Annotated in this window: 44 protein-coding genes, 3 pseudogenes and 5 other annotated features (2 of these 52 cut by a window edge); of the genes and pseudogenes, 12 read left to right on the top strand and 35 right to left on the bottom strand. The window is 38.9% G+C overall.

The genetic code is table 11. The features are described from left to right. The 4 genes from AC21OG_RS11935 to AC21OG_RS11920 form a co-directional block, all read right to left on the bottom strand. Positions 1-720, bottom strand: the beginning of a protein-coding gene (locus AC21OG_RS11935; RefSeq protein WP_491185048.1) for a copper resistance system multicopper oxidase. It extends 978 nt beyond the left edge of the window; 720 of the gene's 1,698 nt are visible here — the first part of the coding sequence; it begins with the start codon at positions 718-720; the stop codon falls past the left edge of the window. A gap of 138 nt (positions 721-858) precedes the next feature. Further along, positions 859-1,461: a DUF411 domain-containing protein gene (locus tag AC21OG_RS11930; RefSeq protein WP_487378279.1), complete on the bottom strand. Its 603-nt coding sequence runs from the start codon at positions 1,459-1,461 to the stop codon at positions 859-861. A 21-nt stretch (positions 1,462-1,482) separates the two neighbouring features. Continuing rightward, positions 1,483-2,109 (bottom strand): c-type cytochrome, encoded by a 627-nt coding sequence (locus tag AC21OG_RS11925; RefSeq protein WP_487378277.1) that lies wholly within the window; start codon positions 2,107-2,109, stop codon positions 1,483-1,485. A gap of 167 nt (positions 2,110-2,276) precedes the next feature. Then, complete coding sequence (locus tag AC21OG_RS11920; protein ID WP_487378276.1) at positions 2,277-2,537, bottom strand: hypothetical protein; 261 nt, start codon at positions 2,535-2,537, stop codon at positions 2,277-2,279. A 336-nt stretch (positions 2,538-2,873) separates the two neighbouring features. Here AC21OG_RS11920 and AC21OG_RS11915 point away from each other — a divergent pair, with 336 nt between their 5' ends. Next, positions 2,874-3,548: a heavy metal response regulator transcription factor gene (locus AC21OG_RS11915; RefSeq protein ID WP_487378275.1), complete on the top strand. Its 675-nt coding sequence runs from the start codon at positions 2,874-2,876 to the stop codon at positions 3,546-3,548. 60 nt (positions 3,549-3,608) lie between these two features. Beyond that, positions 3,609-4,469 (top strand): annotated as a pseudogene (locus AC21OG_RS11910) (sensor histidine kinase); the annotation flags it as partial. A gap of 148 nt (positions 4,470-4,617) precedes the next feature. Here AC21OG_RS11910 and AC21OG_RS11905 read toward each other — a convergent pair. Then, positions 4,618-7,836 carry an ESPR-type extended signal peptide-containing protein gene (locus AC21OG_RS11905; RefSeq protein WP_487378273.1) on the bottom strand — a complete coding sequence of 1,073 codons (3,219 nt, stop codon included), beginning with the start codon at positions 7,834-7,836 and terminating at the stop codon, positions 4,618-4,620. Positions 7,837-8,141: 305 nt separating this feature from the next. On the opposite strand from AC21OG_RS11905, the gene AC21OG_RS11900 reads away from it, so the two are divergent. Beyond that, on the top strand, positions 8,142-8,777 hold the full coding sequence (locus AC21OG_RS11900) for a hypothetical protein (protein WP_487378272.1): 636 nt from the start codon (positions 8,142-8,144) through the stop codon (positions 8,775-8,777). A gap of 22 nt (positions 8,778-8,799) precedes the next feature. Here the strand turns inward: AC21OG_RS11900 and AC21OG_RS11895 are convergent, their stop codons facing one another. Together AC21OG_RS11895 and AC21OG_RS11890 are read right to left on the bottom strand one after the other, a co-directional pair. Beyond that, entirely contained in the window at positions 8,800-10,443 is a 1,644-nt protein-coding gene (locus tag AC21OG_RS11895; protein ID WP_487378270.1) for a helix-turn-helix transcriptional regulator, read from the bottom strand. A gap of 45 nt (positions 10,444-10,488) precedes the next feature. Continuing rightward, complete coding sequence (locus AC21OG_RS11890) at positions 10,489-11,091, bottom strand: hypothetical protein (protein WP_487378269.1); 603 nt, start codon at positions 11,089-11,091, stop codon at positions 10,489-10,491. An 867-nt stretch (positions 11,092-11,958) separates the two neighbouring features. Here AC21OG_RS11890 and AC21OG_RS11885 point away from each other — a divergent pair. The 3 genes from AC21OG_RS11885 to AC21OG_RS11875 all read left to right on the top strand — a co-directional run bounded on the left by AC21OG_RS11885 (position 11,959) and on the right by AC21OG_RS11875 (position 17,163). Then, entirely contained in the window at positions 11,959-13,689 is a 1,731-nt protein-coding gene (locus tag AC21OG_RS11885) for an FAD-binding oxidoreductase (protein WP_487378268.1), read from the top strand. Continuing rightward, positions 13,686-15,491, top strand: a complete 1,806-nt coding sequence (locus AC21OG_RS11880) for a glycerol-3-phosphate dehydrogenase/oxidase (protein ID WP_487378267.1) — start codon at positions 13,686-13,688, stop codon at positions 15,489-15,491. Before AC21OG_RS11885 ends, AC21OG_RS11880 begins: the two co-directional genes overlap by 4 nt. A gap of 100 nt (positions 15,492-15,591) precedes the next feature. Beyond that, complete coding sequence (locus AC21OG_RS11875; protein ID WP_487378265.1) at positions 15,592-17,163, top strand: FGGY-family carbohydrate kinase; 1,572 nt, start codon at positions 15,592-15,594, stop codon at positions 17,161-17,163. A 360-nt stretch (positions 17,164-17,523) separates the two neighbouring features. On the opposite strand, the gene AC21OG_RS11870 is transcribed toward AC21OG_RS11875, so the two are convergent. From AC21OG_RS11870 to kynU, 3 genes are all read right to left on the bottom strand, one after another. After that, positions 17,524-18,708 carry a M20 aminoacylase family protein gene (locus AC21OG_RS11870; RefSeq protein ID WP_487378264.1) on the bottom strand — a complete coding sequence of 395 codons (1,185 nt, stop codon included), beginning with the start codon at positions 18,706-18,708 and terminating at the stop codon, positions 17,524-17,526. Between the two features lie 195 nt (positions 18,709-18,903). Further along, a complete protein-coding gene (locus AC21OG_RS11865) occupies positions 18,904-20,244 on the bottom strand; it encodes an MFS transporter (protein ID WP_487378263.1) in 1,341 nt (446 codons plus the stop codon). A 252-nt stretch (positions 20,245-20,496) separates the two neighbouring features. Further along, positions 20,497-21,750, bottom strand: coding sequence for a kynureninase (gene kynU / locus AC21OG_RS11860; protein ID WP_487378261.1), 1,254 nt, complete (start codon positions 21,748-21,750; stop codon positions 20,497-20,499). Positions 21,751-21,895: 145 nt separating this feature from the next. Here kynU and gigD point away from each other — a divergent pair, with 145 nt between their 5' ends. Continuing rightward, complete coding sequence (gene gigD, locus AC21OG_RS11855; RefSeq protein ID WP_487378260.1) at positions 21,896-22,339, top strand: Lrp/AsnC family transcriptional regulator GigD; 444 nt, start codon at positions 21,896-21,898, stop codon at positions 22,337-22,339. A gap of 114 nt (positions 22,340-22,453) precedes the next feature. Here gigD and AC21OG_RS11850 read toward each other — a convergent pair whose 3' ends face one another. The 5 genes from AC21OG_RS11850 to AC21OG_RS11830 form a co-directional block, all read right to left on the bottom strand. Next, entirely contained in the window at positions 22,454-23,221 is a 768-nt protein-coding gene (locus AC21OG_RS11850) for a hypothetical protein (protein WP_487378259.1), read from the bottom strand. 302 nt (positions 23,222-23,523) lie between these two features. After that, positions 23,524-24,096 (bottom strand): hypothetical protein, encoded by a 573-nt coding sequence (locus AC21OG_RS11845; protein WP_487378258.1) that lies wholly within the window; start codon positions 24,094-24,096, stop codon positions 23,524-23,526. A gap of 516 nt (positions 24,097-24,612) precedes the next feature. Further along, the gene (locus AC21OG_RS11840) at positions 24,613-25,026 is read right to left on the bottom strand and encodes a hypothetical protein (RefSeq protein ID WP_487378257.1); all 414 of its coding nucleotides are present in this window, start codon (positions 25,024-25,026) and stop codon (positions 24,613-24,615) included. A 319-nt stretch (positions 25,027-25,345) separates the two neighbouring features. Beyond that, entirely contained in the window at positions 25,346-25,507 is a 162-nt protein-coding gene (locus tag AC21OG_RS11835) for a hypothetical protein (RefSeq protein WP_487378255.1), read from the bottom strand. Positions 25,508-25,536: 29 nt separating this feature from the next. Further along, entirely contained in the window at positions 25,537-26,520 is a 984-nt protein-coding gene (locus AC21OG_RS11830) for a hypothetical protein (protein WP_487378253.1), read from the bottom strand. Between the two features lie 815 nt (positions 26,521-27,335). On the opposite strand from AC21OG_RS11830, the gene AC21OG_RS11825 reads away from it, so the two are divergent. Then, positions 27,336-28,555, top strand: a protein-coding gene (locus tag AC21OG_RS11825) for an IS3 family transposase (protein ID WP_487376832.1) whose coding sequence is annotated in 2 segments (ribosomal slippage) — positions 27,336-27,612 and positions 27,612-28,555 — 1,221 coding nt in all. Because the reading frame shifts where the segments join, the coding sequence is not laid out codon by codon here. Next, positions 27,611-27,727: a sequence feature (AL1L pseudoknot), on the top strand. Its footprint overlaps the gene before it by 117 nt. Before the next feature lies 1 nt (position 28,556). Here AC21OG_RS11825 and AC21OG_RS11820 read toward each other — a convergent pair. From AC21OG_RS11820 to AC21OG_RS11800, 5 genes are all read right to left on the bottom strand, one after another. Then, positions 28,557-29,111, bottom strand: a complete 555-nt coding sequence (locus tag AC21OG_RS11820) for a hypothetical protein (protein ID WP_487378506.1) — start codon at positions 29,109-29,111, stop codon at positions 28,557-28,559. Next, a protein-coding gene (locus AC21OG_RS11815; protein ID WP_487376832.1) for an IS3 family transposase occupies positions 29,089-30,308 on the bottom strand; the annotation gives its coding sequence in 2 pieces (ribosomal slippage) (positions 29,089-30,032 and positions 30,032-30,308; 1,221 coding nt in all). Before AC21OG_RS11815 ends, AC21OG_RS11820 begins: the two co-directional genes overlap by 23 nt. Then, positions 29,917-30,033 (bottom strand) — a sequence feature (AL1L pseudoknot). Its footprint overlaps the gene before it by 117 nt. Continuing rightward, positions 30,283-31,113, bottom strand: coding sequence for an SH3 domain-containing protein (locus AC21OG_RS11810; protein ID WP_487378503.1), 831 nt, complete (start codon positions 31,111-31,113; stop codon positions 30,283-30,285). Before AC21OG_RS11810 ends, AC21OG_RS11815 begins: the two co-directional genes overlap by 26 nt. A gap of 300 nt (positions 31,114-31,413) precedes the next feature. Beyond that, entirely contained in the window at positions 31,414-32,751 is a 1,338-nt protein-coding gene (locus AC21OG_RS11805; RefSeq protein WP_487378504.1) for a hypothetical protein, read from the bottom strand. A 92-nt stretch (positions 32,752-32,843) separates the two neighbouring features. After that, positions 32,844-33,197, bottom strand: coding sequence for an XAC2610-related protein (locus tag AC21OG_RS11800; RefSeq protein ID WP_491185091.1), 354 nt, complete (start codon positions 33,195-33,197; stop codon positions 32,844-32,846). 118 nt (positions 33,198-33,315) lie between these two features. On the opposite strand from AC21OG_RS11800, the pseudogene AC21OG_RS11795 reads away from it, so the two are divergent. Beyond that, positions 33,316-34,535, top strand: a pseudogene (locus AC21OG_RS11795) (IS3 family transposase). Continuing rightward, positions 33,591-33,707, top strand: a sequence feature (AL1L pseudoknot). (Overlaps the previous pseudogene by 117 nt.) Positions 34,536-34,828: 293 nt before the next feature. Here AC21OG_RS11795 and AC21OG_RS11790 read toward each other — a convergent pair. From AC21OG_RS11790 to AC21OG_RS11750, 9 genes are all read right to left on the bottom strand, one after another. Beyond that, positions 34,829-35,191 carry a hypothetical protein gene (locus AC21OG_RS11790; RefSeq protein ID WP_486547991.1) on the bottom strand — a complete coding sequence of 121 codons (363 nt, stop codon included), beginning with the start codon at positions 35,189-35,191 and terminating at the stop codon, positions 34,829-34,831. 330 nt (positions 35,192-35,521) lie between these two features. After that, the gene (locus AC21OG_RS11785) at positions 35,522-35,935 is read right to left on the bottom strand and encodes a DUF5991 domain-containing protein (protein WP_486547992.1); all 414 of its coding nucleotides are present in this window, start codon (positions 35,933-35,935) and stop codon (positions 35,522-35,524) included. 146 nt (positions 35,936-36,081) lie between these two features. Then, on the bottom strand, positions 36,082-36,258 hold the full coding sequence (locus AC21OG_RS11780; RefSeq protein WP_486547993.1) for a hypothetical protein: 177 nt from the start codon (positions 36,256-36,258) through the stop codon (positions 36,082-36,084). 64 nt (positions 36,259-36,322) lie between these two features. Next, the gene (locus AC21OG_RS11775; RefSeq protein ID WP_491185047.1) at positions 36,323-36,823 is read right to left on the bottom strand and encodes a hypothetical protein; all 501 of its coding nucleotides are present in this window, start codon (positions 36,821-36,823) and stop codon (positions 36,323-36,325) included. A 12-nt stretch (positions 36,824-36,835) separates the two neighbouring features. Then, positions 36,836-39,187, bottom strand: a complete 2,352-nt coding sequence (locus AC21OG_RS11770) for a LysM peptidoglycan-binding domain-containing protein (RefSeq protein WP_491185046.1) — start codon at positions 39,185-39,187, stop codon at positions 36,836-36,838. Beyond that, on the bottom strand, positions 39,180-41,846 hold the full coding sequence (locus tag AC21OG_RS11765) for a DUF2345 domain-containing protein (protein ID WP_491185090.1): 2,667 nt from the start codon (positions 41,844-41,846) through the stop codon (positions 39,180-39,182). The genes AC21OG_RS11770 and AC21OG_RS11765 overlap by 8 nt, the downstream gene beginning before the upstream one ends. 333 nt (positions 41,847-42,179) lie before the next feature. Next, positions 42,180-43,040, bottom strand: a complete 861-nt coding sequence (locus AC21OG_RS11760; protein WP_487378501.1) for a GW dipeptide domain-containing protein — start codon at positions 43,038-43,040, stop codon at positions 42,180-42,182. A 209-nt stretch (positions 43,041-43,249) separates the two neighbouring features. Then, positions 43,250-44,469, bottom strand: a protein-coding gene (locus tag AC21OG_RS11755; RefSeq protein WP_487376832.1) for an IS3 family transposase whose coding sequence is annotated in 2 segments (ribosomal slippage) — positions 43,250-44,193 and positions 44,193-44,469 — 1,221 coding nt in all. Because the reading frame shifts where the segments join, the coding sequence is not laid out codon by codon here. After that, positions 44,078-44,194 (bottom strand) — a sequence feature (AL1L pseudoknot). It overlaps the preceding gene by 117 nt. 12 nt (positions 44,470-44,481) lie before the next feature. Further along, on the bottom strand, positions 44,482-44,832 hold the full coding sequence (locus AC21OG_RS11750; protein ID WP_487378480.1) for a hypothetical protein: 351 nt from the start codon (positions 44,830-44,832) through the stop codon (positions 44,482-44,484). Positions 44,833-45,087: 255 nt separating this feature from the next. Here AC21OG_RS11750 and AC21OG_RS11745 point away from each other — a divergent pair, with 255 nt between their 5' ends. Beyond that, positions 45,088-45,210 carry a hypothetical protein gene (locus AC21OG_RS11745; protein WP_487378479.1) on the top strand — a complete coding sequence of 41 codons (123 nt, stop codon included), beginning with the start codon at positions 45,088-45,090 and terminating at the stop codon, positions 45,208-45,210. 230 nt (positions 45,211-45,440) lie between these two features. Here the strand turns inward: AC21OG_RS11745 and AC21OG_RS11740 are convergent, their stop codons facing one another. The 3 genes from AC21OG_RS11740 to AC21OG_RS11730 are packed head-to-tail and all read right to left on the bottom strand — an operon-like array spanning position 45,441 to position 51,110. Beyond that, positions 45,441-46,613 carry an SH3 domain-containing protein gene (locus AC21OG_RS11740; protein ID WP_487378478.1) on the bottom strand — a complete coding sequence of 391 codons (1,173 nt, stop codon included), beginning with the start codon at positions 46,611-46,613 and terminating at the stop codon, positions 45,441-45,443. Continuing rightward, a complete protein-coding gene (locus AC21OG_RS11735; protein WP_487378477.1) occupies positions 46,610-49,258 on the bottom strand; it encodes a LysM peptidoglycan-binding domain-containing protein in 2,649 nt (882 codons plus the stop codon). The genes AC21OG_RS11740 and AC21OG_RS11735 overlap by 4 nt, the downstream gene beginning before the upstream one ends. Then, a complete protein-coding gene (locus tag AC21OG_RS11730) occupies positions 49,251-51,110 on the bottom strand; it encodes a DUF2345 domain-containing protein (protein ID WP_487378476.1) in 1,860 nt (619 codons plus the stop codon). The genes AC21OG_RS11735 and AC21OG_RS11730 overlap by 8 nt, the downstream gene beginning before the upstream one ends. 78 nt (positions 51,111-51,188) lie before the next feature. On the opposite strand from AC21OG_RS11730, the pseudogene AC21OG_RS11725 reads away from it, so the two are divergent. Next, positions 51,189-52,408, top strand: a pseudogene (locus AC21OG_RS11725) (IS3 family transposase). After that, positions 51,464-51,580, top strand: a sequence feature (AL1L pseudoknot). Its footprint overlaps the pseudogene before it by 117 nt. A 400-nt stretch (positions 52,409-52,808) precedes the next feature. Beyond that, positions 52,809-53,813 carry an IS110 family RNA-guided transposase gene (locus AC21OG_RS11720; protein WP_487378311.1) on the top strand — a complete coding sequence of 335 codons (1,005 nt, stop codon included), beginning with the start codon at positions 52,809-52,811 and terminating at the stop codon, positions 53,811-53,813. A gap of 203 nt (positions 53,814-54,016) precedes the next feature. On the opposite strand, the gene AC21OG_RS11715 is transcribed toward AC21OG_RS11720, so the two are convergent. The 3 genes in view from AC21OG_RS11715 to AC21OG_RS11705 are tightly spaced (at most 18 nt apart) and all read right to left on the bottom strand, a layout consistent with a single transcriptional unit that may run on beyond the window. Further along, positions 54,017-54,754, bottom strand: coding sequence for a hypothetical protein (locus AC21OG_RS11715; RefSeq protein ID WP_487378485.1), 738 nt, complete (start codon positions 54,752-54,754; stop codon positions 54,017-54,019). An 18-nt stretch (positions 54,755-54,772) separates the two neighbouring features. Beyond that, positions 54,773-57,277, bottom strand: coding sequence for a hypothetical protein (locus tag AC21OG_RS11710; protein WP_487378484.1), 2,505 nt, complete (start codon positions 57,275-57,277; stop codon positions 54,773-54,775). Positions 57,278-57,281: 4 nt separating this feature from the next. Further along, positions 57,282-57,671 carry the 3' portion of a hypothetical protein gene (locus AC21OG_RS11705; protein ID WP_487378483.1) on the bottom strand. The gene runs 354 nt beyond the window's last position, so the window shows 390 of its 744 coding nt (coding positions 355-744); the start codon falls outside the window, past its right edge; the stop codon is at positions 57,282-57,284.

Genomic DNA, 57,671 nt, shown 5'->3' with positions numbered 1-57,671 from the left:
ATTCCACATCTTACGCTTATCCATTGCTGTTTTAATATCAGTCTGGGCAATGTCCGCCAGTAGCTTCTTAAAATCGGGAAGATGGTAGTTATCAAAATCAGCACGCTGTTTTAATAGCTTTAACAAGTTATGAGGGTCTCGAAAAGTCCAATCACTCAGTACTACCATATGATCTTCACTAATCGGATAACGCTCACGAGTTTTAGGCTCAATAACAATAGCACCCAGCATACCGGTCTGCTCTTGAAACCCAGAATGCGAGTGATACCAATACGTGCCAGATTGCTTTAGGGTAAACCGATAGGTAAAGGTGCTTTTAGGAGGAATACCTGCAAAACTAATACCGGGAACACCATCCATTTCAAAAGGTACTAATAGCCCATGCCAGTGAATGGAGGTGGTCTCATCCATCTCATTATGGACTCGAATTGTGACTGTATCGCCTTCTCTCATTTTCAGAGTCGGCGCAGGCAGGGAGTTGTTAACTAAGGTTGCTGTGGTTTTTCTACCGGCGATAGTCACAGGCACTTTGTTGATATATAAGTCAAACTCAGTACCCGTTAATACAGGAGTTTGGTCAGTAGCTGGATTGAGATGACCACTATTGATACTGCCTAAATTTGAGCTTGCCCAAGCAGGGGCAATAACCGTGCTTCCAGCCACTAATCCCACCCCAGATATAAACCTTCTACGGTTTAAGTTATGTTTGTTATTCATCATACAACCTAATAAAGATATGAATCAGAGTGATTCGAAGATATAAATCCAGCATTATGTCAACATAAAGGGATAAAATTTAATAATAATAATTTGAATAGCACACCCTTAAAAATGAACCATACCAGCTATCGTAATGCCTTAAAGCTGCTGTTCTGGGGAATCAACGGACGCAAACACCTCATAAGAACCATCTTTATGTATAACAAAAACCTGATAAGGCATAAATTTACCCTCAAATTCCATACCAGGACTACCCACTGGCATACTAGGAACTGCCAATCCGATAGCATCAGACGGTGGATTGGCTAAAAATTGAGCTATAAATGTTGCTGGGATATGACCTTCGAACACATAGCCGTCTTCGGTGACCGTCGTATGGCAAGAGCGCAATGCTTCAGGGACACCATAACGATCTTTTACCAAGTTTAATGCTTCAGGATGTTGATAGGTAGATTGTAATCCCGCTTTGTTGGCGTAGCTGATCCACTTGGTACAACAGCCACAATTCGCATCTTTATAAACGGTGGCATTAACACCTTGCAATACAGACGCGCTATTATGGTTATTATCAGCTTCGCTAAGCTTGGGTTGTGTTGTTGCTGTATTTTCAGAAATAGACTCTTTAGTTTCTACCACAGAGTCGGGGTTGTTTGGCGCACCGCAAGCCGTTAAGGATAACATCAAGCCAAATAGTATTGACCCACCTATGGATTTAACAGACCTAATATTAGAGTTTTGCATACTACTACCTCAACTGTCATTTTAATGTTGCATATCTTCCATTATGTCGTCCATAGAATCATCCATCATGCCATCCATCATGCCATCCATTGAGTCATCCATAGAATCATCCATCATTTCTGTATCGAACCTTGTCGTGAGCATGGTGTATTGATTGGCCGTTAAGTTGGGTAAGGTTTTGATAAAAGCAATCATTGCCCACATTCTATCATCATCATGCGTTGCCCCCCATGCAGGCATACCAGATGCCATAATGCCATGTTTGATCGCCCAAAATCCTTGTTTAGCGCCTTCATCGTCTGCAAAGCGACTGACGACACTAGCATCCGTAAAATTTGGAGGTTTAGGATATAAACCTAAGCTTAAATCAGTTGCGGATACGTCGGGTGATAAATGGCAACTGGCGCACATATCTTTATAATCGGCACCGCCTGCACTTATCATTGCAGGTTCATTAAGTTTCGGAACAACAATGTCTTTGCTAGCATGTTTAATTGAATTGACTCGTGCTTTTTCTATTAGGTTATAAATGATTGGGCTATGTTCATGGTCAGCACCAACATTTATTCGTCCACTTAAAAGGACTGCGTAAGCGACAATTAACATAACAACTAGGGTGGTCACACTCCCTAAAATAAACTTTATCATTTGAGTCCTACTTAAGTAATTAAAGGGGTGTTCATTAAAGAGCTATTAGTTAAAAGCTATGAGATTTTAAAAAAGGCTAAATATTACATTCCGCTTTATCCCCTGATATTCCCTTAAGCTACATCTGATTTGATAGGGAATTTTGGGGTTTGAAGCTGAAGATAAAGCTACTTGTTATCGGTTGAGCTAACACAGTGCTTGGCATACATCTGTTGCATTTTACTCATATTTGCCATCATTGATTGCATAGCAGGGTCATTCATATCCATTTTGCTATGATCCATGTTTTTCATCATTTGCATGTGTTTGCTCATTTTCTCGCAATTCATTTGGTCTTTTTGTGCATGGAGTTTAGGATCATGAGCCATGGCACTTGTGGCAATCGTTAGAGCTGCTACAGTGACTAAAATCTTGTTAAAAGCTATCATTGGTTTACCTTTTTATAGAGTATAAGAGTTGAATTAAGATTGGATTAGAATCTTTTCATGGTAATGATACGGGTTTTTGAATGACACCAACATGACGCCAACATTACAAAATTGTCATGTTGAGGGCAAGATGCTATTAAATTAGGTTCTATTGTTCTAACATGAAGACTGTTTATTAGGACTTACGCAAAATATGATTGAACGATGTTATAAAATGACTGGTAATTATTTTTGGAGCGGCTTCGCTCAATCTTTAGACGATTCAATAATAATTGCCAGTCGTCACATTTTCTTAATATGTGTAAGTCCTAGTTATATTAATTTATTGAGGCTTAAATGAAAATCTTATTAGTCGAAGATGAGGTCAAGCTGGGCGACTATATCAAAAAGGGCTTAACCGAGTCAGGCTTTCTTGTTGATCACAAGCAAAATGGCTTGGACGGCTACCATGCAATGATGTCTGAGAGCTACAATGCCATCATTATGGATGTTATGTTACCAGATATAAGCGGATTTGAGCTGGTCAAAAACTTCCGTGCAGCAGGTCATATCACTCCCGTGTTGTTTCTAACCGCCAAAGATAGTTTAGAAGACCGCATTAAAGGTATTGAAATTGGAGGAGACGATTACCTGACCAAGCCGTTTGCCTTTGCAGAATTGGTGGTACGTCTTAAAAGTTTATTGAGAAGGTCGAGTCAGTCAGAATACCTAAGTACTCAGCTTAAAATAGCCGATTTAACACTAGACCTTGCCAAACGCACTGTTTATAGAGGCAACACCTCTATTCAATTGACATCGAAAGAGTTCTTACTGTTACAGTTTATGATTGAGAGAAAAGGGGAGGTGTTACCACGTTCAATTATTGCCTCACAGGTTTGGGATATGAATTTTGACAGTGATACCAATGTCATTGATGTGGCTTTCAGACGTCTTCGAATGAAAATAGATGAAGGGTTTGAGACCAAACTAATCCATACAGTGCGTGGCATGGGTTATAAGCTTGAAGAATAATATGAACCTAAAACCATCTAATCGACAAAATTGACGTATTACTAATAAGAAATTTGCCGAATGAATATTAGAATCTCACTGCTATGGCGCACAGTCATTTTACTCACCGTATTTGTGGTTGTGTCACAAATCGTGGTTTATTTTTGGATTCAACGTTCAGTAAATAGCCATTTTGAAGTTATGGATGCAGAGATTTTAACTCATTCGGCATATAGTTTAAGACATACATTAGATAGCAATTCTTTAAACGATAGTGAAAATTTAGCTAACCCGCAAAATGTCACTAGTCATCTGCATTCTGGTGGTTTGGATTACGATATAAAGGTGTTTAAATTTGATGCTAATGGACTGTTATTAATAGACCAAACGGCAAGTGCAGAGCAGTTAGCTGTCAGGCAGCTCAATATACGTGAATTATTAAAAAAGCACGATAATAAACAATTTGAATTGACCCTAAATAATAGACCGTACCGCAGTATAATTATTGATAACACCGCTGCCATTTATTTATTAGCCTTACCCATTGACGTCCATCACTTATACCTTCATCAATTTAAATGGCAGTTAAAACTTATCCTACTTGCCATAACCCTGTTACTAATCTCAATTGCAACGCTCAGTGTCTATTGGGGTTTTTCTCCGTTGACGACCTTTGTTCAAAAAATGAAAAGCATTAGCTTTGAGCAACTCGGTGAGCGTATTACCGTGTCTGATATGCCCAGTGAGCTGCGTCCGCTTGCTGAGTCCTATAATATTATGATGAGTAAAATGGAAGATAATTTTGAATCTTTATCGCGATATTCTGACAATATTGCCCATGAACTACGCACGCCAATAGCCATACTGAGTACCCAGACACAAGTTATGCTGAGTCAATCAAGAAAGGTTGAAGAATATATAGAACTATTGCATCATAAATACATCTTAAATTCAAAAGGACTTACGCACATCGAGCTGATGAGACAACTGGCAATCATTTCTGAATCGTCTTAAGGGAGCACGAAGCCGTTCCAAAAATAATTACCAATCGTTTAAAACCATCTTAATTCATGCATTGCGTAAGTTCTATCTAATCAAAAGTAAAGCTGATTCCAAGATTACCGCCTTTTTGGTCACCACTGCCACCAAAAGCACCACTAATTGAATACTGACTATTTGGGGCGGTATAGCCAATGCCAACAGCATAACCCATTTCACCTTCCCATGAGCCTGCACCAACTCCCATACTAACTTTACCTGGTACATTGGGCGTATTGATAGCGCCAAAGGCGAGCGAGCCTGCTATTGCAGAATTGGTACGCTCATCGAGTTTATCAATGCGTCTGTCTGTATAATTAAAGGCTTCTGCACGTGCTTTATCAAGCTGTGACTTATTCACGGCATCATTTGCTTCAATACCTGCGGCAAGGTTTGTCACACGGCGTTGGTTATTAGCGTTACCTACCGATACGGTATTTGACGCACTGGTTTTAGAACCTGTGCCTATTGCTACAGCGTTGTCATGATCTGCCGAAGCATCGTTACCAAACGCCATACTATTTTCAGCACTACTCGTAGCCCCTTTACCAATTGCGACCGACTGTTTGCCAGTGGCGCCTGCGTTATTATAGTTTGCACTGGTTGACGCGTCTTCTATGTTAAAGCTAACAAAGTGCGGGCTATTTTTTCTGTTTGCGTCAATTTGGTCAATTATTTGTGTTTTTTCTGCATCAGTTATACCAACATCGCCCTTGTCACCTTTAGGACCTTGAGCGCCCACGTCACCTTTGTCGCCTTTAGGACCTTGAGCACCATCTACACCATCTTGTCCGGCTGGCCCCTGATCGCCTTGGTCTCCCTTGTCACCTTTAGGACCTTGAGCGCCCATATCCCCTTTGTCACCTTTAGGGCCTTGTGGACCAACAGGACCTTGAGCACCGCCACCTGCGCCACCCGCACCAGCAGGGCCTTGTGGACCAGCAGGACCTTGAGCGCCCATGTCACCTTTGTCACCTTTGTCGCCCTTAGGGCCTTGTGGACCAGCAGGACCTTGAGCGCCCATGTCACCTTTGTCGCCTTTGTCACCCTTAGGACCTTGTGGACCATCAGGACCTTGAGCACCCATGTCGCCTTTGTCACCTTTGTCGCCTTTATCCCCTTTTAAACTGTCCAACCATTGTTGTTCAGTACCTGCAAAACCATTTGTTACAGCAACTTGATAGGCACTATCTCCTTTAGCACCAACCCCGCCACCTATTTGACCCTCAAGGCTAGTGAGTCGCCCATCTACTGCGGTAAAGGCACTGCCCACATCATTAAAGTTTTGGTTGTTTATGGTATAAGTTGGGGCTTGAAAAGCCCCAGCGTTATTAAAGCTTGCACCACCACCCAATACAGTCGCAACACCTTCAAGTTGCCCAAAGTTAACGGCGTCAAAAGTGCTGGTAGCATTGGCGACATTAGCAATATTAACTGGCGTACCTACATTACCCAAAGTCACGCTATCTTTTAGGACAATATCGTCGTACATAACAGCGGTATTGCTTATAGCAGCAACAGAGTTAAGCTGCTGCATATTAACGGCATCAGTATTATTGACTCCATCTGACACATTAGTTATCTTGTTACCACCGTTATCTAACCCTATAGCATTCAGTACCACAGGTGTACTACCCATACCATCAGTTATATTGATACCATTAGAATTTACTAGCGTGTTCCCTGTTGTTACTGTAGTAAAGACAACGTTGTCTTTGCTAGAAACGTTGTATATGGTCTGACCATCTGCTCCTTGCGTTGTACTGACGTTAGTATTTTGTCCAACCACCACTTCACTACGGGCAGCCTTGATAGCATTATCTTGTGCCTGCTGACTGCTATCAAAGTCGGTTTGTGCCACTTTTGTTGTAATAGCAGTCGTGTTTGCAGATATGTTTTCGTTGGCGTTAAATAGCTGACTACCGTTGACAGCGTCAGTACTGTTGACGCTGAGTACCCCTGCTTTAAGGTTAGAGACAGTTACTGGCACAGCAGCACCAACTCCCCCCAAAGTCACGCTATCTTTTAGGGCAATATCGTCGTACATCACCGCCCCTGCCACAGCATTGGCAGTGGTTTGTACCTTTTTTAGCTGTGCCACGTTCACCGCATCGGTATCGGCTGCACCAGCTGCCACACCAGTGATTTGGCGGGTAGTCCACTTAGTAGGGTCGGCATCTAAAGCATTACCCACACTCACAGCCGCGTGCGTTGCCTGCCATGTGGCATCAGTATTGGTACTGGCAGCTTTAGTGGCTGGGTCATAGCCTGCCACCCCTGCATCTACATTGGCTACGCTGTTGCTGCCCAACGCCACACTGTCTCTGATATTAGCGACGCTTTCATTACCAAGTGCGACGGCATACACGCCATCAGCTCTAGCTGCACGTCCCATCTCTTCATAATCGGTATCGGCATACTGATAAACCTTAATAGGGTTGCCATTGATGTCAAAGCCATCTTTGTAAACTCGACCATCATCATTAACTTTTTCGGCAGTATTGATAGCGGTAAAGTCCGCTTGCTCTATAGCACCTTGTTTTGGCATATACAGCTCAAAAAAACCAGTACCACCCCCGATGGCAACTGCACCATGACCATTAATAATACTGCCAGCCCCTACGGCTGTACCTGCAACAGATTTATATACGCCACTTTTGTGACCGACTGCTACGCCTGCGACACTTTCTTCGCCAATAAAGCTTTCAGATCCATAAGCAGAGCTCTTATGAGAGTATGCTAGGCTGCTAACTCCATAAGCAGAGCTATTATTACCTGTTGCATAGCTGCCAGCTCCATAAACAGAGCTATTAAGGCCTGTTGCTTGGCTGCTAGCTCCATAAGCGGAGCTAAATTCACCTGTTGCTTGGCTGGCAGATCCATAAGCCGAGCTTTGCTCAGCTGTTGCATTGCTGAGAACTCCATAAGCAGAGCTATAATTACCTGTTGCCGCACTATTTCTACCGCATTCAAGTTCAGTTGAATTAATGGTTGCATCCGTACAATCTGCTGCATTGGCAGGGGTGATTAACACACTACTGGCGATGACCGAGCTGATCACTGATAATAGTAGCTTGAGCTTAAAGGGGGCAGCGGCAGATACCCTAGCGTTATTAACATTCGTGGCTGATTTATCTTTAATGCTAAGTGTTGCACGGGCACAAGTTTGCACCACGCTTTTGGTTTTTCCTTTAGATTTACACAGCTCACTTACTGCCACGTAGCACTGGGTTGAGGTGTTAAATATGACTCGATAAGTATGGTTTAACATAAGAGTTATCCTTTTGATTATATGGCTTTGTAATTAATTGAGTAACACAGGGTCTAAAAGCATGTTTAAATCAGGTACTGATCTGTTGATAGCGAAATCAAAGCCATATTGCCTAATAACGCCTTTAAATCAGCTGGTAGATTTATTATCAAACAAAAGTCTTAATGAAACTTCCCCCATATGGGGGAGGAATGATATTAATTGGTTGGTTAAAATGGATTTATGATATGTATAAAAATATGTCAGTTAATCCATGTTGATAAAAAAGGTTTGTATTTATAAAAGCTAACTCATAGGAGAGTGTTATGAAATCTATAGGAATGAATAAAACAGTGTTGCGGACGGTTTTTAAGACGATATTAAGCTTAAGCTTGGGCACATCTATGATAGCGACTGCCCAAATAGACGACACCATTTATAGGGCGGCTAATGGCGATTATGCGGCGGTCAATGGCTATACCAATGACTATAACAACAGGTCAAGTTCAGCCAATCGGTCTAATCATGGCTACCACGCGGGCACCGATAAAGGGCTATATATTAGTAAACAAAAGGCTGCAAACCCTAATCACTTTAAGCGTTTGAGTGTTAATGGCCGTGCGGTTGCGTATGCCATAGCACCATGCAATAGTCAGCAGTCGCTGATTGCGTGCACTATGGATAAATTAAAGGTACACGACGTGCCTTTAGTAGACACATATAACGTTCAGGATTTTTATTATCCCGATGACAATAATGCCAAAGTAGGTGTGGTGGTGGTGACGTACTACGGATTAAAAGATGATGCGGTGAGTGCCGAGCGCTATCGAGTCAGCTTTATAAAACAGCCATCCAAAACCTCTCCATCGCAGCAAGAATGGCATCTCGTGCAGTACGGTTATCAACAAAGATGCGACCGTAGTGTAGAGGCTCGGTACTGGACTACGTCGAGTTGCCCTTAAAAGCTGTATGCACAAGATAGAGTTAGGATGTTTGTTCAACAAAGCGCCAATCCGAAAATACCTTTTGTAACTGCTGACGGGGGAGTGCTGTGCCCAATGAGTCATAGACCAATACTGAACTATTTGGGTGTTGGGCGACAAAGCTATTTATGCCAGATAAGTTGGTATAAATATCAAACTTGCCAGCAATAAATTGTATAGGACAACTGGGGAGGTTCACTGACCAAGCTCGGTTAATAAGACGTAAATCAAATGCAATTTTGTATTTTGCGCGGCTCACATATGCTTGAAACAAGACCACTAATAATGGGTTTTCATGCCAGCGTACCACCCGTTGGATATCGCTAGCACAACTTTGATTGGCGATAGTGCGTTTAAAGTAAACATCTGGGGTAGTTGATATTTGATTGATTAGATAAGGGGCAATGTTAAACCATAAGTTTTCGGGCATCCGATTACCTAATGCTATTTTATGGAAGTCTTTATGCTTATAATCTTTAGCAACCAAATAAGGTGCCGGCAGTATCGGCGACATCATTTTAATCGCTTGTATCGGTAACGAGTCTTCAAAATTGAGCACGATGGCACAGCCACTACCACTGGCCACCAGTTGTATTGGTTGATTCTTTTTATGGTTATCTTTTAACCATTGTTTGGTTTCTTTCACAACGTGTTTGCTAACTTCTTGTAACGTAGCATGACGCCAAAAGTGATCTGGCATCATACAATGCGTGTTTAAAATAACCAGACATAGACCAGACTCTTCAAAAAAACTTTGCCATCCAAATAAGTCGTTTTCTAAAAAATCCCAAGCAAAACTAAATAAACTGGGCACATATAGTATAAGCTTGCCTTCCGTATCGCCAATCTCAATAATGGGCTCACTAATTAACCGCTCTTTTAATAGCTCAATATGGTCACTCACTGTAGAGATGTGCGATAGCCACTGCGGGCCTGATAGTAATTTGATGATTAGCTCTGGTTGACTATGCGTTTCGGTACGGCTCATTAGGGATTTTATATGCGAGCGCATGGTCTCTACAGTAATGCCTTGTATTTCGGCAGCTTTTTTTGTGTTGGGGTATTTAATAAGCATATTTACGGCGCGGGCTTCACTACGGGTGATACCATACAGCGTATTTAAAACATCAAAACTTAAGGTAATGGTGTCATCATAAATATAAAGCACATATTGACACCCTGACGCATTTTTGTGAGGTTTTAACGACGTGTGTATGGAACGATCGTTTATTATGCAATGATTGTGCAAGGTGTTTGTATTGGCTTTGCGCAGTTGTTCTAATATAGGGTTTAATATCTGCTGCGGTAAGCTATCTGAACATTGCCACTGTGCCATGAGTTGATAGGCTATCTGGTTTTTATGAATAATATTTAGTGCTTCATCCAAAAATATAATGCCAAACGGTAGACTATCAAACGTTTGTTTAATCAATGACTCTACGTGGCTGTGGTCATTTTTAAGCCCCTGTAAGTTTTTGATGTGACTTAACAGCATTGCAACGGTCTGATCTTGATGACCTATTTGGTCTGCATATTTTGTAAAGCCTTCGTAAATTTCAAGCCATTTATCATCATCTTTCAGCGAGCTGTATAAAGAGTTAATCAGTTCGTGTTCAATGTGTCTGACATTATGATTATCGGTCATGGTCTTATTACCTGTTGATAAAAGGTGGACAAACGTTAAAACACATTATTTTTGAGCTACTATCGAAACAGATGACACATAGCCTGGAAGGTTTTTTAGATCTTTTTGAGCAACTTTAGCGATAATATAGCCAGTAACCCGTTCTCCCTTTTGGTAATAGAACACGCTGCCTTCAGGGCTATTTGTGTTAAAACTCGATTTCCAGCCCATATCCCTTAACTCTTTCTCAGTTTGCTCGATCAATGTTGTTGCATTTTGCTTCGATGCTCCCGAAATCATAATTTTACCATCGACATTCATTACGGATAATATCTTTAAATCGTCTGGCAGAGGTGTATCTGCAGGAAAGTCATCAGGTATTGACATGCTTGATCCTGCTTGAATTGAGGCCATCTCTTGGTTCTTGGCATTACTGACGGTAATCTCTTGACCGTTGCTTTCAATATTAATGTGGTCGCTCTCATCTTCTATGTCGGCATTGATGGCCTTAGTGGCTACCTTGGTAATCGCATTTACTGCCATATCAACTGATGCGTTATCATTCTCTTGCTCGGCCGCCGATGCAGGGTCGTCTGTTGTCGAACCACAGCCCGTTAAACCCACACTCAATGCCAAAGTTAGTGCTATTGTCTCAGTTAACTGTTTCATTACGTTGATATCCCTTTATTTAAGCTATTGATAATTATCTATACACCGCAATGACAAACACTAAAAATTATGCGAGGTACTCCTTATGCTAAACGGGCTAGTCCTTGACAATGTCTTAGCTGTGCCTTGACTTTGTATGTTAGTAGCCTGCGTCACATAATTAATTATAATCAATACTCAAATAAACGCTTCCCCCATATGGGGGGTAATTATGTGCCTATAGAATCTTAAAACCTGTTCATAAGTTAACTGGGCGTGTGAAACTTAATCAAAATAGCGGTGCAGATAGCTGATAGTTAATAAAAGCACGTTCTAAACTCGGTTTAAATGCCGATTTTATAAAGGTATGAGCTAAGCTTGCAACACTGTCTGGGAAATTTAGCACCAGCACTGTAGATGGGTTAAGTAACTCACTGATTTACCAGTCTACTAGTCGAGCACATCTGGCGTGGGCGGGACTATTTATACCAATATTTACAAGATTGCCATTGTTTAGATTGAAGCATCGTATGCATATATCGCAGTAGGGACAGTATGAAACATTTAGATATTAACTGACGGTGTCGTGACTGTTGTCGTATTTTAGAGAAGCTAAGAATAGAGTAGCATGAGGCGCACTATAGTCAACGAACTTATAAAGAGTCAATGTGTTAACCGCGTTAAGCCTACTATAGTAGTACTTGCACTCGGTTGCCTTGTACCTCTTTTAGCTGGCTTCGACTATATTTAAAGAATGTATAACTTATGCGTCTGCGGTTTTATCTAGTATACTCTTAAATATATGAGTAGCATGGTTAACAACTTTAAAACACCATATCTAACTCATAAATTTAGCACCCAAAATAAACCATGGACAGGTCAAATCGCATGAGTACACTTAATACGTCCAACAATACGTTTAAAAATACGCTTAAAAATACGTCCGACAATATGTCCAATACTACGCCTAATAGTATGTCCCGTAATACCCCAATCGAACAAACGCGTTGGAATGGCTGGGGTAACGTAAGTTTTAATAAAAAAGTCTCGCCGCATGGGGCTAAATTAATCAAGTCCCATATCGGTAAGACAACTAAATTACCTTCTGTTAGCTTACAACAGGTCCTACAAACCGTTCCTGAGTCGCGTCTACCTGACGCTATTACGAGCTTATCGATAGTCTCAACGGATAAAGAAGTCAGACTCAGACACGCCCGTGGTCAAAGCTTTCCAGATTGGATAGCCATGCACAGTGGCGAGTTTGAGGTATTCCCAGATGGCGTTGCGATGCCGCAAAATACTGCAGACGTTGAGATGCTGTTGAAGCTAGCCTGTGAACACGATTTGATTGTGATACCGTTTGGCGGTGGTACCTCAGTGGCTGGACACATTAACCCTATTAAAGAATCACGTCCGGTTTTGACCATAGCCATGAGTCAAATGGATCAGCTGCTTGATTTGGATATAGAGAGTCAGATCGCAACTTTTGGTGCCGGCGCGCAAGGGCCAGCGGTAGAGTCACAGTTGGGCGAGCAGGGTTACCGCTTAGGCCACTATCCTCAGTCTTGGGAGTTGTCTACTTTAGGTGGCTGGATAGCCACTCGATCTAGTGGTCAGCAGTCTTTAGGCTACGGCCGTATTGAGCAAATGTTTGCAGGCGGCACATTAGTCACACCCCAAGGTATTTTAAACATTCCAGATATTCCAGCCTCATCTGCCGGCCCAGATTTGCGCGAGATGATGATGGGCACCGAAGGTCGGGCTGGTATCTTTACCGAAGTCAAAATGCGCGTTCAACCATTGCCTGAAGAGGAGCTGTTTAAAGTCGCTTTTCTACCTAATTGGGAATCGGGCAAAACCTTACTTAGACAAGCAGTTCAACAAGACGTTCGTCTCTCTATGTTACGACTGAGCAATGCGGTCGAGACCGATGCTCATTTGCACCTGGGCACCACACCTAGTCAATTTGTTGCCATCAGTGCTTACCTAAAGGCCCGTAGACTGACATCCGATAAAGTGATGTTGACGTATGGTGTCTCAGGCAATAAGGCGCAGAATAAGCTTGCCCTTGCTCAAATGAAACAACTCTTAAAACAGCATGGCGGAGTGACCGGTAAGCTGACCGATATCATGGGTAATATCTGGGCGCATGGTCGTTTTAAGTTTCCCTATTTACGAGGTACGTTATGGGAGAGGGGTATCATGGTAGATACCTTTGAGACGGCAACCAACTGGAGTAACATTGACGAGCAGATGGCTCAGATGCAACAGGCGGTAAAAACCTCTCTAGTAGATGAGGGCGAGGAGGTCATGGCCTTCACTCATATCTCTCATGTTTATAAACAGGGCGCCAGCTTGTATACCACTTACTTCTTTAGAACGGCTAAGGATTACGCTAGTACCTTACGACGCTGGCAAAAAATTAAACAGGCGACAAGCTTGAGTGTCGCAAATGGAAAGGCGACCATCTCGCATCAGCATGGTGTGGGTCGTGATCATGCACCGTACCTTAAAGCTGAAAAGGGAGAGCTGGGGCTTAAAGTCACATCCAATATGTTAAAAAGTTTAGATCCCGAACAACGTATGAATCCCGGTGTGTTATTACAGGACGATTTATGAACCCCTCTATACAACGAGAGCAGGCGCTAAATAGGGTTCATACACGTTCTGAGCCTTGGGATATACTCATTATTGGTGGCGGTATTACAGGTGCAGGGATTGCACGAGAGGCAGCAAGGCGTGGCTTAGCAGTATTGTTGGTTGATCAAAAAGACTTTGCATGGGGCACATCGAGTCGCTCAAGCAAAATGGTGCACGGTGGGCTACGCTATATTGCATCGGGTGATTATAAAACGACGGTTCAAAGCGTACGTGAACGAGAACGCTTTCTTACAGAAGCCAGCGGTTTGGTCAATGAGATGCACTACGTTATGCCGCACTATAAGGGCAAGTTTCCGCCACCTTGGATATTTAATATGTTACTCAAGGTATACGACAAAATAGCTGGCAAACGCTATTCTAAATATTTTAAAAGGGATGCGTTTTTAAAACGTAATCCAGGAATTAAAAAAGAAAGGCTATTAGGCGCCAGTCAATTTAGTGATGCGTCCACCGATGATTCGCGTCTTGTTATGCGTGTGTTAGATGAAGCGATGAATGACGGTGCGCACGCAATTAATTATCTTAAAGCGGATGGCTTAATTTACAATGAGCAAGGCCTAGTGATAGGTGCAAAGCTGAGAGATACGGCAAATCAGATAGGGAGTAATACGGCTACTCATACAGATTCTGATAATAGTTCACATACTAATATTGACGAAAATACGACTAGCTATGAGGTATATGCCAACGTTGTGGTTAGCGCGACGGGGGCTTGGGCGGATACGTTACGCAGGCAGGCTGTCAGTCAAACCTATAATACAACCCTCAATTCAACCTTAAGCCAAACTCAGAGCCAAACTTCCCTGGCGACATTAAGTCAAACAAACAAACCCTTGCACAAACAAATTCGCCCATCGCGCGGTAGTCATATAGTTATCAGTCCAGAGCAGCTACCCCTTACTCAAGCTTTTACATTCTTACACCCTGTCGATAAAAGGGCGGTCTTTGTTTTTCCATGGGAGAATCGCACGGTGATTGGTACCACTGATTTAGATCATCCTTCATTAGATGATAACGAGGTGGGTATTACTTGCGAAGAGGTCGATTATTTATTAATAGCGACCAATGAGCTATTTGATGATGTCAAATTAAGTCGTGATGACATTATCAGTACTTGGGCAGGTGTGCGTCCGCTTATTTCCGCAGCGGGTAATGGCAAGCGGGTTAGCCCGAGTAAAGAGAAACGCGACCACAGTGTGTGGGTAGATAATAATTTAGTGACGGTGAGTGGTGGCAAATTAACCACCTTTCGCTTGATTGCTCTTGATGTCATTAATGCCTGTTTACCCATTTTGGCGCACAATGCTGACCTTGAGAACAACATCGCACATAACAGCCGTCAACTAAATGTTAGCAGTGACGATAGCGTCTTTACTAACCCTGTGCCAACCCATCCCAATTTTGACACTTTACCGGAATCCCTGCAACACCGTTTGCAAGGCTACTATGGTAGACAAATAGACACCTTACTTGAGCTTGCGAATGACGAAGACTTGGTGAAAATCGACGATAGTAATACCTTGTGGGCAGAGATTCGTTTTGCGTTACGCTATGAGCAAGTCATTCACTTAGACGACTTATTGTTGCGGCGAACCAGAATAGGGTTAATACTACCAAACGGCGCTATGACCCCACCGATAAGCGACCGATTAAAGCAGCTCTGTCAGCAGGAGCTGGGCTGGGACGATACCAAGTGGCAACAAGAAGCTAAGCGCTATGATAAGCTTTGGCATCGTTACTATCATTTGCCAGCTGCGTAGCATAGTTCTTTAATGATAATACGCTCAAGTTGTCAACGAGCTTGTAAATGAGCATTACTCCATATTAATGGACACACTAGCACTTTGGTAAAGGAATACCATGACTAATCACAATAATGACGAGTCAATCTATTTTCTCAGTATTGACAACGGTACTCAAAGCGTCAGAGCGATTATTTTCGATCAATTTGGTCAAGAAGTTGGCAAAGCTCGCGTAGCGATTGAGCCTTATTTTTCTAGTCAACCTAATTTTGCTGAGCAACATGCCGACTACTATTGGCAAAAGTTATCTGAGGTTTGCCAACAGCTATGGAAAACGTGCACGGTCACGCCTGACCAAATTGCAGGCGTCAGCCTTGCCACCCAGCGCTACACCATGATTTGTTTAGATAAAGACAAAAAGCCGTTACGCCCCGCCATTGTGTGGATGGATTTGCGCCGGGGTAAAACCAATGACATTGGGTTTTTAGGTCCAATTACCAAACTGGCTGGCATAGGTGATTTGGTCAAAGATGCGCAACAAAAAGCGCGGGGTAATTGGATTGCCCACCATGAACCTGAAATCTGGGCTAAAACAGCACATTACGTCAACCTTTCAACCTATCTTACCTATCAGCTCACCGGAGAGCTTATTGACTCTAATGCTCAGTCGGTGGGCTATCTGCCGTATGATTACAAAGCCCAAAAGTGGCTAAAGCCTAAAGACTTTAAATGGCGTTTGTTTAGTTGTCGTCCGGAGCAAATGCCAAAAATTGTTGAACCGAGCCAGCCTTTAGGTAAAATCAGCGCCAAAGCTTCTGAGGCAACTGGCATCCCTCAAGGCACGCCCATGATTGCCGCTGCCAGTGACAAAGCCTGTGAGACCTTGGGAGCGGTTGGCTTAGCAACTGATACCGCCTGTTTAAGCTTTGGTACTACCGCTACTATTAGCACCTTTACGCCCGACTATGTAAAAGTCATCAAACACATACCGCCTTATACGGCGGCCGTACCTCATTACTATAATCCAGAATATATGATATATCGCGGCTTTTGGATGGTCAGCTGGTTTAAAGAGCAGTTCGCTCATTACGAGCAAGAGCTTGCCAAACATCAAGGTATCGATACCGAGAAGCTACTCGACCAGGCTATCAAAGATATCCCTGCAGGCTCAATGGGTCTTATAATGCAACCGTATTGGTCCCCTGGCGTGAGGCATCCGGGACTTGAGGGCAAGGGTGCGCTTATTGGTTTTGGTGATGTGCACACGCGCGTGCATGTTTACCGCGCCATCTTAGAGGGGCTTGCCTATGAGCTTAAGTTGGGCTTTGATACTATCGTAAAACGTACTGGCAAACCTATCAAACACCTACGCGTTTCTGGCGGTGGCTCACAAAGCGACTCTGCCATGCAGCTGACTGCTGATATCTTCGGTATGCCTGCTTATCGTCCGCATACCTATGAGGCAACAGGGTTAGGCGCAGCCATTAATTGTGCGGTTGGTCTTGGTGTCTATCCTGATCACCAAACCGCTTGTGATGCTATGACGCATTTAGGCCAGAAGTTTGAGCCTATTGAGGCCAATGTGCAGCTTTATAAGCGGTTATACAATGAGGTGTATCTCAAGATGTACGATCGCTTAAAGCCTTTATACGAATCCATTCAAGATATTACCGGTTATCCAGCGATTTGAGTTTGCTAGGAAATGAAAGTTTTTAACTTAATTAATGGATAACATATTATTTAATCTACATAGGGCTATTTTCTTAAGTAGAAAACGGCTGTAAATATCTCATTCTTAAAACAACATTACCATAGAGTAATTATGTCACCTGTCTATACGTCAGCAGACGTCATATGATTAAGTGAATCATGTGGTCTCTAAGTATGCCCTTAATGACTAACCCAAAAAGTCTTTAAAAAAAGGTATCTTATTGAATAAAGTGAGACTTTCGATACGGGCGACGTTACAAACAGTGACGAGAATAATGACTCTATTAGTTTAGTACAGCGATACAAATAGGACTTAGTGTCACTAACACAAGTGGTAAACCTATACTAAAAATCTTTGGGTTAATAAGACCCAATAAGCAGCCCCGATAGGGATGTTACTGTCATCAAAGTCATAATTTGGGTTATGGATTGAGCAAGCACCGGGCCCCCCTGTGGATTCATCCCCATTACCAATAAATAAATAACACCCTGGTACTTCTTGTAAGAAAAAGGCAAAATCTTCACTGGTCGTCAACGGTTTTATATCCGTGAGTGTGTCATCTTCCCCAATCAACTCCTGGGCTACTTTATAAGCAAATTGAGTCTGTTCAGCGTCATTCATGAGCACAGGATAATGAGTGATAAAGTCAAAACTAGCGGTCACACCATAAGCAGCTGCTAGATGTTTCACCATCTCTTGTATACGGTCTAATAATGTTGCGTGAGAGTCAGGGTCTAAGCTTCGAACATTTAGTTTTAATACGGCAGTATCGGGGATGACATTATCGGTATGACCCGACTTAAATTCCCCAACCGTAATCACTCCCGTTTTTAACGGGTCAATATTACGAGAAACAATAGTCTGTAGTCCCATAATAATTGCCGCGCCTGCCACCACAGGATCACTTGCCAAATGAGGCATTGCACCATGGCCACCTTTGCCATGCAATGTCACATCGATACGGTCTCCAGATGCCATCAATGCCTGTTCATTAAAACAAAGCTGTCCTGGCTTATAGCCTGGCATGTTATGTATGCCAAATATGGCATCGCAGGGGAATTTTTCAAACAAGCCCTCATCTATCATACGTTTAGCCCCTGCAAGTCCTTCTTCAGCAGGCTGGAATATTAAATTAAGTGTGCCATTAAAGTCTGCGTTTAATGCTAAATACTCGGCCGCTGCCAATAGCATGGCGGTATGTCCATCGTGACCGCAAGCGTGCATTTTTCCTTCAAGTTTGCTAGCGTAGGGTAAATCCGTCAGCTCAGTTAAGGGTAGGGCATCCATATCGGCTCGCAAGCCTAAGGTTCGGCTACCGTTGCCTTTTTTAATTTGACCGACCACGCCTGTACCGCCTAAACCTCGAGTAACCGTATAACCCCAATCTTCAAGATTTTTTGCCACTAAATCACTGGTACGAAATTCTTCATAGCCCAGTTCAGGGTGTTGATGAATATCATGACGGATTTTGACAAACTTATCTGCCGTTTGTTCTAATTCTACTAGTAAGGGGTGCTGATTCATATGAACTCTCCACGTAATATATATAGTCAATGAACTACTAAACGGTTACGGCGTTAACCTCGTTAAGCCTACTCCAGTAGTACTTGCACTCGGTTGCCTTGTAACCATTTTAGACTTCTTTGACTATAGTGCATATTTTAAAAGCTTCGTTTATTTATAGCTTAGAGATTTAATGGGTTAGTTATTTTGGCTTACTTATTTCAAAGCTTTATCCCCAGTTTCTTCCATAAACCAAACCGCAATGATTGATAATAAAACGATAAACATCATATACCAAGCTGGAGCAACAGGGTTACCTGTCGATTCAATAAGCCAAGCTATAGCGGGCTGGGTCGTGCTACCAAATAAAATAGCCACTCCTGCATAGGCGACAGAAAGCCCTGTGGCACGAATTTTTCTATCAAATAATTCAGGAACCGCTACCAAACAAGCGCCGCCACTTAATGCCGTAAATCCAGTCAGAACAAAGGTGGTTATCAGCAGGGATGACAGTCCAATATTATTCACCAAGTAATTAAAGAGGGGTAAGGATATAAGGACTAATACAACCCGTGGCCAAAACATTAGATTTTTTCTGCCAAATTTATCGCTAAGCCAACCGCCTAATACAGCAAACATTAAAATGGCGATACCAGAAACCAGTGTGGCAGACATAGAGATGGCAGGACTCAGCTTTAAGGTGGTTGTCGCATAAGTATTCATATAGATAGAGATATAAAGGGGCACGGTGATACCAGCAATTGCCCAAAACGCTATAAAAATCTTACGCCAAAATTCACCCGTTTTAACAACCGCAGGGACATAAGAGTTTTTTGAATTTGATGGAACCGCTTTGTTAGCTGATGAATGAACAGTATCAACAGACGAAGACATTGGATTTTCGTGCAGAGTCTCAGCCATGTTATTACGCAAATATAAGGCAATCGGAATCAGTAAAAGCGTCAAGAAAAAAGGTACTCGCCAACCCCAAGCAAACATATCTTCAGTACTTAAAGATAATATCATTATTATCCCAAAACCACCTGCCATAATGGCTGCAACACCCTGACATGCCAGTTGCCAACTTCCAAACAACCCACGTTTATGCGAGGGTGCACTTTCGATTAAAAAGGCCGAGGAGGGACCTACTTCACCCCCTAATCCAAATCCTTGTAATAAACGACACGTTAAGACAATGATAGGGGCAGCAATACCAATACTGGCATATGTAGGTGTCAAAGCCAATCCTATAGTACCCACAGTGATAAAAAGAATGGTGAGTAACAGGGCGATTTTACGCCCTTTACGGTCAGCCACGATACCTAAGATAATACTGCCAAGCGGGCGAGTGACAAAACCAATACCAAATACTGCCAAAGACAGCAATAAGCTAATGAAGGGATCGTCAGAGGGGAAAAAAGCTTTACCAATATAAACTGCAAAAAAGGCATAGAGTACAAAATCATAAAACTCTAAAGCACTGCCAATGACGGCGGCAGTAACGATTTTTTTTGAATTAGGATGATCAGGTAAACGGCTAGATACAATGGTTGACATAATTTATTCCTTAAAAATAAAAACTACCTGTAACAATGAGTGAAACTAGCAATACCAAATTCCGTAGACTATCTGTTATTACTAGTTTATTTTCACCCACAATTTAATGTCATGCATTCACCAATGTATAAACCTCACTTTAGTCAAAATCTTTGTCAAAACCTATGATCTTTATATGTTCCTTAAAGACGCCGATTTTATTATAAATCCGCTAAATAGAGCGAGCAAATAACGATTGGCGATGGTATTGCATTAAGTCACCGCAGCACGAACCTTAAATTTCTCATTTCTCCATTCTTCGTTTTGCATGACCTGCTTAAGTTCTTGTACCGCCGTCCAAATATCTTCGTAACTTAAGTATAAAGGAGTAATACCGAATCTTAGGACTTCAGGTTCACGATAATCCCCAATGACACCACGGGCAATCAGTGCTTGAATAATGGCATAGCCCTCTTTATGCGCAAAACTAACATGACTTCCACGGTAATGGTGGTCTTTAGGGGTAATCAATTCTAAGCCAAATTCGCCACATTCTTGCGCGACTAAATCCATAAATAAATCGGTTAATTTAAGCGACTTTTTACGCAGCTCCTGCATATTGGTAGCCAAGAAAATATCCAAGCCGCATTCAATCAAGCTCATAGACACAATGCTTTGAGTGCCGCATAAAAAGCGCCGTATCCCTTCTGCGGGCTCATAACTATCTTCCATCGCAAAGGGTTGCTTATGACTCCACCAACCAGAAAGCGGTTGCCAAAATTTATTTTGATGCTTTGCATTTACCCAAGCAAAGGCAGGGGAGCCAGGACCACCATTTAGATATTTATAAGTACAGCCAATAGCAAAGTCGCTATTTGTCTTATTAAGGTCTATCGGCACCGCCCCAATCGAATGAGATAAATCCCAAATTACCAACGACCCATGCTTATGGATGAGCTGATTGCATTGTTCCATATCGTATAGATAACCGTTGCGGTAATTTACTTGCGACAACACCGTGACTGATACTTTATGGTTCGTTAATACCTTTTCCAAATCGTCAGGATTCTCAAGAAGTACTATCTCATAACCTTGATTAAAATAGTCGATAAACCCTTGTACGATATAAAGATCGGTTGGAAATACATCCCTTTCAACAATAATAGCTTTATGATCAGGAGCGACTTCAGCTTGATTTTTAATAGCCGCCGCCAATACCTTAAATAAATTGACACTGGTAGAATCAGAGACCACCGTCTCGTTGGGGTTGGCACCCATTAACTGAGCAATCTTATCACCAAGCCTTGTCGCTAAACCCCACCAGTCTGCTTTATTCCAGCTATTGATAAGATCTATTCCCCATTCTTTTGAAATGACTTGCTCGGCTTTTGCAAGGGCGGTTTTAGGCTTTGCTCCCAATGAATTACCATCAAGATAGATGACACCAGAGGGCAATACAAATTCGTCTTTAAATTTTGCAATAGGGTCTTCATTATCCCATTCACGGCATTGTTCCTGAGTAATCATATTTCTTAACTCCTGTTGATAAAAAAGTGTATAAATTAATACTAGCATTAAATAATTCGTCAATCTTCCTATTATCATGTATTAAATTCATTAAAATTAGGATAGTATTTTAAATATAGTATATAAATTAGGATGATATTCAATAATGAACATCGATGTGATAGACCACAAGATTTTGAAGCACTTAAAGAAAAATGCCCGATTAAGCAATCAAGAGTTAGCGGAGCTAGTGAATTTATCCTCTTCAGCTTGCCATCGGCGGGTCAAGATTTTGGAAAAGAGTGGGGTGATTGAAGGGTATCAGGCTAAGATAAACTACGAAAAATTAGGAATGAATTTTTTTGCTATTGTAGAAATTAAACTGTCGCAACTCACTGAAACTGATCATCTACATATGCTTGAGCAAATTAAGATGTTTGAAGAAGTGATTAATGCTTATATTGTCACCGGCGAATCTAACTATATTTTGTATATCATGACAGAAGATTTAAATACGTTTTCAAATTTTGTCATCAATAAACTAAACAAAGTTAATGGTATCATGAGTATAAATTCAAAAATTATTTTGGATAAAGTGATTCAAAAATGATGATTGAAAGCGGGGTTGATGTGGGCTTGTTAAAATTAAATTATGAGTATATTATCTTTTAGTTGTTCATCTATTTATAATAGATTGATTTAAATGTCAAATATTAAAATCTTTTTAATCTTCAAATAGCATATGTGATGCACAAATATCCTTCATTTGGTCATAATAATGATAGTTATCTAACTTATCCTTTATTAAAACAAACTTTTCTGAGTCTAAATTACTGTAATCATAGCCAATAAAAAAGTTCACGCCGTCTTTTAAGGTTCTCTTATCACCATCACATTGTATAATTTGTTTCATATAGAAATTACTTAAATCTTCTTCATTTTCGTACCTTATATAAAAAACGGTATTTCCTATCTTCCCGCGTGTTTCTTGCATAGGTAAGTTGTGATATGTGCCTATTGTTTCATCTTTATACTCTTCATTCGCAAATCCTTCTTTTGACTCAGCTAAAAAATTATCAGCAACTTCTCTATAGCTTTTGTCTAAAGGTGTGTTCACGTTAGTTACAGCAAACCTTCTAGTAATGCCATAGACTGATGTCTTACCAATTATTTTATCAATAATGAATACATCGTCGACTACTTTGATAAAGTATGTATATTCAGTCTCACCAGAAGTCGTACTAAAGTCCGTTAATACATATTTATTATCAACTGACTCTATGACCGTAAACCTTAATGGTATATCGGCATATGGCTTTATTTTTTCCAAAACAGATTCTAACTCTTGCTTAGAAGGATAAAAATCACACTGAATCTCATCGTTACAACTGTTTGAATTAGATAGAGTAGTGTGGTGGCTTTTATTCAAAATACCTTCGTTGCAACTACATAAAAGAATGATAGAACATATACCTAAAACCATTAATCGCATTATTGATATCCTTATCTAAATTCCTTGGTAAGTTGTTCAATTTATAAATATATATTCTTTTAAGAACATCCTTGAAACTCCGCCTTTTACACTGGCAGTAGTACAACCAAAGAAATTAAGTCGACATTGCTTGTTTATAGCACAATAAAGGTTAATATCACCCTATAAATGTGATTTCATTTGAACTTATAAATCATCATCCAAGAGAATATCATTAGAATTGAAAGTTAAAAGCATTTTAAATAATTAGTTTATCAGCTGTACATCAAGTTATCTATATTCAAGCTCTTATATCTCACCGGCTATAAAAGTTCTATGTTTTCTAAAGCGTTTAACATTTCTTCTGATTTATCATGAATTTTCTGATATTCAGATTTATCATAAAAGTAGCTATAGAGAGCTATTTTACCGTTAGGTTTTGACTTATAGGTTGGAATGCCTTTTAAAACAGTAATGTAAGGTCTTTCCTCTTTATCAACCAATATTCTTAACTCTATGTTGGTTTTAGAGCTTCCTAATACAATTGTATTAGTTGTTCTAATTAGAGCGTATGAATCTTTGTATTTAGCATAAATGTTATAGTCACTAAATTCTGATATTTTCTTAAAGTTTGTATTTTGTACTTCATTATTTATTAGTAAGGGATAAACAAGGTTAGTATTCCCAACATATTCTATGGGTCTATAATTAGCTAATTCATAACCATGTGGATTTATATATACTTCAATATTTTCTTTTAGATCTTCGTCTATATTTATTGATACATTTATTGGTATTTCAGCTTCTTTACGATTATTTAATACTTTAATGGCACCATAGATAACTATTCCTCCAGTAAACAGGGGAAAGAGTATGTTAATAATAGATTTGTTCATAGTTTGAAAGCTTCTATAATAATTTTTTGAAACTGCTTTATATAAGGGCATTATTAAAAATTTTTCTACGAGTTTTTTTGCTTATCTAATGCCCTCTATCAACTTTAAGCGTTTTTACTTTGATTTGGGAGTGTAGAATGCTAAAACAGTTGCATCATCTTGTGAAGGAGAAGTTAAAACAATTATGCCATAGTAGCTATTCACGCTTTTCGCTACTATCTGTACACCAGCATAGGGCAGTGGTAATGACTTGCGATGTCACTTGCTTCGCGTGCCATCTCAAGCCTGACCACAGCAGCCTATGTTGCCGTACAGTATATCCGCTACAATCGCGGCTAAACAGCATCACAAGTTAACCACTGTGCGTAAAGTAAATATTTGAATAATATCTCTGTTCAATAGCCGTTAGGTTGTACTATTAAAGGATAAAGTTTTTTTAATTTTTAAATATCATAACCAGTGATGTATTCCTTAATTCTTAAAAATATAAAGAAATTTATAGCTAGATTTGAAATATTAGCTTTCTTCTCCATGTGCATTATATATCTCAAGCGCATTCTGACAGATAGTTTCATTTTCATATATAAACTTGTCCCATCCTCTTTTATCCCTTGAGACATTGATACCTGCATATTGCATCAAGTCTTCGCTATATTGACAATTCATATCTGATAGTTTTTTTAAGTTGAGTTGTTCACAATGCCGTGTGGCTTCAGTTAATAAAGGGCTAAAGCCCCAAGCATATAAATCTGTCTGAATATGCATTTTTGACATTTCTGTTGCAGAACAAACTGAACTAAAAGTATCTTTTTTAATTGGAACATTTATTTCAGGCTGATGTATTCCATTTATATTTTCAGTTAAAGGAGTGATATCGTTGCATCCCATAAGCAACAGTGTAAAAACTGAAATGAAGTTTAATTTTTTCATATTTAATGATCCGCTTTTTCGAGAAAACATTCGGGTGTATTAAATCACTTCTGCGTTTATATTTATACCAATAGCACCTTTTATAGTTAGTGTAGAAGTGTCATTAACGTTAAAGAACATTTCAAGTAGCAACATATTTCTAGATACTTTTAATCCAACTAATCTGCCTACCTTTGCAATGGGGCCACCTCTATCAACTTTTTTACATTCTTAACCATTAAACTTTTAGGATCAAGTTCGCTTTATCACATAATCTTCATTTATTATACTAATATTATGGGCTCTTAAACTTAGTGCTTCTTCGTAGTTTAATGGTCGTTCAACTGGAAAAATTGAGCTCTTGCCGAATCTCAGTAGGAGTTTTACCAGCTCTATTATCTGATGTCTCGTTGTCGGAGTTAGTAACAGCAGGACGATCACACCCGACTAACAAAGTAATCACTGCTATCAGTAAGACGTGTTGGAGTAACTTATGACGCATTTATTACTCGTTTTAAAATCTATTAAACGTTAATAAAACTCTTTTTCAAAAAAATCATTATTTCGTTTTACATCTCGGATTTCTAGATATCGTGTTTGACACTGCTGTTGGTCTACCTCCGTATTTTTAAGCTTTGCTCTTAGGACGGGTAGCGCTAATTCTAGCTCTTCTAATAGTATCTCTAGATCTGGAAGCTGATGTTTTTTTAGATAAGGCATGACATCTTCATCATAATAGCGCAGCCAAGCACAAGCTTCTTGTTTGTCAAAATAATAGGGGTCAAAAGCTAAAATCTGTAAATATTGACTAATCATATCTACATCAGCCAAATTATTATCAGGAATCTCGTTCACAAAGCTATTTTTCCATGAGGATAGATACATTAAGAGATATTCTTTTGTCCTCGCTAATCTTAATTTATCGGCGTTTTCCATACGTTTTGGCAAGAGCTGGCCGTAATTCTTCTCATTTATATGGTCGGTAAAAAAATGCTTTATGTAATCAAGCTTTATTAAATTGGCGTTATATTCTAATGCAACTTTTAGGCATGACTCATTAAGCTGAACGACTTCTTTTTTATTAATCTTCAACTCCTTAATAAAAAAGTCATCTGTATATCTGGTCCACTGATAAACATCAGCACAGGCATGCGGTTGTCCAAGCTTTGCTAATTTGAATATTGTCTGATAGCCTTCGGTTTCTATAGCAGGTTCTTTATGATGCCAAGTTTGATAGGTTGCTAGAGCATACTGAGCGTTAATCTCGTTTGGGTCTTGGGCACGCTGTCTTAAATAGGTAATCTCCTCTAAACCCGCTCCATCGATATAATTAAAGTTACCTCCAGCTAAGCCCATTGCTTCACTATAGCTAAGACGTCTATCTGTTGGTAGCCCGTCTATATAATTGTCTGAATCTTTCAAAGTTACTTCGCTAATATTCTCGGTTTGTCGATCACAAGCTGCTAATGCCGAAAGTGAAATACTGATTAATATTATAATTAAAAAACTATTCATAATTGATTTGCTCTACTTAATACTAGCACAGTTAAATATTCTAAAATTTCTTGGTAGTCATTTTTCTATAACCGCATCCTTTGTAGCCTGAGTCCACTTTGCTTGACTAAATGAAGCAGGTCTAGTTGAATAAGGGGTAAGAGAGGTTAGTGCATAAACAGTACCGATGTTGGGATGTTTAGATATGTATTCACCAATAGGTTTAGATATGCTATTTCCAGCGTTGCAAGATACCTGTACTAAGGTTTGATCTTTGGTAGAGCCATACTTCTTTAAGTATTTGTATGTATTATTGATTGCTGTTATTTTATCGCTTTCTGTTCCTTTCTTATTGATTACATACTGTGCTTTTAATTGATCGCTATTAAGTCTTAACAGTTCTAAACCTTCCTTATTTTTCTTCGATTACAGGTTTTTGTATTCTTGTACTGATACATTTAGAAGGGTAGTCAAATACTGACTTTAAACGGTTCCCTATACCAATTAAGGTTGAGGCAAGGCACTAAGCAGATAAGGAATGAATGGTGGACAAGTGAGTGATTAATTCAACTGTTGATAGTAATTGGCTTGTAGGATGTTTTATTGTTGTAGCTATTCACACTTGTACGCTGCTATCTATACGCCAGCATATTGAAGTAGTAATGGCTTGCATAGAATAAAGTAGCCAATCTTGTATCTTAATATTTTGTTGAGATTGAGGTATTACCGACATACTTTTATTGTCAGTTTATTTCAACAGACAGCGTCCATCATAGGATGAAAAATTGAACCGCCCCGGGATTGTCGGAGAACTAACTTTCTGAGAGAATACGACAATGAAAACACGAAACTATACCCCTGAAATGAAAGAGCGAGCCGTCCGTATGCTTATTGAAGCTAAAGACGACTACCCATCCACCTGGTCAGCCATCAAAGCCATAGCGCCAAAGATAGGTTGCACACCTGAGACCCTACGATCATGGCATAAAAAGCACATTGATAAAACCATTCCTGCAAATATTGAAGCTCAAAGCCAAGCCGAGCGCATCAAAGAGCTTGAACGTGAGAACAAAGAATTAAAGCAAGCCAATGAGATTATAAAGAAAGCTGCAGCTTTTTTCGCCCAGGCGGAGCTCGACCGCAAACCCAAGTAATGGTTGATTTTATAGACGATCACAAACAACAATATGGAGTCGAGCCAATCTGTAGAGTATTACCGATTGCTCCATCAACCTACTACCGCATAAAAGACTTAAACGATAATCCAGAGAAACGTTCACAGCGTAGTCAGCATGACGACTTCTATCTTAATGAGATTAAACGTATTTGGAAGGACAGCAAATGCCGATACGGTGCTCGTAAAGTCTGGAAACAGTTGAAATCCGAAGGTATACATCCTGCACGTTGCACTGTAGAGCGGTTAATGCGCCAGCATGGCATGCAAGGTATTTGGCGAGGTAAAGGTAAGATAACCACTAAGTCTCGTGATGATCAAATACGGGCAGACGACTTAGTTAATCGTAACTTTAATGCCCATAGACCGAACCAGCTATGGGTGGCTGACTTTACCTACGTTAAAACGCTGAGTGGTTGGGTATATACCGCCTTTATCATTGATGTGTTTGCCCGTAGTATTGTTGGCTGGAAGGTGTCTAATCGTATGAACACCGATATGGTGATGGCAGCGTTAAATCAAGCAATTGCAAACAGAAACAACCCAAAAGATGTGATCCATCATAGTGATCGCGGCGTTCAGTATTTATCCATTCGCTATACGGATAAGATGGCTGATTCAGGTATCATTGCATCTGTTGGCACGACAGGTGATTCGTACGATAATGCATTAGCTGAAACGGTTAACGGGCTTTATAAAACGGAGGTGATTGAGTATTTAAAACAACAGTGGCAAGGTGTGAGCGATGTTGAATTAGCAACTCTTGAATGGGTCGATTGGTTCAATAGAACACGTTTGCATAGTACGATTGGTTATGTGTCGCCTTTTGAGTTTGAGAGACGATACTATGATAGTCTTAGTGAGTCAGACAAAGTTGCCTGACTCAAGTAATCCACTCTCCGATATAGTCGGGGCGGTTCAAATCATCTGTAATAGGGTTACAACTTAGTATTTCAACGTCACTATCTATCTGAGGGTCAAAAAAATTGATGGTATTGTTTTTAATTTTAAAATTTTTAATTGTTGAATCATATTTAAAACCGACATTTCTTTCTGCATACTTTCCGTCATAACATGATGAATATACTATATTAAATGAACCTTGCGTTGCGGTTATAGATTCTAAACCATCCATCATACAACCATTATATGGGTCTTTAAGTAATATTTTATTTGTTTGCCATAGTTCATTAATATCGTTTTTTGACCTATATATATTTATTTGAACATTAAAGTTTCTTTCATCTTGTTCTTTTGGTTTGGTTGCAACAATAATTTCATTTTTACCGTCCCTGTCAATATCTGCTTTAACCTTTAAAAGAACGTTCGTAGAATCTTCTTGAGTATTATTTAAATTGAGTTTCAAATCTTTAATATGAACCGCCCCGACTATATCGGAGAGTGGATTACTTGAGTCAGGCAACTTTGTCTGACTCACTAAGACTATCATAGTATCGTCTCTCAAACTCAAAAGGCGACACATAACCAATCGTACTATGCAAACGTGTTCTATTGAACCAATCGACCCATTCAAGAGTTGCTAATTCAACATCGCTCACACCTTGCCACTGTTGTTTTAAATACTCAATCACCTCCGTTTTATAAAGCCCGTTAACCGTTTCAGCTAATGCATTATCGTACGAATCACCTGTCGTGCCAACAGATGCAATGATACCTGAATCAGCCATCTTATCCGTATAGCGAATGGATAAATACTGAACGCCGCGATCACTATGATGGATCACATCTTTTGGGTTGTTTCTGTTTGCAATTGCTTGATTTAACGCTGCCATCACCATATCGGTGTTCATACGATTAGACACCTTCCAGCCAACAATACTACGGGCAAACACATCAATGATAAAGGCGGTATATACCCAACCACTCAGCGTTTTAACGTAGGTAAAGTCAGCCACCCATAGCTGGTTCGGTCTATGGGCATTAAAGTTACGATTAACTAAGTCGTCTGCCCGTATTTGATCATCACGAGACTTAGTGGTTATCTTACCTTTACCTCGCCAAATACCTTGCATGCCATGCTGGCGCATTAACCGCTCTACAGTGCAACGTGCAGGATGTATACCTTCGGATTTCAACTGTTTCCAGACTTTACGAGCACCGTATCGGCATTTGCTGTCCTTCCAAATACGTTTAATCTCATTAAGATAGAAGTCGTCATGCTGACTACGCTGTGAACGTTTCTCTGGATTATCGTTTAAGTCTTTTATGCGGTAGTAGGTTGATGGAGCAATCGGTAATACTCTACAGATTGGCTCGACTCCATATTGTTGTTTGTGATCGTCTATAAAATCAACCATTACTTGGGTTTGCGGTCGAGCTCCGCCTGGGCGAAAAAAGCTGCAGCTTTCTTTATAATCTCATTGGCTTGCTTTAATTCTTTGTTCTCACGTTCAAGCTCTTTGATGCGCTCGGCTTGGCTTTGAGCTTCAATATTTGCAGGAATGGTTTTATCAATGTGCTTTTTATGCCATGATCGTAGGGTCTCAGGTGTGCAACCTATCTTTGGCGCTATGGCTTTGATGGCTGACCAGGTGGATGGGTAGTCGTCTTTAGCTTCAATAAGCATACGGACGGCTCGCTCTTTCATTTCAGGGGTATAGTTTCGTGTTTTCATTGTCGTATTCTCTCAGAAAGTTAGTTCTCCGACAATCCCGGGGCGGTTCAATAGGTTTTAAGTTTTTAAAATACACGTAGCCAATGTTAGATTTTTCATAAATAAAAACCCAGTTATTAAGTTTCCATAAAGCAGCAACCTCAGTATTATTATTTAAAGTTCCAACGATAGCAGAGTTTGAGTTTGGTTCTTTACGGATGTTTGTACTACCGTCCTTATCTGCAATAAGATAATATTCACTGAACATATAATTAGACATTTTTTTATAATACTCATAAAATGTCTTTATAAATATTTCGAAAGCTCGAGGATTTACTGAATCAAGATAATATAATTCACTTGGAAAATTATCGATTAAAATAACGTTCCCATAGTAAAATTTTGCAAAATTTTTGAGTTTTTTATCATTTAAATTATTACTGATTATCTGAAGTAACTTAGGGTTTAAGGCAATAGTATTTTGCATGTTATGTTTAAACTGGTTAATTAAGTCTACGTCCCATTTGGTATTAGCGCCTATATCAGCGAAAGATAGAGCGACATCATTAATATTAAAATAATCAATTATTCTAAAATAATTCCTAATTTCATTCTCTTTTTCAATATAGCTCAAATCAGGGCTATCTATAAACTGTTTAAACTGATATGAATTTATGAAATATTTAGGAATATTCTGACTAGATTGCTTAGCAAATGCGTTTTGCATCTCTCTAGTATTATCAATACCAATGTTTTCACTTTTAAAAGAGTCACAAGCTATAAGTAAGATTGATGAACTTAAGAGTAAGGGTGTTAGAATATTCATATTTATAACGCTCAGTTATTTTATTCGAATCGTACTGCTATCTTCATTTTTTAATAGTCTATAGAGTGAATTGATCGTATTTGAACATTTATCTTCAAAGTATGAGATACTGAGTTACTATAAAAATACATACAAAAGAACTGTTTGAAGTTTAAGAATTTATAATTACTCGTTAAAACTACTGCCTGAAACTTGTAGATTATTTATAAAATCTATTACATCGAATACAAATAGTATTCAATATAATTTTTAAAAATTTAATATGATAATTGATTAAGGTCTATTTTGATGATATTGATATTAATTAATAGGCTCTAAGTCACGCTTATCAATCCAGCCGAATTTCGTGTTGTTTTTATAGCTTACTTCTATCCAGTCTTCATTTTGCTCTATCGCATTGATAAAATCATTTTTTATATAATAATTAGGAGGGGTATAAGAGTTGAAATTCTCATTGAGTATTTCAGCTTTTTCTGTCTTAACTATGTATTTTGTAGGTGGGGCTGGACATTTTTGTTTTAAGACTTCGTTGCTGCTCCCTACTAAGTCGTCTTTAATAGTATAATCATCACTAGCTAGATTGATATTTTGGTTTATGACACAGCGATAGCTCTGCAATGATTGGTTATTAATAGTGCCATGATAACTTACTTTATCTAATAACCACTGATTATCATAATAGTCGATATAATAATCTTGAAAGTAGCTGCCCCTATCTGGAAAATAAGTTCTAATGATTAGACCAGCACTATCATTTCGAGGAATAATGTCGTATAAATGATAACCACCGTCACTAGTGAAGTTTGAAGTTTCTAAACTAAGCTTGTATTGGTTATTCTTATCACCTAGATAGATATATAACTCATTCCCTTGGTATATATTAGAACTATTATTAACTCTAGTGACTAAAGCGTCTTGTATACCATCAGCATTAACATCAAAATTATAAACCTTATATAAGTCTTTTATATATAATTCATCTATCTGCGAGATACTGTACCCTTCAGAATCTTGAGGTTTTGAAGATTTCGAGTTATACTTTTTAACATTTTCTTCAATTAACGCTGTAGAAAAATTATCATTGAGTGTATTCGTTATAATTTCAAAATCACATCTGAGGTCTTGTTTATAAATATTTGTTACCTTATTTCCCTTAACTTCGATTTTATTGAAATCAAAACATTGATGTGATTTCATCTCAATGGTGTACTCATCTTGTATTTTGATTTTTGAGTAAGGTGTTATAGAAAATGTAGGGTACTCTTCAGTGGTAGATGGATAGAATAAGAATCCATGATTATTATCACTAAATAAGTAAATTTTAGGTATTGCTGATTCAATATCTTCACTGTATATATAATCTAAATAAATCTCTTTATCACCGACTAACTTATGTTGGTAAGTGTATTCTAAATTTGCCCTATAATCATGAAGTCTAATCTTAAATGAATCGTTTAAATCTATAATGTGATTTATGTGATCGTATTGAGGTTGGATATTTTGTTTGTAAAGTACATTTATAGCTTTATCATTATTCTGTGAACCTGATGAAGATTCATAGTCTTTAAGAGCAGTATACGCACATGATACAATCAAGAATGTATTAACAACTACAAGGCTAATTAAAAATTTATTCATATATTTATTCCGTATTTATGCTCTATAGTAATTCTTACAGACTCTGATTTTGAAATCTTAAATTTCTTAGTAGCCATATTTTAGACCCAATATTATTCTTCTATATATTCAATGTAACTAATAGCGGTTGTCCATACATTCTTATTATTCAATGTTTTGATAGTAGTTTTTAAATATATTTTATCAGCTTTAACAATGTAATCACGTTCAATTATTTTGAATAGCTGTGGTTTATTAGATTTAACACGGTAGTAGCTTGAAAGATTTCCAGCTCCAGCTTTTTCAGTAGATATTATTTCTTTTTTAACGTAATCAAATTCTGGTACATTCCTCCCTTCAATAGTTAGTTCAGAAAAGTTTGAATTAGATTTATACGTTCTATCATTCTTATCATATAAGTAAAAAGAATATGAAGGGCTACCATAAGTTCCTAGAAAACCTGATATATGTGCAAAATCCGTATAACCATCAAAGTTAAAATCACCAAGTATAAACGAATACCTTTCGAACGCAGTGAACCGCCCCGGGATTGTCGGAGAACTAAATTTCTGAGAGAATACGACAATGAAAACACGAAACTATACCCCTGAAATGAAAGAGCGAGCCGTCCGTATGCTTATTGAAGCTAAAGACGACTACCCATCCACCTGGTCAGCCATCAAAGCCATAGCGCCAAAGATAGGTTGCACACCTGAGACCCTACGATCATGGCATAAAAAGCACATTGATAAAACCATTCCTGCAAATATTGAAGCTCAAAGCCAAGCCGAGCGCATCAAAGAGCTTGAACGTGAGAACAAAGAATTAAAGCAAGCCAATGAGATTATAAAGAAAGCTGCAGCTTTTTTCGCCCAGGCGGAGCTCGACCGCAAACCCAAGTAATGGTTGATTTTATAGACGATCACAAACAACAATATGGAGTCGAGCCAATCTGTAGAGTATTACCGATTGCTCCATCAACCTACTACCGCATAAAAGACTTAAACGATAATCCAGAGAAACGTTCACAGCGTAGTCAGCATGACGACTTCTATCTTAATGAGATTAAACGTATTTGGAAGGACAGCAAATGCCGATACGGTGCTCGTAAAGTCTAGAAACAGTTGAAATCCGAAGGTATACATCCTGCACGTTGCACTGTAGAGCGGTTAATGCGCCAGCATGGCATGCAAGGTATTTGGCGAGGTAAAGGTAAGATAACCACTAAGTCTCGTGATGATCAAATACGGGCAGACGACTTAGTTAATCGTAACTTTAATGCCCATAGACCGAACCAGCTATGGGTGGCTGACTTTACCTACGTTAAAACGCTGAGTGGTTGGGTATATACCGCCTTTATCATTGATGTGTTTGCCCGTAGTATTGTTGGCTGGAAGGTGTCTAATCGTATGAACACCGATATGGTGATGGCAGCGTTAAATCAAGCAATTGCAAACAGAAACAACCCAAAAGATGTGATCCATCATAGTGATCGCGGCGTTCAGTATTTATCCATTCGCTATACGGATAAGATGGCTGATTCAGGTATCATTGCATCTGTTGGCACGACAGGTGATTCGTACGATAATGCATTAGCTGAAACGGTTAACGGGCTTTATAAAACGGAGGTGATTGAGTATTTAAAACAACAGTGGCAAGGTGTGAGCGATGTTGAATTAGCAACTCTTGAATGGGTCGATTGGTTCAATAGAACACGTTTGCATAGTACGATTGGTTATGTGTCGCCTTTTGAGTTTGAGAGACGATACTATGATAGTCTTAGTGAGTCAGACAAAGTTGCCTGACTCAAGTAATCCACTCTCCGATATAGTCGGGGCGGTTCATTATCCATACCCATTTCTTTTATAGTTAAATCACTAAGATTAACATCCACAGTCGCCTTCATCGTGATTATATTCGTCTTCTAAAGCAATTAACTCAAAACTATCATCTTCTTTAATCTAAAAGCTATCTAATATAAACTCAACATTATCAGCCTTATATCCAAACACTTGAGCTGTTTGTCAATTTTAATTGAGAATACCTTCAAACTCAGGGTCTTTGCTATGATTAATCAGTTTATAACTAACTCCTTGGTTTAGTTTGAAACATGCAGTCCACGCATCGCACCTGCGGCAAGATAGTACTCACGGTGGGCGTTGTTAGCAGCAACCCACTGTTTGGCTAGTCTGGTCGCAGTATCACTACTGCCCACACGGGAGGGGGCGGCAATAAGTAGGGTTGTGTCTGCTGTGGTCAGCAGGGAGTCATCGGTAGCGATGCCTTCATAGAGGGTATCCGCCTCTAAGCCATCACTACGCACGATGACTTGCTGACTACCCAGTTGTTTATGCATTGGGTGAAGCTGGCTTATGGTGTCTTGTCCTGATTGTACGGAGGCTTGGGCGTAGCTGTAGTAAATGAATGGCTTGGATGATGTTTTGTTGTTGTAGCTGTTCACGCTTTTCGCTACTATCTGTCCGCCAGCATAGGGCAGTGGTAATGGCTTGCGATGTCACTTGCTTCGCGCGCCATCTCAAGCCTGACCAAAGCAGCCTATGTTGCCGTACAGTATATCCGCTACAATCGTGGCTAAACCGCATCACAAGTTAACTATTGCGCGGAAATTAAATATTTGAATATAATCGCTATTTGATAGCCATTAGTTTGTAAGTTAAAGGGTATTGTTTTTTGGGTGGAAATACCGAACTATTAACAGTTCTATGTAGAATGATGTTTTCAATTTCCTGTGTTAAGTAGGGCATCTAACGGGTGCCAGTCAACCTCGAGACTATTTCATTTTAACTTTATCCATCAAGAAAGACTGATTATCACCTTCTAAATAATAACTCATATCTATCATAAATTTATCATCGTTAATTTTTCTAATTGTGCCAAATTTTTTATTTTTCTTTAAATCATAAACCTCAATATTAGTATCATTAATCGTCTTTGTATAACATTCAAAATGTTTATCTGCTTGATAGCCTACTATATCTATATGGCAATAATCTTTAGAAAGCATGATATCGTAAAATACTCCTACACCAGTTCCAAGATTTTCGTCAGTTTGATAATTGTTATATTTATAACTACCATAGAACGGTGAGTTAGAATAATCTTGATTATATGAACTTTTAGATATCGTATGATTTGAACAAGAAAGGATTCCTATGATGAAAGTCATTAAGAATAAAATCTTCATACTAACTCCCTAGTGGCATATAGATTTAAGAACATTTCTTTATTGAAAGCTTTACTAATGTCTTTGATCTCATCTTTAGTAAAGTATCGAGATCTACCAGTAAGAGTCTTTGAATCTATATTCTCTTTGGTTGCTGTTACTGGGGATTATGTTTTAAGCTTTTGATTATTAGATTTAGGATTATTAGCTTCTTGAATACCAAGTTGACTATTTTCAGCTACATCAATTTCTTGCGATGTCATACCTGCATCAGAAGTGCAACTCGTAAATAGTATTATTAATAAAAATGACGGCACTGAAAATAATGCTTTAAAAGTTAGCATCTATGACTCCTTTTAAGTTTATTATATGGCTTTTGAGGTTAATCCAGTAGAGTCACTAACACTTTTATTTGCAGGTAGACAGTACCTTGAAGTTAAACTGTTGTTTGTATCTGTCGAAATCCTCCTTTAAATAGGACTGAGTAGCTTTAGAATCGTCAATAATATCATCATATTCAATGTTATTTTCATTTATAGCTCCATTTTCGGCATAAAAACGCAGACCTCTTTGCAAGCTTGTGGTTATTTTTTCATTTTTAAAAATTAATAAGCTTTGATAGCCACCAAAGCCTGATTCATTATACAAAGTGGCTAACGAAAGACATTCTCCGTCACCTAATTCAAATATTTTTATTTTTTGACTAAGTATAGGTCCACCCTTAGGATCAGCCTCAAACTCATCTTCTATTATCTGTAGAGGCTTTTTATCTATACTGATTTTAGAGCCTGATACAAACTGATTGACTACCTTATTGGTTAGGTTTATATAATTACTATTAGTATTTATACAAGCAAAGCTTGATAATACAATAGTAGCTAAAACTACCAGTTTTAAAGGAGTTTTCATAACTTCATCCTATTAGTCAAACAACAGTTCTTTATAATTTTTAATTCCTAGTCGTAATAGCTGAGGTTTTAGATCTTTCCATGTTTTTCCATTTGGATGCAATTCGAAATGAGGGTAGTCAGGACGGCTCCATGTCCCTCCCCAAATAAGACCAAGTTCTTGACCAATGGGACCTAACTTTTTACTATTAGTTATTGACAAAGAATTATTTTTTAAATACGTAATTTCTCCGTTGGTTACAGATACAACATCAATGGCAAGACCATATTGATGATAACTTTGTAAAGCGCCCGCCGATGTAACTTTAGAAGAAAGATTATTTTGAGCTGCTGGGCTACGATAACCATCAGTGATTACCCATGTTATACCTGTTTTTTCGTAACCTTTATTAATCAATTTTATTACATAAGGACGGTATATTGGATGTAAAGCAGCAATATTTCGTAGCGTTCTTTCATATTGTTTATTTCCACCACATGCTAATGGGTTTAATTCTAGCTCATTCGTTATATTTGTAGTAGGCGGTTGTACAGTTTGCGAACAAGTAGCTATAAATTTTTTGTTTTCAATTTTCTCACCATCTATGTAGTGATGTCTAATTTCTTTTTTAACCTCCCACGCATAAGTTTTGCCGTCTTTGAATCCCCTTATTTCTTCTCCCTGCTGTGTTGTTTCTCTTACTTTCGACTCATCTTTTTCTTTCATGAAGATGGGATTAGATATATAAGGATTCTCTTCTTCCTGCCCATTATCCTTAAAAATAATATCATTGTCATCTAAATCGACACCAGCAGGTTTAACAGTGTTTGGGTAAAGTACCGTTAGATACATCTCAACAAAACTATCAATTTTTTTGTGTCTGTTATTATATAGTTTAAAGTATTCTTTAACGTAGTCTAACTGCTCTATCGCTGACATATTAGCCAACTCATTTTTTGTAACACCTAAGTCCGCACGTGCCTCTGCACCGATTTGAACCAAACCCACATAGCCACGTGAGTTGATAATGGAAGGATCAAAACTGCCATCTGTCTCTAAATGAATCAAAGCCATCAAATTATTAGCCATATTTAGATAATCGTCAGGCCAAAGATCTTTACATATTTCAATTACTTTCTTTCTAAACTCACAGCTTACTTTTGCTCCCCAAATCAAATCATAGGTTTTACAAACACAGTCGCCATCGGTTGTTAAAATAGACTTAGGATACCTATCTGCACCGTAATCATCAGTGCTTTTTACATTTATCGGCGTACTCGAATTCGATGTATTTGACTTTGTAGAGTGATTACTACCACCACTAGCAGAACCACTAGGAATAACTAATTTCTGCCCAACTAAAATTGTCGAATTATAATCAATACCATTAGCACGGGCTATATTATGAGCAGAGACACCATATTTTTTTGCAATACCTATTAACGTATCCCCACTTTTTACAATATGTACCGTTTTCGATGAACTAGTAGAGTTGTTAGTATTATTAGTAGTAGACTCACCTTCTTTTTTACCACTAATAGCTTCATTAAAGTCCTCAAACCCTTCTTTAACATTCTTCCATGTGTCTGAAACCGCATCACCCACTTTATCTAGTAAACCACTATCATTATCTTTAGGGGACCGGTTACTGTTAGAAGAGGGTAAACGACCCATTGGCGGTTTTTTTAAATTATCAACGTTTGGCGCGCTTTTACCCCGTAGCTTAATGGTCTGACCAGCTTGCAGCTTTTTAGGTTCACTTATATTATTTATTCTTTTAAGCTCGCTTACAGGAATACCGGTTTCTTGCGAGATATCCCAAAGCGTATCATTTTTCTTAAGTGTATAAGTTTCTTGTGAAGAAGATATTGTAGGTTTATCATTCGTAAAGCCGCGTAGTCCGCTATTTTTAGGAGGAATTTTTAGCCATTGACCCGGAAATATTTTATCGGCATTTCTAATTTTGTCTTTATTAAGGTTATATAGTATTTGCCAAGTTGTATGATGCTTCTTGGCAATACTATATAAATCGTCACCAGGCATCACTTTATAAGTTTTTCTAGAAATATTACCTTTTGTATCTGCTAGTTTTCGAAGTTTCATATTTTGAATTGAAAACGGTGCAATAATCTCTACCATACCTTTTCTAGAAGGCACATGAAATCGGCTTACGACACGCATTTCATTAGTTATTGGATTTTTAACACTCACTATAAGTACAGTGCCTGGTGGTCTGCTAATTGGTACTCCTAATCCTGAAGCATTTGTCTTAGCTTCACTAATTGTTCTATTTGACTCTTTAACGATATGGTACAAATCAGGAAATATATTTCCATACAGATCTATAAATTTGAGTATGATGACAACACTTTTGCTTTTATTCATTATTGTTATCCTTTATAGCATTATGATTTAAATCATCAGCAAAATTGTCATCATCATAGTCTATCAAGTCATTTTCATCATCGTCAGGTATAAATTTAAAACCCCAATCAGCATCTTTAAAACCAACCATAACTTTGACTTCTTCCTCTTTATCACTGATTACAGGCGCTGTTCTACCATGTTGATCTAGCACCCCTTCTATTAGTTGTCCATCAGGTCTCAGAATCTTAAACTCAATATCATTAAAATCATGCTGATAGAACAAATCATAAACATCCAGCTTATTACTAAACAACGGAATCGTATCAGGCATCATCGGCACACTATAATTCGCCCAAGCCCCACCCACCAGCCCCTTCTTAACCGCCTGAATCTTAATCGTCCCTGGGCACACAAACTTAACCCCGCTCTCATCAATCGTTAACGACGCCCCGCCACTAGTTTGCACCTTAATGCGAGTAGGGGAGGTCACATGCACCTCACCTGATGCGCTACCTATCATCAACCCTTGCTGAGAGTGCAGCTGTAGCTCACCGCCTTGCGCCTGTATCGCAAGCGGCTTAGTATTAGCACTCACATGAAAGCCCGACTTAGCTGCTTGTCCAGATACACCTGCAAGCGAGCTTAACGTATCACCAAGTAGCTGATAACTACCGCCCACCATATCCGACTGAGTTAACCCAGACTGTCTCACCACACTCTTAGCCGTAAACAGTGTGTTTTGGCCTGATGCCAGCAGACTGTCTTTGCTCACCAGCATCACATCCTCAGCGCCCATCACCTCCGTGTTCAGCTGATCATCTATGATCTGTGCACTTTGTTTAAACGCCTCAATCTGTTTATCTACATCTTGAGACGACTGCAAATGACCTTGCTTTGCCTCACTATAACTATCAGATAAGCTATAGCCTATATCCAGCTGACGAGCGCCCGCATCATTGACCCAAGCCGACTCATGACGGCTTTGAGAATGGCGTATCCCAAACGTTGATAATAAAACACCATTATCCCCTGACAGCTGTAAACCTTTATCACTTGCCACCTCAAACCCAGCACCACGAATACTAGACTGATGATTACCAAAGCGGTGACGTAGTACACCCAGCTCTATCACATGCTCATTTGGGGAGAACACACCTTTATCACTTGATGTCGGTGTACTGGCATTGGCTTTGTCCTGCGTATTGACTGACCACTGAAGCCCAAGCTTATGTGGCGTATCATCAAACAGCAGATTGGTTTCAGAATCACTATCCAGCCCAAACTGACTGATACCTGATATCCAGCCACTGTGTGCATCATCCTCATTAATTTGAGAATGACCCAACCCCCCACCATGCCAACGAGGGGAGGTGCCTTGTATCAGATTATAACGATGCGCCGCGCCGCTATCTTGATAGGTCACATCCCGCTCATCCACATCCCCCATGCCAATACCTTCATAAAGGCTACGGGTAATCACCGGACTGTCGATATCACCATACCAATGTGATAACAGCACCGCTTGACCAAGCCTTGGGGCAAACTGCCAACCGTGCGACGCCCCTGTCGACAGCTGTAGAGATCGAAGGGGCGGGGTGTGTTTATCATCATGATCACTGATGCCTGCCCACACAGGGGTGGTGATGACTTTATGTTGTCCGTCATCACTAATCTGTGAGTCATAGCTTGGGGCACTAGCATCGCCACTACGTGCTTGGGTAAGACCGCTATAGGTATAGGCGGCAAAAGATAATGGGCTTGGGTAGCGGGTATAGGGGATATCAGCTGCAATCAGCTTAGCCTCTACCCATACGCCAGAGTCAGCAGCGAGCTGACATTGATCAGCGGATACCGATTGACGCATCAGCCAGGCTTGGATTGAAGAATGATTATGATAAGAGACACTGTCACTAGCAGGCTCTATGCCAATTAACGTTGAGGCAAGGCAGTAAGCGGATAATGAATGAATAGTGGGCAAGCGGGTGATATCCACTATGTTTGCAACATGCAGTCCACGCATCGCACCTGCGGCAAGATAGTACTCACGGTGGGCGTTGTTAGCAGCAACCCACTGTTTGGCTAGTCTGGTCGCAGTATCACTACTGCCCACACGGGAGGGAGCGGCAATAAGTAGGGTTGTGTCTGCTGTGGTGAGAGGGGAATCATCCGTGGCGATACCTTCATAGAGGGTATCACTATCTAAGCCATCACTACGCACGATGACTTGCTGACTACCCAGCTGTTTATGCATTGGGTGTAGCTGGCTTATGGTGTCTTGTCCTGACTGTACGGAGGCTTGGGCGTAGCTGTAGTAACAGGTGTCCCCTAAGCTGTCATCAGGGGTGAGTAGTTGCCAAGTACCAAGCTGTTGTAAAGAGTCGCCTGACAGCCATAGGGTGTTGATACCGATATCGGCAAGTAGGTCTGAGATGAAGTCCCAGTCACTGATACCTGCTTGGGTTCGCAGAGCAAGAGGCTGATTAAAGAGGGGGTGCTCAAGTAGGGTATCTGTCGGTTGCCAGTCAATGTCATAATCGGTCAGGATAGTGGTTATGATATCTAAGGGCGACTGGTTAATAAAGGTACGGGTGTGACACGATTGGGTTAGTAGCCAGTCGGGGCTGACGACATCAAGCTGGTAGAAGTGTAGGGGGCCGTTTGAGTGTTGGTAGTGAATGGCTTGGAGGATGTTTTATTGTTGTAGCTGTTCACGCTTTTCGCTACTATCTGTCCGTCTAGGCGAAGCGGGCGCTATGGTTTACGCTGTTCCTGCTGTCTCGATACCAGCGTAAAACCAACCGCCCGCAATTCGCCTAGCCAGTCAGTATATCCGCTGCAATCGTGGCTAAAACGCATCACATGTTAACCAGTGTGCGGAAATTAAAGGTTTGAATAAAATCGCTATTTGATAGTGGTTAGATTGTGATTTTAGGTGTTTTTGTTTTTGGGGTGATTACCATTGTGGAATCTACGTGATATTTTATTAGGGTTTGGTTTGAGGATATTGATTTTAATTAATAGGCTTTAAATTTCGTTTATCAATCCAACCAAATTTAGTCTTATTTTTATAACTGACTTTTACCCAGTCTTCGTTCTGGTCAATGGCTTCTACAGTATCCCCTTTAATAAAATAGTTGGGTGGGTTTCTATTTTCAAAGTCTTCTGTTAGTATCTCAGCTTTATCTAAGGTGACTATGTATGTACTTGGTAAAGTGGGGCATAATTCTATTTTTTTACTATCTGGATAGTCTATAACACTTCCATATCTAAAATATTTTGGATCCGAAATGAAACGGTTAATCTCTTCATTACAATAAAAGTCAACACCTGTATTAGTAGTTGATTCTAAGATATAATTAGTAATTGCCCATTTATTATTAATTTTTCTAAAATAAAAATACACATTCCCATCACCACTATTAAAATAATTCCGAATTATAAAGCCGTTGTTGTTATTTCTAGGTAAAATTTTACTCAGAGAAACAACTCCATCAGATGTAAAGTTTGAAAACTCTAAATCATTGTAATATGTATCGTTATCGGCATTAATGTAAACTTTTAAATTTTTCTCATTATCAATACCGTTCCTATAAGATTTAAGTGTAATAACTTTGTCCTCTAAACCATCTGCATTTAGATCAAAACTGTTAATACTATAATCGTTATCTGAATAGAGGCTTTTTAGCTTGTTAGATGAAATGTATTTACTATTATCATTTTCATTAGTTTTGTTTAATGAAATATTTTGTTCTCCAAAAAGATTTGTCTCACATACTTCATTTTGTTTATTTCCAACTTTAAATATATTAAAATCTGAGTTAAATATAATTTTATCAAAATCAAAACATTTATATTCTAAAACTTCAACCATGTAAATATATATGATTCCACTATCATCTATAGGGATAATCAAATGGGATGGATATTCTTCAACGTAAGTGGGTAGTAATAAAACTTGTAAACTATCGTCACCATTTGTAAATAAACTAATTTTTCTATGATCGTCTTTTGAGTTAATATTAAAATCTGAATCATAATCTATGAACCGCCCCGACTATATCGGAGAGTGGATTACTTGAGTCAGGCAACTTTGTCTGACTCACTAAGACTATCATAGTATCGTCTCTCAAACTCAAAAGGCGACACATAACCAATCGTACTATGCAAACGTGTTCTATTGAACCAATCGACCCATTCAAGAGTTGCTAATTCAACATCGCTCACACCTTGCCACTGTTGTTTTAAATACTCAATCACCTCCGTTTTATAAAGCCCGTTAACCGTTTCAGCTAATGCATTATCGTACGAATCACCTGTCGTGCCAACAGATGCAATGATACCTGAATCAGCCATCTTATCCGTATAGCGAATGGATAAATACTGAACGCCGCGATCACTATGATGGATCACATCTTTTGGGTTGTTTCTGTTTGCAATTGCTTGATTTAACGCTGCCATCACCATATCGGTGTTCATACGATTAGACACCTTCCAGCCAACAATACTACGGGCAAACACATCAATGATAAAGGCGGTATATACCCAACCACTCAGCGTTTTAACGTAGGTAAAGTCAGCCACCCATAGCTGGTTCGGTCTATGGGCATTAAAGTTACGATTAACTAAGTCGTCTGCCCGTATTTGATCATCACGAGACTTAGTGGTTATCTTACCTTTACCTCGCCAAATACCTTGCATGCCATGCTGGCGCATTAACCGCTCTACAGTGCAACGTGCAGGATGTATACCTTCGGATTTCAACTGTTTCCAGACTTTACGAGCACCGTATCGGCATTTGCTGTCCTTCCAAATACGTTTAATCTCATTAAGATAGAAGTCGTCATGCTGACTACGCTGTGAACGTTTCTCTGGATTATCGTTTAAGTCTTTTATGCGGTAGTAGGTTGATGGAGCAATCGGTAATACTCTACAGATTGGCTCGACTCCATATTGTTGTTTGTGATCGTCTATAAAATCAACCATTACTTGGGTTTGCGGTCGAGCTCCGCCTGGGCGAAAAAAGCTGCAGCTTTCTTTATAATCTCATTGGCTTGCTTTAATTCTTTGTTCTCACGTTCAAGCTCTTTGATGCGCTCGGCTTGGCTTTGAGCTTCAATATTTGCAGGAATGGTTTTATCAATGTGCTTTTTATGCCATGATCGTAGGGTCTCAGGTGTGCAACCTATCTTTGGCGCTATGGCTTTGATGGCTGACCAGGTGGATGGGTAGTCGTCTTTAGCTTCAATAAGCATACGGACGGCTCGCTCTTTCATTTCAGGGGTATAGTTTCGTGTTTTCATTGTCGTATTCTCTCAGAAAGTTAGTTCTCCGACAATCCCGGGGCGGTTCACTATTTCTATATTATTATTTACATACTTATTATCAATAACAATATTTAAAAATGATTTGTTGTCAAAAGTATTTAAAATATATTTTTTATTTTTATATCTTAAAGAAACTTTGTTTGAATCGTTATTGTAATAAATGTTTGGTTTAACATCCGTAAAAGTGATATCAGCATTATCAGCTTTTAAAGATATTAAATCTCTATCACTATTTTGTTTTAATCGATTATTATTAATTTCATTTGCTTCTATATCTAATTCATTTGTGCAGGATGTTATAACAAGAATCAGCGATAAAAGTAAAAGATTTTTTGTCAATTTTAGGGACCTTTAAAATATTGGCTTTAATGAATGTAAAATTTGTAAGTAATAATGATCTATCAAAATTTATTTAATTTTAATAAAATCTATATAAATTTAATTTTAATATATTTGTTAAATATTGAATTTAATTTTGTATCAAAGAGTTAAAAGTAGCGTAATGTTGAATATCCACATATTTGGAACTTCAAAAAATATGGTATTCAATAACCATGATTATTAGGATTTCCAGTAATCTCAATGATAATAGATATGAGTGACAGCCATCATAGGGCTGTGGTAATGGCTTGCGATGTCACTTGCTTCGAGCGCTATCTCAAGCTGACCACAGCAGCCTATGATGCCGTTCAGTATATCCGCTATAATCGTGGCTAAACCGCATTACAAGTTAACCAGTGTACTGGGGTTAAATATTTGAGTAAAATTGCTATTTAATAGCCGTTCGCTTGAACTTATAAAGAATATTGTTTTCCGGGATAATTACCGAACCTTTTGAGTTTGAAAAACAGTATTATGATAGTTCAAACCTGTCAGGCAATGAGGTCTGATTTAAGTAATTAACTTTTCGATATAATCGGGGCCGGTACAGATCTAATGCTTAAATGTTATTCCAAAAGCTTTATTTTTCCATGTTCATTTATATTATATACTTTGGAGCTACCATTATCAGTAGCAGTTATCTCAAGTTTTTGATACGCATCAGAAATTGAAAATGTGAAGTCTAAACCTTCCTCTATTGTACCCACTTTACCAATTAGCATATCATCGATGATATGGTCTTTATAAGTAACTATTCCATATTCCTCTACATCCGTATGATTTCTAGCTAGTATATAAACCTCTATATCGTTTATATTTGGTAGCCTAAGTACAGTCTTTGGATCATAAACCGTGTTAAATTCTTTACGTAAGTTAAGAGGCAAGTCTTCCATGCCGTACATTGGGTATCTATCTTTACAAAAATCCTGACCGTATTTATCGTGACATACAGTGTAGTCCTCAATAGTGATTGGTAAATCAGTAATTTTTAATTGAGACGCATTAATTGATACTTGTTTTGATTTGTCAAAAACCTCTACTCTTTGGACTATTGGAGAGTTATTTGATTGTGCAGGTGTATTGCCTCTATTAGTTATGAGGTCACTAGAACGCAACCATCCTGTTCTTTTATTATCGAGATAAGAAACTTTAATCCATCCCTCTTTTACTGATATAGCATCTACCTTGTCACCCTGTATAAAGTAAGAAGCTGTTTTAGTTTCTAAATCAGGTTCTTTATAGATATAAGCTTTTTTAACATCTATAATATAGGTTAATAATTCAGGATTATACTGTCTATCACATTCTAAGCCTAGAGTAATCTGATAGCTGGTTTTACTACCCTTTCTACTTTTTAATTCTAAATATCGACTAGCTGCTTGGCTTGTCAATACTGCTGAGTCACCTAAATCATTGCTATAGTATCTTGTAAATTCCAGAGGTCGACCCCGTGCTGTCTCCATTTTCTCTACGTTCTTAAGCTTGAATTCATCATACCCACTAATAATTATAGTATCTAGATTTTCGTTGTAAGACATTTCAATACGTCTATCGTTATCTTGGACACATTTGAAATTGGTTTCAAAGGTAGTGGTTGTCGGCTTTATAGCCTCGCTATATTGTGAAGTGTCAGTTGAGGTAATGCCATTGACTTCTGACAAAGAGCCAGATTTGGGTTGACACCCTAGATTAAAAAAAAGAGTTAATAATACTATCAATGGAGTTATTATAATTTTCATAATTCATTCACCCTTGCTTTAGCATGCTCCACAGCTTTGTCAAATTCCCAACCATAACGTTTTGAACTCCTGCCAAATCTATCTTTTCCTTTAGCCAGTTTCAAAAAGTTTACATAGCCTTCTTTAGCAACTATTGAGTTTTTAGAGACTCCTGTTTGTTTTTGTGTTGGATCGTGCCAAAGACCCCAACCAAAACTTTCACCGATCATTTGCGTTACTATACTATCAGGAAAGTTAAAAGTAGTTATATTATTCGGATCAATTGAATTCAAATTACTACACGACTTTACATTAAAGCCATCTACTGCGCGCTTGAAATATTTTATTCGATCATTAAAACCATTAAAACCCCCGTTGACAATAGCGCTTATACCTATAATGTCATTTTTGTCAGCTAATTCATTCAAGTTTTTCCATTTACCCTTAGTCCAATACCATCCAGCAGAGTCAACAGAGTAAGGTAACTGCGCCATTTTAACGTTATTTGATCCTAAAAAATTAACGCCTACATATTCTCCATAAGATTTATAATTACCTTTTAGAGATATTTGTATATATCCTCTGCCTTTATAACCTTCATAGTCTGCATCTGTAGCACCTAGCTCTTCATTATATCTAAATTCCCCAGACTCATGTGCTAACTGGGCAATAAAATGAGCTTTGCGCAAACAAGTAGTAATGTTATAGCTCTTCATGGTTTTATTTAAGTGAGGCAATATATCGCTCAATTTTGATTCTGAAGCTACAGTACATATTTTTTTTATCTCATCTAAAGTAACATCTTTATTGCAACTACAATTACCTTGTTGGTTGTTATTTGGTTGTGGTCTAGAAATACCTCCGCATTTCTCTAACTGATTATTGTTAACATAGGTTTTTAAATCACCTTTGATGAGATCATTCATTGTTTTGGCATAGAAATGTAATTTCTGATATTTTGCCTCGTGTTCTCTTATATCATAATGAACCCAGCTAGTAGCACCATCAGCTGTTGTTTCCAAGTTAATTTTGTTTGGCAAATTCCATCTATATTGTGCTCCCATACAATCTATAAAAATTTCTTTTCGTATCTTTTCTACAATAGCCACACTACTAGCTTTAGCATCGTTAGATACATAATTAAACTGCAAATCAAAAGCATTACCCATATGGTTAACAGATGTTCTGGGTTTTTTTCTATTTTTATTATTGTATATACATCTATATCCTGAGGATATAGAACGAACTTTAAAACCTATATTTGTATGATAAAGATAGAACATGCATGCCTTAAGCATCCATATAAGACTTCTATGTATGCCAGGGTATTCATTAGCTATATTACTACCACTTGGAACACCCATTCGTCCATTGCCGAAGCCGGAACATCCACCACAAGGGCATTTCATTTGTTCATAATAGGGTGATATGGGATAAGCATAATTAAATTTATCTATAGCTTTAATGAGAGATCCACAAACTTTACCAGTTTCTGGAGCACCCATATAGTCACGTTGAAACTGTTTAATACATTTTTCAGTCAAGTCAGTAAATTCATCAGTTGGTAGAGCACCACCGAACCCCGCTAATCTGATATTTATTTCAGTGATTAGAGCTTTCTCTGAACTACTAAGAGCTTTACCTTTAGTTATGCATGCTGGATTATTTTCACAAACACCAGCCATCACACTTTTAGGCATACCGTCTTTTGAGCTATATTCTTGTATAACAGGAATATTTATGGGCTGCTCTGATTGTTTTTTTGTATTGCTTTTAACGGAAGGTTTTTGACCCATAGTTTTCTCATTTTTACCACCACTAATTGCTTCATTAAAGTCCTCAAACCCTTCTTTAACATTCTTCCATGTTTCTGAAACTGCATCTTTCACACTATCAAGAAGGCCTTCCTCTTTATTATTAGAAGGAGTCGTAGTTGGTCTAGGCGTAGAGGAGGGTTTAGGAGTGGTATGAGATTGTGCTGAACCAGCGCCACGGAGCTTAATGGTCTGACCAGCTTGCAGCTTTTTAGGTTCACTTATATTATTTATTCTTTTAAGCTCGCTTACAGGAATACCGGTTTCTTGCGAGATATCCCAAAGCGTATCATTTTTCTTAAGTGTATAAGTTGCTTGTGAAGAAGATATTGTAGGTTTATTATTCGTGAAGCCGCGTAGTCCGCTATTTTTAGGAGGAATTTTTATCCATCGTCCAGGAAATATCTCATCTGATTTTTTAATTGTATCTTTGTTCAACTCAAACAATATTTGCCAAGTCGTATTGAACTTCTTAGCAATGCTATAAAGAGTGTCACCTGGCTTAATTTTGTAAGTCTTTCGAAGCGTACTCCCTTCTTCTGCTGATGGTCGAAGTTTAATAGTTTGAGTAAAAAAGGGAGCCTGAACGCGAAAAACCCCTTTTTTATCTGGAATAATAACATGGTGTTTTGCATTGACTAATTCTTTCGTCGATGGATTGCGGACTAGAATATCAAGCCGGGTTCCTACAGGTTTTTTAATCCAAACGCCTAAACCTTTAGCATCAGATTTTCCTGCGCTCGCAGCATATTTATTACCTGAGACTCTAACTTCATGATAAAGGTTGGGAAAAGGCTTATTCATAAGGTCAACAAAGCGTATTTGAATTAGTGTCTGTTTATGCTTACTCATCGTTGTTCTCCTGATAAAAGTCTTGATCTAAAGAATCGTTTGTATGATTGCCATCATTCTCTTTAGACGCTTCTATTTCTTCATCTTCATCAGGTTCAAATTCAACCCCCCAGTCTGTATCCTTAAAGCCGACTAGCACCTCAACTTCTTCCTCTTTATCGCTGATGACAGGCGCTGTTCTACCATGCTGATCTAGTACGCCTTCTATAAGCTGTCCATCAGGTCTCAGAATCTTAAACTCAATATCATTGAAATCATGCTGATAGAACAAATCATACACATCCAGCTTATTACTAAACAACGGAATCGTATCAGGCATCATAGGAACACTATAATTCGCCCGAGCCCCAGCAACCAGTCCCTTCTTAACCGCCTGAATCTTAATCGTTCCTGGGCACACAAACTTAACCCCGCTCTCATCAATCGTTAACGACGCCCCGCCGCTAGTTTGTACCTTAATACGAGTCGGGGAGGTCACATGTACCTCACCCGACTCACTACCTATCATCATCCCTTGCTGAGAGTGCAGCTGCAGCTCACCGCCTTGCGCCTGTATCGCAAGCGGCTTAGTGTTTGCACTCACATGAAAGCCCGACTTAGCTGCTTGTCCAGATACACCTGCAAGTGAGCTTAACGTATCACCAAGTAGCTGATAACTGCCGCCCACCATATCCGACTGAGTTAACCCAGACTGTCTCACCACACTCTTAGCCGTAAACAGCGTGTTTCGGCCTGATGCCAACAGACTATCTTTGCTCACCAGCATCACATCCTCAGCGCCCATCACCTCCGTGTTCAGCTTATCATCTATGATCTGCGCTGACTGCTTAAACGCCTCAATCTTTTTATCAACCGCTTGAGACGACTGCAAATGACCTTGCTTTGCCTCACTATAACTATCAGACAAGCTATAGCCTATATCCAGCTGCCTGACGCCCGCATCATTGACCCAAGCTGACTCATGACGGCTTTGAGAATGGCGTATCCCAAACGTCGATAACAAAACACCATTATCCCCTGACAGCTGTAAACCTTTATCACTTGCCACCTCAAACCCAGCACCACGAATACTAGACTGATGATTACCAAAGCGGTGACGCAGTACACCCAGCTCTATCACATGCTCACTTGGGGAGAACACGCCTTTATCACTCGATGTCGGTGTATTGGCATTGGCTTTGTCCTGCGTATTGACTGACCACTGAAGCCCAAGCTTATGTGGCGTATCATCAAACAGCAGATTGGTTTCAGAATCACTATCCAGCCCAAACTGACTGATACCTGATATCCATCCACTGTGTGCATCATCCTCATTAATTTGAGAATGACCCAACGCCCCACCATGCCAACGAGGGGAGGCGCCTTGCATCAGATTATAACGATGCGATGCGCCGCTATCTTGATACGTCACATCCCGCTCATCCACATCACCCATGCCAATACCTTCATAAAGGCTACGGGTAATCACCGGACTGTCGATATCACCATACCAATGTGATAACAGCACCGCTTGCCCAAGCCTTGGGGCAAACTGCCAGCCATGTGATGCCCCTGTCGACAGCTGTAGAGATCGAAGGGGCGGGGTGTGTTTATCATCATGATCACTGATCCCTGCCCACACAGGGGTGGTGATGACTTTATGTTGTCCGTCATCACTAATCTGTGAGTCATAGCTTGGGGAAGTAGACTGTCCACTACGTGCTTGGGTAAGACCGCTATAGGTATAGGCGGCAAAAGACAATAGGCTTGGATAGCGGGTATAGGGGATATCAGCTGCAATCAGCTTAGCTTCTACCCATACACCAGAGTCAGCAGCGAGCTGACATTGATCAGCGGATACCGCTTGACGCATCAGCCAAGTATGTATTGAGTGTTGGTTATGAACCGCCCCGGGATTGTCGGAGAACTAAATTTCTGAGAGAATACGACAATGAAAACACGAAACTATACCCCTGAAATGAAAGAGCGAGCCGTCCGTATGCTTATTGAAGCTAAAGACGACTACCCATCCACCTGGTCAGCCATCAAAGCCATAGCGCCAAAGATAGGTTGCACACCTGAGACCCTACGATCATGGCATAAAAAGCACATTGATAAAACCATTCCTGCAAATATTGAAGCTCAAAGCCAAGCCGAGCGCATCAAAGAGCTTGAACGTGAGAACAAAGAATTAAAGCAAGCCAATGAGATTATAAAGAAAGCTGCAGCTTTTTTCGCCCAGGCGGAGCTCGACCGCAAACCCAAGTAATGGTTGATTTTATAGACGATCACAAACAACAATATGGAGTCGAGCCAATCTGTAGAGTATTACCGATTGCTCCATCAACCTACTACCGCATAAAAGACTTAAACGATAATCCAGAGAAACGTTCACAGCGTAGTCAGCATGACGACTTCTATCTTAATGAGATTAAACGTATTTGGAAGGACAGCAAATGCCGATACGGTGCTCGTAAAGTCTAGAAACAGTTGAAATCCGAAGGTATACATCCTGCACGTTGCACTGTAGAGCGGTTAATGCGCCAGCATGGCATGCAAGGTATTTGGCGAGGTAAAGGTAAGATAACCACTAAGTCTCGTGATGATCAAATACGGGCAGACGACTTAGTTAATCGTAACTTTAATGCCCATAGACCGAACCAGCTATGGGTGGCTGACTTTACCTACGTTAAAACGCTGAGTGGTTGGGTATATACCGCCTTTATCATTGATGTGTTTGCCCGTAGTATTGTTGGCTGGAAGGTGTCTAATCGTATGAACACCGATATGGTGATGGCAGCGTTAAATCAAGCAATTGCAAACAGAAACAACCCAAAAGATGTGATCCATCATAGTGATCGCGGCGTTCAGTATTTATCCATTCGCTATACGGATAAGATGGCTGATTCAGGTATCATTGCATCTGTTGGCACGACAGGTGATTCGTACGATAATGCATTAGCTGAAACGGTTAACGGGCTTTATAAAACGGAGGTGATTGAGTATTTAAAACAACAGTGGCAAGGTGTGAGCGATGTTGAATTAGCAACTCTTGAATGGGTCGATTGGTTCAATAGAACACGTTTGCATAGTACGATTGGTTATGTGTCGCCTTTTGAGTTTGAGAGACGATCCTATGATAGTCTTAGTGAGTCAGACAAAGTTGCCTGACTCAAGTAATCCACTCTCCGATATAGTCGGGGCGGTTCATTATGATAAGAGACACTGTCACTAGCAGGCTCTATGCCAATTAAGGTTGAGGCAAGGCAGTAAGCGGATAAAGAATGAATGGTGAGCTGGGCAAGCGAGTGAGTGATTTTAATGCTTTTAGCAAATGGCTTAAAGGATGTTTCATTATGGTAGCTATTCACGCTTGTATGTTAAAAAAGCCATAGATAAGTGTTAACCTTAGCTATGGTAGCAGGTAGAGTGAGCTAGTGATCTCGCTATAGCCAAAGAGCTCGACGCAAAGATAAAGCCCTCTACCTGTATTTCTTTAGATTGAATGGTATCAAAGTGCCTTAGAAATTAAAACTAAGAGACACTGTATTCACAAGGGAAATGCAAAGAAATGACCTATCAAGTATACGTTGGAATTGACATATCCAAAGCTAAATTTGACGCAACATGGCTAAACAGAGAAGGTAAAAAAGTTAAAAACAAAGCCCACAGTAAAACCTTTACTAATGACGAAAAAGGCTTTGCAATCTTTACCAAATGGCTAGCTAAGCAAAGCACAAACAAGAAACCGGATGAGTATCTTATCATCATGGAAGCCACAGGCATATACTATGAGAACCTAGCCTATGATCTACATAGTAAAGGCTACACAGTAGCCGTTATTAATCCGGCATATGCCAAACAATTTGCAGGTGCCATCGGCAGTCATCACAAAACCGACAAACAAGACGCGTACGTACTCGCGCAATACGCCTATACAAGGCACCCTAAAGCATGGGAGCCAGAACCTGAGCACGTCAGAAAGCTCAAGTATCTGCTAGACCGTTTAGACACGCTCAAGGCTGATAAGAAGCGAGAAAGCAACCGTCTAGAAAAAGTTGAATCTAGAAAGAGCTATGACAACGATATCGCCCAATCTATAAAACAAGTGATAGACACTTATAACGAACAAATAGATATCATCCAAGCCAAGATAGATAAACACATAGGTAATCATCCTGACTTAAAGTCAGGCTATGACAACCTAGTTAGCATTCCAAGCATAGGTAAGACAGTCGCACCGAATGTATTGTCGTTACTCCTATCTAAAGACTTTAAGGATGCTTCGCAATGCGCCTCATTTGTTGGATTAACCCCTATACATATACAGTCAGGAATCTTTAAAGGAAGAAGCCGTATTAGTAAAAAAGGGGATGGCAACCTACGATCGAAGTTGTTCATGTGTGCGTTATCTGCAATTAGTTGCAATCCTGATGTTAAGCAACTATACGAGCGACTGCTGAAGAGAGGAAAATGCAAGAAAGTGGCTTTGATTGCAGGTATGAGAAAGTTATTACAGATTTGCTATGGTGTGATAAAGCACCAAAGCAAATACAAACCTCAAGTTACTATTTGATAGTAATTTGAGTTGACATATAAGATGGTATCTTTTCGCTACTATCTGTCCGCCAGCATAGTGCAGTGGTAATGGCTTGAGATGTCACTTGCTTCGCGTGCCATCTCAAGCCTGACCACAGCAGCCTATGTTGTCGTTCAGTATATCCGCTGCAATCGTGGCTAAAGTGCTCCGTGGGTTTGTTCTTACTACTCGTAAAAAATTTAATTTACTTTATGAAAATAAATACTCTTACCAGCAAGACATTCATAATAGAAGTGGTAACCGACAGCCATATTATCATTGTCGTATAAAGAATCTGCCATATTATCATACTCCTTCATGTAGCTGTCACAATCTAATTTGTAATCACTATTAAAAGGTATAAATCTTATAGACTCGTGTGTGGGTATCGTATTGCCCTGAATGGGATTGCCAATCTCTATTAACCCTGTTTTATTAGAAATCGTTGCTAGTTTCTTATCTACATCATCGTTGTCATACCTTCCCATATAATCTGTACCCATGATCTGCTCAATTGATTCAATTTCATAAGATATTTGGTGGTGTTTAGACTCATGTAGTTTTGCCCAAAAACCAACGTCACTTAACTCTTCATCCACGAACTTTAAACTATATAGATATGTATCCTTATCATTCACTGTCAAGTAATACTGACTCTCATTTGAATCCTGATCTCTGGATAGAAAAAACTTTCCATCTTTTTCTAAAGGTTTGAAAAATTGGCATGAATTGTCTTTTGTGCAAATCTTGTATGAAAAGTAAATACCGTCTGAAATAATGTTATTTAAATCATTCTGTTTTTTAGCTACTGAACTATAAGTTATAGAAGTGGAGTTAGTAATATTATGTTCAGGTACATCGCCGCTCTTGAACGTACTAATGCTATCAGTACAGGCTGACATACCAAACAAAATAGTTATGAATATAAGTTTCTTCATTGAGAGGGCCTGTTTATTCTATTGAGGTATTTCAAGATGAAAGGCAGGTTCGCCTGCGTCTGTAAGAGGAGATAAAATTCTAGAAATTTTACCTTCTTTTTTTGCTTGTTCACAAACAGCTTGAAATTTTCTTTGTTTAGATGTACTGTTGAATCCATTACTATTAATCCCTAGATCAATGATATTTTTTCTAGCGTAAGTATCAGAACTTACACAATGCAATGAGACCCTTTGACCCTTACGATCATATTCTAGAATTTTTGCGACCATATTTTTAATGATCTGATTTTTACCAAGTTTTTTTCTTAAACCTTGCTGGCATATTTCAGTTACCTTAGCACCTGGAGTTTTATATTTAATAATTCGCCCTCTGGCAATATTATTATACATAGCACGTGCTTGTTCTTCAGGTGTTCTAAGCGTACTGGTAATAACAATTTGACTCATTCCGTTTTTAGAAGCTAGCTCTCTTAAGATTGTTTTAGTTTTTTCAGAAACCACATCAGTTCTTTTGGTATCAAATTTAACCTTTACGTCAGAGTAGCTAGGCTTCTTAGCTTTGTATACATATGGTTCATCCCTATCGTGACTGACAGTAAACCGACCTTTCTCAACTTCTTTGCCATCTTCGTATACCAGTACAGTTATCTCGACACCGATTAACGATTCATGCGGTCTTCCTCTCGTACCATCACTACCTGTAACTTGAGGGTTTTTACCATAATTTGTAGATTTTGTATAATATGTAAGTCCAGATATAGGTTTATTTGTAGATTCATCTAAGAACTTAATAGTGAATTGTGTTTCATCTGATTCAACTACACGGGTCGGACCCTGCGACGTTATAACCTCCTTCTCTTTAATTTTAGGCTTTTCAACTTGAAGTACAGGAGTATTATTATTTATAGAGGAATTATCTTCAGCTAAAGAGTCTTCATCCTTAACTACATCTGGTGTATTACTATTAGTTTTACTTTCTTCTAGGACTGAACTGTTGATTCTGATGGTCCATTTAAGAGCTCCATCGGTGACTATACCTGAAGTTTTAGCTCTACCATTAGCATCAACTATCGTTATTTTTTGTCCTGCTAACGCTTTTAACTGAGTAATACCTTGCGAATTAGCTTTCCTAATTTTAGATTCTCTATTACGATAAATTGTTTTAAAAGCATAATTAGGTATCACTTTGTTTTTATCATCAACAAACCGTATGCTAAAGGATACGACAGGCACTTTTAATACTTTAGTTTGACCATTTAAATCAGCAGTTACATCAAAATCCATACTACTTATAGATTGCTTTTTACCTTCATCATCATTCAACAAAACACCTATAGGCTGATTTACATCAGCTCTAATATTTGAGTCAATACCTGAACTATTTGTAGTGTGAGGTTTTATATTGTTTTTATATTCTAGGTAATAGGTTGTATTAGGTAAGGGTTTACCTGTGTCTTCTTCAACCAGTTTTACATTAAAGGTTACTGTATCTATACTATCATTGCTACTTTTATTATGAAGTTCTGGATTATCTGCTTCACCACTATTTATATTGCCACTGTCCTGTTCTTTATTATTAATTTCTGCAGCTGTTTTGTGTGGAGTTAATGCAGATGAGTAATTGTTTTCACCTAGATATAATATTTCATAACGTTGTACTTGATCTTTTTTCTGAATTATAGTTTCAACTAGAGTATCATCAATTCTTAATTGGATTTTCGCTTCAGGATGTCTAATTATTACTGGTAAATTACCTTCTTTATCAGTTTTATGAGTAACCACTATTTTACCTAAATTAAATTTCCCTTTAAACTCAGAGCTGATTACAACTTCTTTATTTGGTATCCCTACCTTTTTAGCATCTATAATCTTTACATATATCTTCCTATTACAACACGTTTGAAGATCATAATGAGCAAATAGACTCATATACTTACCGACACTAGTACCCATACCATCAACGTCGTTAACTGTTCCATTAGAGGTTAAAAAATTAAGTACCGCATCATCACCTTTTAAATGTCTAGCTGCGATTACACCTGATTCAGTTACTTCAAAAGCATTAAGCCCATTTGCTTTTGTTATAGTCTTACCATAAAACTCATTCGCGTTTATATTTCTCATATAACCACATAATCGATTAATCCAGTATTGAATAGCTTGCATTTGTATTTCGCCACTATTTGCAAATACTTTTAAAGATGTAGCGCCATATTTACCAGTCCAATAGTTTCCCTTTCCACCCCAATCCTGATGTGTACGATTCGATGTACCATCTTTTTTGTAACAGCCTACATCTCTTAAGGCAATTTCAGAAAACTGGAAAAGTCCTACATAATTGAAATCATTAAATCTACTTACACTAAATGGATTATTAACTTTTATACCTTCTTTATTTTTACCTATATAACCATATGAATAACGCAAATCAGAGTCACTTTCTTGTCTAGAAACTGCTCGAATATATCCTACTCTATCAGGAGTATATGTAACCCCTTTAACTGGTTTTATTAATGAACTCATATTATTATTCCTTTGCTATCGATAATTGTTTTTTACAAGCATCAGGAGCATAGCTATAGTTTAAAGGGTCTTGCGCTTCGACATATTGCTGTAATAGTTCTTTAGTACGTAGATCATTACCTGTTATGTCGTCCTTAACAAACGAACAGCCATCGTATAACATACCAGTCATATCATACGTATTTGGATCGAAAATATAGAATACTTGTCCTAAAGCACATTTACTATCGAAGCAAATCTTATTAAACACATATTTTTTATTAGTATTTATATCTTGTATATACACTCCTTCTCGTTGAGTCCCCATAGCATAAATATTTTTATGTGCTAAGTCGATAGAGCTAACAAGCTCAAAAATCATTTTTTGAAAGGCTTCATCATATCTTTTATCATA

This window comes from Psychrobacter sp. CX5 (assembly GCF_057621535.2).
Note: the sequence above shows the minus strand (reverse complement) of the source record. Positions and strands in the feature narration are given on the sequence as shown.

Coding starts and splice junctions, on each gene's coding strand:
- AC21OG_RS11920 (WP_487378276.1), bottom strand. CDS start 2,537: ATGATAGCTTTTAACAAGATTTTAGTCACTGTAGCAGCTCTAACGATT.
- AC21OG_RS11710 (WP_487378484.1), bottom strand. CDS start 57,277: ATGAGTTCATTAATAAAACCAGTTAAAGGGGTTACATATACTCCTGAT.
- AC21OG_RS11870 (WP_487378264.1), bottom strand. CDS start 18,708: ATGAATCAGCACCCCTTACTAGTAGAATTAGAACAAACGGCAGATAAG.
- AC21OG_RS11850 (WP_487378259.1), bottom strand. CDS start 23,221: ATGCGATTAATGGTTTTAGGTATATGTTCTATCATTCTTTTATGTAGT.
- AC21OG_RS11785 (WP_486547992.1), bottom strand. CDS start 35,935: ATGAAGATTTTATTCTTAATGACTTTCATCATAGGAATCCTTTCTTGT.
- AC21OG_RS11770 (WP_491185046.1), bottom strand. CDS start 39,187: ATGAATAAAAGCAAAAGTGTTGTCATCATACTCAAATTTATAGATCTG.
- AC21OG_RS11735 (WP_487378477.1), bottom strand. CDS start 49,258: ATGAGTAAGCATAAACAGACACTAATTCAAATACGCTTTGTTGACCTT.
- AC21OG_RS11900 (WP_487378272.1), top strand. CDS start 8,142: ATGAAATCTATAGGAATGAATAAAACAGTGTTGCGGACGGTTTTTAAG.
- kynU (WP_487378261.1), bottom strand. CDS start 21,750: ATGATTACTCAGGAACAATGCCGTGAATGGGATAATGAAGACCCTATT.
- AC21OG_RS11740 (WP_487378478.1), bottom strand. CDS start 46,613: ATGAAAATTATAATAACTCCATTGATAGTATTATTAACTCTTTTTTTT.
- AC21OG_RS11760 (WP_487378501.1), bottom strand. CDS start 43,040: ATGGTTGAAGTTTTAGAATATAAATGTTTTGATTTTGATAAAATTATA.
- AC21OG_RS11805 (WP_487378504.1), bottom strand. CDS start 32,751: ATGAATAAATTTTTAATTAGCCTTGTAGTTGTTAATACATTCTTGATT.
- AC21OG_RS11875 (WP_487378265.1), top strand. CDS start 15,592: ATGACTAATCACAATAATGACGAGTCAATCTATTTTCTCAGTATTGAC.
- AC21OG_RS11895 (WP_487378270.1), bottom strand. CDS start 10,443: ATGACCGATAATCATAATGTCAGACACATTGAACACGAACTGATTAAC.
- AC21OG_RS11930 (WP_487378279.1), bottom strand. CDS start 1,461: ATGCAAAACTCTAATATTAGGTCTGTTAAATCCATAGGTGGGTCAATA.
- AC21OG_RS11715 (WP_487378485.1), bottom strand. CDS start 54,754: ATGAAGAAACTTATATTCATAACTATTTTGTTTGGTATGTCAGCCTGT.
- AC21OG_RS11845 (WP_487378258.1), bottom strand. CDS start 24,096: ATGAACAAATCTATTATTAACATACTCTTTCCCCTGTTTACTGGAGGA.
- AC21OG_RS11730 (WP_487378476.1), bottom strand. CDS start 51,110: ATGCGTCAAGCGGTATCCGCTGATCAATGTCAGCTCGCTGCTGACTCT.
- AC21OG_RS11915 (WP_487378275.1), top strand. CDS start 2,874: ATGAAAATCTTATTAGTCGAAGATGAGGTCAAGCTGGGCGACTATATC.
- AC21OG_RS11830 (WP_487378253.1), bottom strand. CDS start 26,520: ATGAATAGTTTTTTAATTATAATATTAATCAGTATTTCACTTTCGGCA.
- AC21OG_RS11925 (WP_487378277.1), bottom strand. CDS start 2,109: ATGATAAAGTTTATTTTAGGGAGTGTGACCACCCTAGTTGTTATGTTA.
- AC21OG_RS11810 (WP_487378503.1), bottom strand. CDS start 31,113: ATGAATATTCTAACACCCTTACTCTTAAGTTCATCAATCTTACTTATA.
- AC21OG_RS11720 (WP_487378311.1), top strand. CDS start 52,809: ATGACCTATCAAGTATACGTTGGAATTGACATATCCAAAGCTAAATTT.
- AC21OG_RS11890 (WP_487378269.1), bottom strand. CDS start 11,091: ATGAAACAGTTAACTGAGACAATAGCACTAACTTTGGCATTGAGTGTG.
- AC21OG_RS11885 (WP_487378268.1), top strand. CDS start 11,959: ATGAGTACACTTAATACGTCCAACAATACGTTTAAAAATACGCTTAAA.
- AC21OG_RS11775 (WP_491185047.1), bottom strand. CDS start 36,823: ATGAAAACTCCTTTAAAACTGGTAGTTTTAGCTACTATTGTATTATCA.
- AC21OG_RS11865 (WP_487378263.1), bottom strand. CDS start 20,244: ATGTCAACCATTGTATCTAGCCGTTTACCTGATCATCCTAATTCAAAA.
- gigD (WP_487378260.1), top strand. CDS start 21,896: ATGAACATCGATGTGATAGACCACAAGATTTTGAAGCACTTAAAGAAA.
- AC21OG_RS11880 (WP_487378267.1), top strand. CDS start 13,686: ATGAACCCCTCTATACAACGAGAGCAGGCGCTAAATAGGGTTCATACA.
- AC21OG_RS11835 (WP_487378255.1), bottom strand. CDS start 25,507: ATGCGTCATAAGTTACTCCAACACGTCTTACTGATAGCAGTGATTACT.
- AC21OG_RS11780 (WP_486547993.1), bottom strand. CDS start 36,258: ATGCTAACTTTTAAAGCATTATTTTCAGTGCCGTCATTTTTATTAATA.
- AC21OG_RS11840 (WP_487378257.1), bottom strand. CDS start 25,026: ATGAAAAAATTAAACTTCATTTCAGTTTTTACACTGTTGCTTATGGGA.
- AC21OG_RS11905 (WP_487378273.1), bottom strand. CDS start 7,836: ATGTTAAACCATACTTATCGAGTCATATTTAACACCTCAACCCAGTGC.
- AC21OG_RS11745 (WP_487378479.1), top strand. CDS start 45,088: ATGAGTGACAGCCATCATAGGGCTGTGGTAATGGCTTGCGATGTCACT.